General features: G+C 72.1%; 52 protein-coding genes (2 of these 52 running past the window's edge). 30 read left to right on the plus strand and 22 right to left on the minus strand.

The window, feature by feature from the left end:
- Both AB0B98_RS24250 and AB0B98_RS24255 read left to right on the plus strand, forming a co-directional pair.
- On the plus strand, positions 1-975 hold the 3' portion of the coding sequence (locus AB0B98_RS24250; protein WP_238668179.1) for an NADP-dependent malic enzyme. It extends 204 nt beyond the left edge of the window; the window shows 975 of its 1,179 coding nt (coding positions 205-1,179); its start codon lies off the left edge, out of view; its stop codon occupies positions 973-975.
- Between the two features lie 177 nt (positions 976-1,152).
- Positions 1,153-2,115 (plus strand): zinc-binding dehydrogenase, encoded by a 963-nt coding sequence (locus AB0B98_RS24255; RefSeq protein WP_112583659.1) that lies wholly within the window; start codon positions 1,153-1,155, stop codon positions 2,113-2,115.
- Between the two features lie 193 nt (positions 2,116-2,308).
- Here the strand turns inward: AB0B98_RS24255 and AB0B98_RS24260 are convergent, their stop codons facing one another.
- Complete coding sequence (locus AB0B98_RS24260) at positions 2,309-3,274, minus strand: dienelactone hydrolase family protein (protein ID WP_238668178.1); 966 nt, start codon at positions 3,272-3,274, stop codon at positions 2,309-2,311.
- A gap of 75 nt (positions 3,275-3,349) precedes the next feature.
- Positions 3,350-3,883 (minus strand): aminoglycoside adenylyltransferase, encoded by a 534-nt coding sequence (locus tag AB0B98_RS24265; RefSeq protein ID WP_357365506.1) that lies wholly within the window; start codon positions 3,881-3,883, stop codon positions 3,350-3,352.
- Positions 3,884-4,096: 213 nt separating this feature from the next.
- On the opposite strand from AB0B98_RS24265, the gene AB0B98_RS24270 reads away from it, so the two are divergent.
- The gene (locus AB0B98_RS24270) at positions 4,097-4,270 is read left to right on the plus strand and encodes a hypothetical protein (RefSeq protein ID WP_167362491.1); all 174 of its coding nucleotides are present in this window, start codon (positions 4,097-4,099) and stop codon (positions 4,268-4,270) included.
- A gap of 95 nt (positions 4,271-4,365) precedes the next feature.
- On the opposite strand, the gene AB0B98_RS24275 is transcribed toward AB0B98_RS24270, so the two are convergent.
- The 7 genes from AB0B98_RS24275 to AB0B98_RS24305 all read right to left on the minus strand — a co-directional run bounded on the left by AB0B98_RS24275 (position 4,366) and on the right by AB0B98_RS24305 (position 14,572).
- The gene (locus AB0B98_RS24275) at positions 4,366-5,481 is read right to left on the minus strand and encodes an acetate kinase (protein ID WP_357365508.1); all 1,116 of its coding nucleotides are present in this window, start codon (positions 5,479-5,481) and stop codon (positions 4,366-4,368) included.
- Positions 5,478-7,547 carry a phosphate acetyltransferase gene (gene pta / locus AB0B98_RS24280; protein WP_357365510.1) on the minus strand — a complete coding sequence of 690 codons (2,070 nt, stop codon included), beginning with the start codon at positions 7,545-7,547 and terminating at the stop codon, positions 5,478-5,480. The genes AB0B98_RS24275 and pta overlap by 4 nt, the downstream gene beginning before the upstream one ends.
- Positions 7,548-7,694: 147 nt before the next feature.
- On the minus strand, positions 7,695-7,880 hold the full coding sequence (locus AB0B98_RS24285; protein ID WP_030490374.1) for a DUF6104 family protein: 186 nt from the start codon (positions 7,878-7,880) through the stop codon (positions 7,695-7,697).
- Positions 7,881-8,016: 136 nt separating this feature from the next.
- Positions 8,017-11,760 carry a multifunctional oxoglutarate decarboxylase/oxoglutarate dehydrogenase thiamine pyrophosphate-binding subunit/dihydrolipoyllysine-residue succinyltransferase subunit gene (locus tag AB0B98_RS24290; protein WP_357365511.1) on the minus strand — a complete coding sequence of 1,248 codons (3,744 nt, stop codon included), beginning with the start codon at positions 11,758-11,760 and terminating at the stop codon, positions 8,017-8,019.
- A 277-nt stretch (positions 11,761-12,037) separates the two neighbouring features.
- Positions 12,038-12,850 (minus strand): ABC transporter permease, encoded by an 813-nt coding sequence (locus tag AB0B98_RS24295; RefSeq protein ID WP_203121789.1) that lies wholly within the window; start codon positions 12,848-12,850, stop codon positions 12,038-12,040.
- Entirely contained in the window at positions 12,847-13,782 is a 936-nt protein-coding gene (locus AB0B98_RS24300; RefSeq protein ID WP_238668173.1) for an ATP-binding cassette domain-containing protein, read from the minus strand. The genes AB0B98_RS24295 and AB0B98_RS24300 overlap by 4 nt, the downstream gene beginning before the upstream one ends.
- A gap of 142 nt (positions 13,783-13,924) precedes the next feature.
- The gene (locus AB0B98_RS24305) at positions 13,925-14,572 is read right to left on the minus strand and encodes a hypothetical protein (protein WP_357365514.1); all 648 of its coding nucleotides are present in this window, start codon (positions 14,570-14,572) and stop codon (positions 13,925-13,927) included.
- A 149-nt stretch (positions 14,573-14,721) separates the two neighbouring features.
- On the opposite strand from AB0B98_RS24305, the gene AB0B98_RS24310 reads away from it, so the two are divergent.
- The 9 genes from AB0B98_RS24310 to AB0B98_RS24350 all read left to right on the plus strand — a co-directional run bounded on the left by AB0B98_RS24310 (position 14,722) and on the right by AB0B98_RS24350 (position 24,074).
- Positions 14,722-15,495, plus strand: coding sequence for a GNAT family N-acyltransferase (locus AB0B98_RS24310; RefSeq protein ID WP_357365516.1), 774 nt, complete (start codon positions 14,722-14,724; stop codon positions 15,493-15,495).
- On the plus strand, positions 15,492-16,430 hold the full coding sequence (locus AB0B98_RS24315; RefSeq protein WP_357365518.1) for a lysophospholipid acyltransferase family protein: 939 nt from the start codon (positions 15,492-15,494) through the stop codon (positions 16,428-16,430). Before AB0B98_RS24310 ends, AB0B98_RS24315 begins: the two co-directional genes overlap by 4 nt.
- Positions 16,431-16,552: 122 nt before the next feature.
- A complete protein-coding gene (locus AB0B98_RS24320) occupies positions 16,553-17,377 on the plus strand; it encodes a DUF4097 family beta strand repeat-containing protein (protein ID WP_357365520.1) in 825 nt (274 codons plus the stop codon).
- Positions 17,374-17,991 carry a PadR family transcriptional regulator gene (locus tag AB0B98_RS24325; RefSeq protein ID WP_238668168.1) on the plus strand — a complete coding sequence of 206 codons (618 nt, stop codon included), beginning with the start codon at positions 17,374-17,376 and terminating at the stop codon, positions 17,989-17,991. The genes AB0B98_RS24320 and AB0B98_RS24325 overlap by 4 nt, the downstream gene beginning before the upstream one ends.
- A gap of 86 nt (positions 17,992-18,077) precedes the next feature.
- Positions 18,078-18,779, plus strand: a complete 702-nt coding sequence (locus tag AB0B98_RS24330; protein WP_030336721.1) for a response regulator transcription factor — start codon at positions 18,078-18,080, stop codon at positions 18,777-18,779.
- Positions 18,776-20,332 carry a HAMP domain-containing sensor histidine kinase gene (locus tag AB0B98_RS24335; RefSeq protein WP_357365522.1) on the plus strand — a complete coding sequence of 519 codons (1,557 nt, stop codon included), beginning with the start codon at positions 18,776-18,778 and terminating at the stop codon, positions 20,330-20,332. The genes AB0B98_RS24330 and AB0B98_RS24335 overlap by 4 nt, the downstream gene beginning before the upstream one ends.
- Before the next feature lie 62 nt (positions 20,333-20,394).
- Positions 20,395-22,020 carry a trypsin-like peptidase domain-containing protein gene (locus AB0B98_RS24340; RefSeq protein WP_357365524.1) on the plus strand — a complete coding sequence of 542 codons (1,626 nt, stop codon included), beginning with the start codon at positions 20,395-20,397 and terminating at the stop codon, positions 22,018-22,020.
- A 190-nt stretch (positions 22,021-22,210) separates the two neighbouring features.
- Positions 22,211-22,870, plus strand: coding sequence for a BON domain-containing protein (locus AB0B98_RS24345; RefSeq protein WP_357365630.1), 660 nt, complete (start codon positions 22,211-22,213; stop codon positions 22,868-22,870).
- Positions 22,871-23,018: 148 nt separating this feature from the next.
- Positions 23,019-24,074 (plus strand): glycosyltransferase family 4 protein, encoded by a 1,056-nt coding sequence (locus AB0B98_RS24350; RefSeq protein WP_357365632.1) that lies wholly within the window; start codon positions 23,019-23,021, stop codon positions 24,072-24,074.
- A gap of 18 nt (positions 24,075-24,092) precedes the next feature.
- Here AB0B98_RS24350 and AB0B98_RS24355 read toward each other — a convergent pair whose 3' ends face one another.
- Positions 24,093-25,592, minus strand: coding sequence for a serine/threonine protein kinase (locus tag AB0B98_RS24355; RefSeq protein ID WP_238668165.1), 1,500 nt, complete (start codon positions 25,590-25,592; stop codon positions 24,093-24,095).
- A gap of 166 nt (positions 25,593-25,758) precedes the next feature.
- Between AB0B98_RS24355 and AB0B98_RS24360 the strand changes: the two genes are divergently transcribed.
- From AB0B98_RS24360 to AB0B98_RS24390, 7 genes are all read left to right on the plus strand, one after another.
- Positions 25,759-26,592, plus strand: coding sequence for a patatin-like phospholipase family protein (locus tag AB0B98_RS24360; RefSeq protein WP_357365526.1), 834 nt, complete (start codon positions 25,759-25,761; stop codon positions 26,590-26,592).
- A complete protein-coding gene (locus AB0B98_RS24365; protein ID WP_238668163.1) occupies positions 26,592-27,596 on the plus strand; it encodes a 1-acyl-sn-glycerol-3-phosphate acyltransferase in 1,005 nt (334 codons plus the stop codon). Before AB0B98_RS24360 ends, AB0B98_RS24365 begins: the two co-directional genes overlap by 1 nt.
- Before the next feature lie 21 nt (positions 27,597-27,617).
- A complete protein-coding gene (gene cutA / locus AB0B98_RS24370; RefSeq protein WP_091406014.1) occupies positions 27,618-27,938 on the plus strand; it encodes a divalent-cation tolerance protein CutA in 321 nt (106 codons plus the stop codon).
- A gap of 48 nt (positions 27,939-27,986) precedes the next feature.
- Positions 27,987-31,451, plus strand: a complete 3,465-nt coding sequence (locus tag AB0B98_RS24375) for a hypothetical protein (RefSeq protein ID WP_357365529.1) — start codon at positions 27,987-27,989, stop codon at positions 31,449-31,451.
- Between the two features lie 136 nt (positions 31,452-31,587).
- Positions 31,588-32,637: an acyl-CoA desaturase gene (locus tag AB0B98_RS24380; protein WP_357365531.1), complete on the plus strand. Its 1,050-nt coding sequence runs from the start codon at positions 31,588-31,590 to the stop codon at positions 32,635-32,637.
- 122 nt (positions 32,638-32,759) lie between these two features.
- A complete protein-coding gene (locus tag AB0B98_RS24385; protein WP_238668160.1) occupies positions 32,760-33,053 on the plus strand; it encodes a 4a-hydroxytetrahydrobiopterin dehydratase in 294 nt (97 codons plus the stop codon).
- Complete coding sequence (locus tag AB0B98_RS24390; protein WP_238668159.1) at positions 33,050-34,204, plus strand: FHA domain-containing protein; 1,155 nt, start codon at positions 33,050-33,052, stop codon at positions 34,202-34,204. Before AB0B98_RS24385 ends, AB0B98_RS24390 begins: the two co-directional genes overlap by 4 nt.
- A gap of 166 nt (positions 34,205-34,370) precedes the next feature.
- Here the strand turns inward: AB0B98_RS24390 and rocD are convergent, their stop codons facing one another.
- The 3 genes from rocD to AB0B98_RS24405 form a co-directional block, all read right to left on the minus strand.
- Entirely contained in the window at positions 34,371-35,585 is a 1,215-nt protein-coding gene (rocD, locus tag AB0B98_RS24395; RefSeq protein ID WP_357365634.1) for an ornithine--oxo-acid transaminase, read from the minus strand.
- Positions 35,585-36,400, minus strand: a complete 816-nt coding sequence (gene ddaH / locus AB0B98_RS24400) for a dimethylargininase (protein WP_357365636.1) — start codon at positions 36,398-36,400, stop codon at positions 35,585-35,587. The genes rocD and ddaH overlap by 1 nt, the downstream gene beginning before the upstream one ends.
- Positions 36,401-36,743: 343 nt before the next feature.
- Complete coding sequence (locus AB0B98_RS24405; RefSeq protein WP_357365533.1) at positions 36,744-37,631, minus strand: DMT family transporter; 888 nt, start codon at positions 37,629-37,631, stop codon at positions 36,744-36,746.
- Positions 37,632-37,892: 261 nt separating this feature from the next.
- Here AB0B98_RS24405 and AB0B98_RS24410 point away from each other — a divergent pair, with 261 nt between their 5' ends.
- Positions 37,893-38,702 (plus strand): DNA-formamidopyrimidine glycosylase family protein, encoded by an 810-nt coding sequence (locus AB0B98_RS24410; protein ID WP_357365535.1) that lies wholly within the window; start codon positions 37,893-37,895, stop codon positions 38,700-38,702.
- Positions 38,703-38,854: 152 nt separating this feature from the next.
- Here AB0B98_RS24410 and AB0B98_RS24415 read toward each other — a convergent pair whose 3' ends face one another.
- Positions 38,855-39,736: an aminoglycoside phosphotransferase family protein gene (locus tag AB0B98_RS24415; protein WP_357365537.1), complete on the minus strand. Its 882-nt coding sequence runs from the start codon at positions 39,734-39,736 to the stop codon at positions 38,855-38,857.
- Positions 39,737-39,830: 94 nt separating this feature from the next.
- Between AB0B98_RS24415 and AB0B98_RS24420 the strand changes: the two genes are divergently transcribed.
- The 4 genes from AB0B98_RS24420 to AB0B98_RS24435 all read left to right on the plus strand — a co-directional run bounded on the left by AB0B98_RS24420 (position 39,831) and on the right by AB0B98_RS24435 (position 43,555).
- Positions 39,831-40,682 (plus strand): LLM class flavin-dependent oxidoreductase, encoded by an 852-nt coding sequence (locus tag AB0B98_RS24420; protein WP_357365539.1) that lies wholly within the window; start codon positions 39,831-39,833, stop codon positions 40,680-40,682.
- On the plus strand, positions 40,679-41,104 hold the full coding sequence (locus AB0B98_RS24425; protein ID WP_357365541.1) for a nucleoside deaminase: 426 nt from the start codon (positions 40,679-40,681) through the stop codon (positions 41,102-41,104). The genes AB0B98_RS24420 and AB0B98_RS24425 overlap by 4 nt, the downstream gene beginning before the upstream one ends.
- Before the next feature lie 235 nt (positions 41,105-41,339).
- Positions 41,340-42,605, plus strand: coding sequence for an AGE family epimerase/isomerase (locus tag AB0B98_RS24430; RefSeq protein ID WP_357365543.1), 1,266 nt, complete (start codon positions 41,340-41,342; stop codon positions 42,603-42,605).
- A complete protein-coding gene (locus AB0B98_RS24435; protein WP_357365545.1) occupies positions 42,602-43,555 on the plus strand; it encodes a carbohydrate kinase in 954 nt (317 codons plus the stop codon). Before AB0B98_RS24430 ends, AB0B98_RS24435 begins: the two co-directional genes overlap by 4 nt.
- A 165-nt stretch (positions 43,556-43,720) precedes the next feature.
- Here AB0B98_RS24435 and AB0B98_RS24440 read toward each other — a convergent pair whose 3' ends face one another.
- The 3 genes from AB0B98_RS24440 to AB0B98_RS24450 form a co-directional block, all read right to left on the minus strand.
- Positions 43,721-44,689, minus strand: a complete 969-nt coding sequence (locus AB0B98_RS24440) for a LacI family DNA-binding transcriptional regulator (RefSeq protein WP_357365637.1) — start codon at positions 44,687-44,689, stop codon at positions 43,721-43,723.
- 72 nt (positions 44,690-44,761) lie between these two features.
- Entirely contained in the window at positions 44,762-46,141 is a 1,380-nt protein-coding gene (locus AB0B98_RS24445; protein WP_357365547.1) for an FAD-dependent oxidoreductase, read from the minus strand.
- A gap of 23 nt (positions 46,142-46,164) precedes the next feature.
- Positions 46,165-47,301 (minus strand): glutamate--cysteine ligase, encoded by a 1,137-nt coding sequence (locus tag AB0B98_RS24450; RefSeq protein ID WP_357365549.1) that lies wholly within the window; start codon positions 47,299-47,301, stop codon positions 46,165-46,167.
- Between the two features lie 161 nt (positions 47,302-47,462).
- Here AB0B98_RS24450 and AB0B98_RS24455 point away from each other — a divergent pair, with 161 nt between their 5' ends.
- The 3 genes from AB0B98_RS24455 (at position 47,463) to AB0B98_RS24465 (ending at position 50,075) form a co-directional block, all read left to right on the plus strand.
- Positions 47,463-47,756, plus strand: coding sequence for a DUF6412 domain-containing protein (locus AB0B98_RS24455; protein WP_238670574.1), 294 nt, complete (start codon positions 47,463-47,465; stop codon positions 47,754-47,756).
- A 102-nt stretch (positions 47,757-47,858) separates the two neighbouring features.
- A complete protein-coding gene (yidC, locus tag AB0B98_RS24460; protein ID WP_357365551.1) occupies positions 47,859-48,614 on the plus strand; it encodes a membrane protein insertase YidC in 756 nt (251 codons plus the stop codon).
- Positions 48,615-48,677: 63 nt separating this feature from the next.
- The gene (locus tag AB0B98_RS24465; RefSeq protein WP_357365553.1) at positions 48,678-50,075 is read left to right on the plus strand and encodes a cellulose binding domain-containing protein; all 1,398 of its coding nucleotides are present in this window, start codon (positions 48,678-48,680) and stop codon (positions 50,073-50,075) included.
- Between the two features lie 51 nt (positions 50,076-50,126).
- Here the strand turns inward: AB0B98_RS24465 and AB0B98_RS24470 are convergent, their stop codons facing one another.
- Complete coding sequence (locus AB0B98_RS24470) at positions 50,127-50,798, minus strand: DedA family protein (RefSeq protein WP_357365555.1); 672 nt, start codon at positions 50,796-50,798, stop codon at positions 50,127-50,129.
- Between the two features lie 69 nt (positions 50,799-50,867).
- A complete protein-coding gene (locus AB0B98_RS24475; RefSeq protein ID WP_357365557.1) occupies positions 50,868-51,482 on the minus strand; it encodes a DUF1349 domain-containing protein in 615 nt (204 codons plus the stop codon).
- An 80-nt stretch (positions 51,483-51,562) separates the two neighbouring features.
- On the opposite strand from AB0B98_RS24475, the gene AB0B98_RS24480 reads away from it, so the two are divergent.
- Complete coding sequence (locus AB0B98_RS24480) at positions 51,563-53,215, plus strand: alpha-amylase family protein (protein WP_357365639.1); 1,653 nt, start codon at positions 51,563-51,565, stop codon at positions 53,213-53,215.
- 43 nt (positions 53,216-53,258) lie between these two features.
- The gene (fabG, locus tag AB0B98_RS24485) at positions 53,259-54,017 is read left to right on the plus strand and encodes a 3-oxoacyl-ACP reductase FabG (RefSeq protein ID WP_357365559.1); all 759 of its coding nucleotides are present in this window, start codon (positions 53,259-53,261) and stop codon (positions 54,015-54,017) included.
- Between the two features lie 113 nt (positions 54,018-54,130).
- On the opposite strand, the gene AB0B98_RS24490 is transcribed toward fabG, so the two are convergent.
- The 3 genes from AB0B98_RS24490 to AB0B98_RS24500 all read right to left on the minus strand — a co-directional run bounded on the left by AB0B98_RS24490 (position 54,131) and on the right by AB0B98_RS24500 (position 55,425).
- Positions 54,131-54,547, minus strand: coding sequence for a hypothetical protein (locus AB0B98_RS24490; RefSeq protein WP_357365561.1), 417 nt, complete (start codon positions 54,545-54,547; stop codon positions 54,131-54,133).
- Positions 54,540-54,932: a hypothetical protein gene (locus tag AB0B98_RS24495; RefSeq protein WP_357365563.1), complete on the minus strand. Its 393-nt coding sequence runs from the start codon at positions 54,930-54,932 to the stop codon at positions 54,540-54,542. The genes AB0B98_RS24490 and AB0B98_RS24495 overlap by 8 nt, the downstream gene beginning before the upstream one ends.
- A 127-nt stretch (positions 54,933-55,059) precedes the next feature.
- Positions 55,060-55,425 (minus strand): cupin domain-containing protein, encoded by a 366-nt coding sequence (locus tag AB0B98_RS24500; protein ID WP_357365565.1) that lies wholly within the window; start codon positions 55,423-55,425, stop codon positions 55,060-55,062.
- Between the two features lie 260 nt (positions 55,426-55,685).
- On the opposite strand from AB0B98_RS24500, the gene AB0B98_RS24505 reads away from it, so the two are divergent.
- Positions 55,686-56,429, plus strand: the 5' portion of a protein-coding gene (locus AB0B98_RS24505; RefSeq protein ID WP_357365567.1) for a Gfo/Idh/MocA family oxidoreductase. Its footprint extends 165 nt past the window's final position; only the first 744 of its 909 coding nucleotides appear in the window; the start codon lies at positions 55,686-55,688; its stop codon lies beyond the right edge, outside the window.

Consider the following 56,429-nt stretch of genomic DNA (forward strand, 5'->3'; position numbering starts at 1 on the left):
GTGGTCACCGACGGCTCGGCGGTGCTCGGGCTGGGCAACATCGGTCCCCGGGCCGCGCTGCCGGTGATGGAGGGCAAGGCGGTGCTGTTCAAGCAGTTCGCCGGGGTGGACGCGGTGCCGGTCTGCCTGGACACCCAGGACGTGGACGAGATCGTCGCTGTGGTGCGGGCGCTGGCCCCCTCGTTCGGTGGGATCAACCTGGAGGACATCAGCGCGCCGCGCTGCTTCGAGATCGAGCGTCGGCTCGACGAGGCGCTGGACATCCCGGTCTTCCACGACGACCAGCACGGCACTGCGATAGTGGTGCTGGCCGCGCTGCGCAACGCCGCGATGTTGCTCGACCGCAAGCTCGGCGACCTGCGGGTGGCGGTGAGTGGCGCGGGCGCGGCCGGCGTGGCCGTGACGAAGATGCTGATCGCCGGGGGCGTCAACCCCGACCAGGTGGTGGTCTGTGACTCCAAGGGGATCATCGGCCGGCACCGCACCGAGCTGACCGGCACCAAGGCCGAGCTGGCGGCGAGCACGAACGCCGACGGCCGCCACGGCGACATCACCGAGGCGTTGCGCGACGCGGACGTGCTGGTCGGGGTCTCCGGCGGGCAGATCCCCGAGGCCGCGGTGGCCGGGATGGCACCCGGCGGGATCGTGTTCGCGCTGGCGAACCCGACCCCCGAGGTGCACCCGGAGGTGGCCGCCCGGCACGTCGCGGTGGTCGCCACCGGGCGCAGCGACTACCCCAATCAGATCAACAACGTGCTGGCCTTCCCCGGGGTGTTCCGCGGCGCGCTGGATGCCGGTGCCACCCGGATCACCGAGGCGATGAAGGTCGCCGCCGCGGACGCCATCGCCGGTGTGGTGGCGGAGTCCCTGACCGCCGACGCGATCGTCCCGTCCCCGCTCGACCCACGCGTCGCGCCGGCCGTGGCCGAGGCGGTCGCCGAAGCCGCCCGCCGCGACGGCGTCGCCCGCCGGTAGGCGCACGCGTCGACCGGGGCGCTCCGGCGCCGCCGGTGAGCGCACGCGTGAGCTGGGGGCGATCCGGCGCCGTATGCGCCGCTGGCCTGCGCGCACGCGTGGGCCAGGGGCGCTCCGGCGCAGCATGCGCTGCTGGCCTACGCGCACAGCTTCTTAACGAGCGCTCAGCTTGTTACCGTGCCGATCATGCGTGCTGCCTTTGCCTCCCGTTTCGACGACGCCGACCCGCTCGCCGCGCTCACCGTCGGCGAGCGGCCCGAGCCGACCCCTCCGGCCGACGACTGGGTGACCGTGCAGTTGCGGGCCACCTCGCTCAACCACCACGACCTCTGGTCGCTGCGCGGGGTGGGTCTCACCGAGGCCCAGCTGCCGATGATCCTCGGCTGCGACGCGGTCGGGTTGGACCCGGAGGGCCGCCCGGTGGTCGTGTACCCGGTGGTCGTCACACCGGGTGACCCGCGCGGGGTTTCCATCCTCTCCGAGCACTTCGCCGGGACGCTCGCCGAGCGGGTGGCCGTACCCCGATCGAATCTGATTCCGCTGCCCGACGGCATGGCGGCGACCGACGCGGCGTGCCTGCCCACGGCGTGGCTGACCGCGTGGCGGATGCTGACCACAAAGGGCCGCGTCGCGGACGCCGACAGCGTGCTGGTCCAGGGCGCGGGCGGCGGCGTGGCCACCGCGGCCGTCGCGCTCGCCGTCGCGATGGGCAAGCGGGTGTACGCGACCAGCCGCGACGCCGTCAAGCGGGACCGGATCTCGGCCCTCGGCGCCATCGCCGTGGAGCCCGGCGCCCGGCTGCCGGAGCGGGTGGACGTGGTGATCGAGACGGTCGGCGCGGCCACCTTCGACCACTCGCTGAAGTCGGCAGCGCCGATGGCCCGGATCGTGGTCTCCGGCGCGACCGCCGGGCACGAGCCGTCGGTCAACCTGCGCCGGGTCTTCGCCATGCAACTGGAGATCCTGGGCACCTCCATGGGCACGCCCGGCGAGCTGTACGAGCTGCTGGCGTTCTGCTCCGACAACGAGGTGCGCCCGGTGGTGGACAGCGTCATCCCGTTCAGCCGGGTCGAGGACGCCTTCGCTCGACTGCACTCCGGGGACGCCTTCGGCAAGGTCGTCATCGACCACACCGCCTGACGCGCGGCCCGCGCGCCCGGCCCGGCCCGGCCCCGCCCCGCCCCGCCCGGCCCGGCCCGGCCCCGCCCGGCCCCGCAAGATCGCACAACATCATGGAAGTAGTGGTCTCCGCGTCGTCGGAGGCCACTATTTCCTGGTTACTGCGTGATCTTCAGGGGTCGGAGCGCCCGGGGGCGGCGGCGTGGGCGGGACGTCAGAGGTGGTCGTCGAAGGTGGCGATGTCGCCGCGCGTCGCGTCGGTGGGGATGCGCTTCCTGGCGTCCGCGTCGCCGTAGAGCGACCAGCGCAGGAACTCGACAGACGTGTCCGAGACGACCCGCAGCGTCGCGCCGTCACTGAGCAGCGCCCGCCCGTGGTCGCCCTTGGGCAGGCTCAGCATCGCCTTCGGCCAGGGCACCTTGTCGTACGCGGCCTTGCCCGCCGCGTACTCGACCACCTCGTCCAACTCGCCGTGCACGAACAGCTGCGGTGCTGCCGCACCGGCGAACGCGGTGCCCACGCCGAGCGCCGTGCCGGCGAACACCACACCGGCGTCCAGCCGCTCGTCCCGGCTCGCGGTGAACAGGCCGATGGTGGTCACCCCGCCCGCCGAGTGCCCGGCGGCGGCCACCCGCTCGCCGTCCAACCGGCCACGCAACGCGTCTCCGGCAGTGCCGTCCAACGCCAGCACCTGGTCCAACGCGTACGACACGTCGGCGGGTTGGTTGAGCACGTCGAGGACGTTGTTGTCAGCGCCCCGGGAGGTGTGCGGGAACGTCGGCGCGGCCACCACGAAACCCGCCGCCGCCCAGCGGGTCAGCAGCGTGGCGTAGTCGTCCGGCCGCCCACCCAGGCCATGACTGAACATCACCACCGGGAAGCGGCCCTCCGCCGCCGTCGCCGACCGCTTGGCCTTGCCGCCGGACTGCCCGGCCGCCGGGTACCAGAGCGTCGTCGGCAGCGCACGGCCGTCCCGGTCCAGCTTGAGCTGGCGTACGCCGACCGCGAAGGCGCGCTGCGGGGCCTTGCCGGCGGGCACCTGCGGTGTCGGCGTGGCGGCGGGCGGTGGTTCGACGGGTGCCTGCTGGCCCTCGGTCTTCCTGGCGTCCGCCGAGCAGCCGACCAGACCGGCCATGAGGACGGCGCTGGCCATCAGTGCGGGAGCGATGCGACGCGACATGAATCCGATTGTGCCTTGCCACGCAGACGTGCCCGGCCGGGTTCGGCGTGGCGTGCCCATCCGCTCACCCACAGTTCAACCGGTAGCGCCGGCCGGGCCGAGTGCGCGCAGTCTGGCCAGATCGTCGGCGTCCTTCGGGCGGCGGGGGCGTTCCGGCATCCAGACCGGGTACATCTGCTTGAACTCGATCTGGGCCGCCACCGAGATGGTCGGCACGGTGAGCGGGCCGATCCGGCCGGGTGGGGCGTCCAGCATCCCGGCTGGCAGCGGGGTGCCGGCCCAGGGCCCGGCACCCACCGTCGGTCGGCCGGAGGCATCGCGACCCAGGTACGCGAAGCTGACCTCCACGTCGGCGGCGAACAGGTCGAGCTGTGACTCCACCGGGACCCGCGGGTCGGGAAGCCAACCCCGGGCCAGCAGCAGGTTGGCCAGCCGATCGGCGTCGTCACGCCAGCAGTACCAGTCGACGTCGACGTGCGGGCGGGTCACCGTGCCGAACTGGAAGTCCATCGCCCAGCCGCCGCGCAGCCAGACCGGGATGCCGTCCGCCCCGGTCACCGCGATGACCTCGGCGATGCTCGCCAACTGCCGGCGCGCAAGCTCGTCCACCAGACGACCGTACCGGTGTCGGTCGGGCCGGCAGGGGGCGCGCGGCCCGCCCCCATCGTTCAACGGTAGGTGCCCGGGCGGGCGTGACGGCCCCGCCGTCCGGACCGGGTACGCCCGCCACCCGGTCGGGTCACCTCCGCCGGCCGGGCCCACCCCTGGGACGCAGCGGGCCGGGGACGGTGCCGCGTGGCCAGCTTCGCTACTGTCACCGACATGCCTGAGAACTACACGGACCCCAGCGGCAACACCGAGGCGTTCCGCGCCTTCAACCAGACGCCGGAGACCGCGGCGCCGACGGAGGCCCCGTCCCGCCTGCCGCTGATCATCGGTGCGGCAGTGGTCGTCGTGGTGCTGGTGGCACTCGTCGCCTGGCTGGCGACCGGCTGACCGGGTCGCCTGGCTGGCGCTGGCGCCGGCACTGAACGGGCTCTACCGACACGCGCGCACCCTCGGGCCTCCCGGGGGTGCGCGCCTCAGTGGCGTCAGGCCGCCCCGACCACGTCCCGGGTCTGCCGGGCGATTTCCCGCTCCTCGTCGGTGCGGATGACGCAGACGCTCACCTCGGCGCCGTCGGGCGAGATCAACCGGTCGCCCGTGCCGTCGTTGCGGGCGTCGTCCACGGCGATGCCGAGCCGGCCCAGGCCGGCCAGCGCGGCGGCCCGCACCGGCGCGGCGTGCTCGCCGACCCCGGCGGTGAAGGCGATCGCGTCGACCCGACCGAGCAGCGCGTAGTACGCCCCGACGTACTCGGTGATGCGCCGGCAGTACACGTCGAAGGCCAACGCCGCCGCCCGGTCACCTGCCGCCCGGCGTTCGAGCACCTCGCGCATGTCGTTGACACCGGTCAGCCCGAGCAGGCCGCTGTGGTGGTTGAGCAGGTCGTCGATGTCGTCCACCGACAGCCCACCCTCCCGGCGCAGGTGGAAGATCACTGTCGGGTCCACGTCGCCGCTGCGGGTCCCCATCACCAGCCCCTGCAACGGGGACATGCCCATCGAGGTGGCGACGCTGCGACCGTTCGCCACCGCGCAGGCGCTGGCCCCGTTGCCCAGGTGCAGGGTGATCGTGTTGACCTGCTCGTACGGACGGCCCAGCAGCTCGGCGGTGCGCCGGGACACGTACGCGTGTGAGGTGCCGTGGAAGCCGTATCGACGGATGTCGTACCGCTCGGCGGTGTCCCGGTCGATCGCGTACGTCGCGGCGGCCTCCGGCAGGGTGTGGTGGAACGCGGTGTCGAAGACGGCGACCTGCGGGACGTCCGGCAACGCCCCACGGGCCACTTCGATGCCGGCCAGGTTGGCCGGATTGTGCAGCGGGGCGAGCGGCACCAGATCCTTGATCGCGGCCAGCACCGCGTCGTCGACAAGCACCGGCGCGCTGAACGTCCGGCCACCGTGCACCACCCGGTGTCCGACCGCCGCCAGCCCGGTCAGGTCCAGTCCGTCCAGGATCTGCCGGACCGCCTCGGTGTGGTCCGCCGGGCCGCCACCGGGCTCACCGACCCGCTCCACAGTGCCCTGGTCGAGCACCCGGTCCCCGTCGTAGTGGCGCCACTTCACCGACGACGACCCGCAGTTGAGCACCAGCACCCGACTCACGACGCCTCCTCGGTGGCCGCCTGGATGGCGGTGATCGCCACAGTGTTGACGATGTCCGGCACCGTGGCGCCCCGCGACAGGTCGTTGACCGGCCGCCGCAGGCCCTGCATGACCGGGCCGACGGCGACCGCCCCGGCCGAGCGCTGCACCGCCTTGTACGTGTTGTTGCCGGTGTTCAGGTCCGGGAAGATGAAGACAGTGGCGTGCCCTGCGACGGGGCTGTCGGGCAGCTTCGTGGCCGCCACCGCCGGGTCGATCGCCGCGTCGTACTGGATGGGCCCCTCGACCAGCAGGTCGGGCCGGCGCTCCCGGACCAGCGCGGTGGCCGCGGCGACCTTCTCCACGTCCGCGCCCGCGCCGGAGCTGCCTGTCGAGTACGACAGCATCGCGACGCGGGGTTCGATGCCGAACCGGGCGGCGGTGTCGGCCGACGAGATCGCGATGTCGGCGAGCTGGGCCGCGTCCGGGTCGCGGTTGACAGCGCAGTCGCCGTAGACCAGCACCCGGTCGGCGAGCAGCATGAAGAAGACGCTGGAGGCCACCGAGACGTCCGGCAGCGTACGGATGATCTCGAACGCCGGTCGGATGGTCGCGGCGGTGGTGTGCGTAGCGCCGGAGACCATGCCGTCGGCTCGGCCGGTGGCCACCATCAGCGTGCCGAAGTAGTTGGGCTGCGCGACGATGTCGTGCGCCAACTCGGCGGTGACGCCCCGGTGGGCGCGCAGCCGGGCGTACTCGACGGCGAAGTCGTCGCGCCACTCGCTGGTGCCCGGGTCGACCACATGCACGTCGCCGAGGTCGATGCCCAACTCCCGGGTGCGTCGGGCGATGTCGTCCGGCCGGCCGAGCACCGTCAGCTCGGCCACTCCACGGCGTAGCAGGATCTCCGCCGCGCGCAGGATCCGCTCGTCGGTGCCCTCCGGCAACACCAGGTGCCGGGGCTTCGAGCGGGCACGGTCGATCAGCTCGTTCTCGAACATCAGTGGCGTGACCCGCGCCGACCGGCTGACCCGCAGCCGACGGGCCAGGTCGTCGGTGTCCACACAGCGCTCGAACGCGCCGAGCGCGGCCTCCACCTTGCGGGGATTGGTCGCGCTGGGCCGGCCCTCGATGCGACTGGACGCGGCCACCGTGTCGTAGCTGTCGAGACGCACGGAGAGCACCGCCAACCCGGTGTTGAGTCCCTCCACCAGCCGCATGACCCTGGGGTCGGGCTGCTCGCCGAGGGTGAGTACCAGCCCGGACACCGACACCTGCCCGGCCACGTGCGCGGCGCTCGCGGCGACGAGCAGGTCGGCCCGGTCCCCGGGCGTGATCACCAGGGCGCCCTCGGTTAGGTGGCCCAGCAGGGTCGGCACGTGCGCCGCGCCGACCACGAAGTCCAGCACGTCGCGACCGAGCGCGGTGTCATCCCCGGCCAGCAGGGTGGCGTCGAGCGCCGCCGCCACCTCCGCCACCGTCGGCGCTGACACGCTCGGCACCTCCGGGATGGCGTACGCGGGGACCGGCAGCTCGGGCAGCGTCATCGGCTCGGTGACCCGGTTGGCGATCACCGCGAGCACCGTCGCGCCGAGGTCGGCCAGATCGTGGTACGCCCCCCGCATCGCCGACGCGACCGCGGCCGGCTCCTGCCCGAAGCCGTCCACCACCGGCACCACCACGCTGCCGAACTCGGTGGCCAGCCGGGCGTTGAAGGCCAGTTCCCGAGGGTGGGCCGGGTCGCCCGGCTCGTCGAAGTCACTGCCCACCACCACCACGGCCGGGCACTGCCGTTCCACCGCCCGGTAGCGCTCGACGATGGCGGAGATGAGCTGCTCCCGTCGGCCGTCGGCGACCAGCGCCGACGCCTCGGCGTAGCTCGCCCCGGCCAGTTCGGACAACGGCACCTCGACCCGGTAGCGCTCGCTCAGCAGGGCGAGGATCGGGTCCTGGCCGCTGTCGGCCACCAACGGCCGGAACACGCCGATCCGCCCGACCTGGCGGGACAGCAACTCCGCCAACCCGAGGGCGATCGTCGACTTGCCCCCGCCGGACCCCACGCTCGTCAGATACACACTTCGGGCCACAGCCCCACCCTAGAAGATCGCAAGGCCCACCACCTGGGCCCTCCGGCCCTGCCGGCCCCACCCTTCCCCCCAGTGATCATGAAGTTATTGCCCGACGCGCCGACGACACGCGCGGACAACTTCATGATCACCGGGCGCGGAACGGGGTTAGGCGTCTTCGTCGTCGGGGTCGTCCAGGCGGGCCAGGTAGGTGGCCAGGCGCTCGATGGGGGTTTCGAAGTCCGGGTTGAGGTCGACGAAGTCGCGCAGGCGCTCGCCGAGCCACTCAAGGGTCACCTGCTCCTCGCCCCGGCGCTCGACCAGCTCCTCGATGCCACGGTCGGTGAAGTACATGGGTACGTCCTTGTGCTCGGCCCGGCTCGGGCCGGGCGGGTGCTGGGTGGATGGTCAAACGGCCGGCGGGACCTACGAGAGCCGGGGCAGGACCGTGGTGAAACGGCCCTACCCCGGCTTCCGTGCTCAGGTCAGGTCACGGGCGGGGGAGAGCCGCCTCGATCAGCGCGTTCTGCTCGACCTCGTGGGTCTTGGCCGAGCCGACCGCCGGGGCGGCCGCGGCCGGGCGGGAGATCCGCCGCAGCCGAACGTCGGTGAGGTGCTCCAGCAGGTTGAGCGCGACGAACGACCAGCCGCCCTGGTTGGCCGGCTCCTCCTGCACCCAGGCGAAGTCCTCGGCGTTCGGGAACTGCGCGAGGGCGGCCCGGATCTCCTCCACCGGCAGCGGGTACAGCTGCTCCAGCCGGAGGATCGCGGTGTCGGTGACGCCACGCTCCTGCCGGGCCTGGAACAGGTCGTAATAGACCTTGCCGGAGCAGAGCAGCACCCGCTTCACCGCCTCCGGAGCCGGGGCGGCAGTGTCGCGCAGCACCGGCTGGAAGGTGCCGGTGGTGAAGTCCTCCACCGACGAGACGCAGAGCTTGTGCCGCAGCAGCGACTTCGGCGTGAACACCACCAGTGGCTTGCGCTTGGGCGACAGGGCCTGACGGCGCAGCAGATGGAAGTAGTTCGCCGGGGTCGTCGGGATGGACACCCGCATGTTGTCCTCGGCGCACATCTGCAGGAACCGCTCCGGCCGACCGGAGGTGTGGTCCGGGCCCTGACCCTCGTGGCCGTGCGGCAGCAGCAGGGTGATGGCGGAGCGCTGGCCCCACTTCACCTCGCCGGACGAGATGAACTCGTCGATCACCGACTGGGCGCCGTTGACGAAGTCGCCGAACTGGGCCTCCCAGGCGACGAGGGCGTTGATGTTCTCCACCGAGTAGCCGTACTCGAAGCCCATCGCCGCGTACTCGCTGAGCAGCGAGTCGTGCACGAAGAACCGGGAGCGGTCGCCGTCGCTGGTCAGCGACTTCAGCGGCAGGTAGTCGTCGCCGGTGCGGGAGTCGACGACGGAGGCGTGCCGCTGGACGAACGTGCCGCGACGAGAGTCCTGTCCGGCGAGCCGGACGGTGACCCCGTCGTGCAGAAGCGCCCCGAGCGCGATGATCTCGCCGAAGCCCCAGTCGATGTTGCCCTCGACGGACATCTTGGCCCGCCGGTCCAGCAGCTGCTGGATCCGCTTGTGCGGGGTGAAGCCCTCCGGCAGGTTGATGTGCGCCTCGCCGATGGCCTTGACCACTGACGCGTCGGTGGCGGTGTCGACCTGCGGCTCCGGCTCCTCCTCGCGGCGCGGCCGGTTGAGCTGGCGCGGTGCCGAGGCGGCGTCCCGGGTGGCCTTGAAGACCTTCTCCAGCTGCGCCTGGTAGTCGCGCAGCAGCTCCTCCGCGTCCTCCACGGTGATGTCACCGCGACCGATCAGCTCCTCGGTGTAGAGCTTGCGGACCGAGCGCTTCGAGTCAATGATCTTGTACATCTGGGGGTTGGACATCGATGGGTCGTCGCCCTCGTTGTGCCCGCGCCGGCGGTAGCAGACCATGTCGATCACGACGTCCTTGTTGAACGTCTGCCGGTACTCGAATGCCAGCCGGGCCACCCGGACCACTGCCTCCGGGTCGTCGCCGTTGACGTGGAAGATCGGGGCCTGGATCATCCGGGCCACGTCGGTGCTGTAGAGGCTGGACCGGCTGTATTCCGGGGCGGTGGTGAAGCCGACCTGGTTGTTCACCACGACGTGCACGGTGCCGCCGGTGCGGTAGCCGCGCAGCTGCGACAGGTTGAGCGTCTCGGCGACCACGCCCTGCCCGGCGAAGGCGGCGTCACCGTGCACCGCCAGCGGCAGCACGGTGTAGCCCTCCAGCTTGAGGTCGATCCGGTCCTGCTTGGCCCGGACGATGCCCTCCAGCACCGGGTCGACGGCCTCCAGGTGCGACGGGTTGGCCACCACCGACACCTTGACCGCGTGCTCGCCGTCGGGGGTGGTGAACTTGCCGTTCTGACCCAGGTGGTACTTCACGTCGCCGGAGCCCTGCGTCGAGCGCGGGTCCAGGTGACCCTCGAACTCCGAGAAGATCTTCTCGTACGGCTTGCCGACGATGTTGGCCAGCACGTTGAGCCGACCCCGGTGGGCCATGCCGATGACGACCTCGTCCAGCCCGTTCTCGGCGGACGACTCCAGCACCTCACCGAGCAGCGGGATCAGCGACTCGCCGCCCTCCAGCGAGAAGCGCTTCTGGCCGACGTACTTCGTCTGCAGGAAGGTCTCGAACGCCTCGGCGGCGTTGAGCCGGTTGAGCACGTGCTTCTGCTCGTCGGCGGACGGCTTCTCGTACTTGCGCTCGATCCGTTCCTGGACCCAGCGCCGCTCCTCCGGGTCCTGGATGTGCATGTACTCGATGCCGACCCGGCGGCAGTACGAGTCGCGCAGCACGCCGAGGATCTCGCGCAGCTTCATCCGCTGCCGGCCGGCGAAGCCGTTGACCGGGAACTCGCGGTCCAGGTCCCACAGGGTGAGCCCGTGCTGGAGGACGTCCAGGTCGGGGTGCTTGCGGATCTTGAATTCCAGCGGGTCGGTGTCGGCCATCAGGTGACCGCGCACCCGGTACGCGTGGATCAGCTCGTGCACCCGGGCGGTCTTGTTGATCTGACCCTCGGAGTTGACAGCGACGTCGCGCATCCAGCGCACCGGCTCGTACGGGATGCGCAGCGCGGTGAAGATCTGGTCGTAGAAGCCGTGCTCGCCCAGGATCAGCTCGTGCATCACCTTGAGGAACTCGCCGGACTGCGCGCCCTGGATGATCCGGTGGTCGTACGTGCTGGTCAGCGTGATGATCTTGCTGACCGCCAGCTCGGCGAGGGTGGCCTCGGACATCCCCTGGTAGGGGGCCGGGTACTCCATCGCGCCGACGCCGATGATCGCGCTCTGCCCCTGCATGAGCCGCGGCATCGAGTGCACGGTGCCGATGCCGCCCGGGTTGGTCAGCGAGATCGTGGTGCCGGAGTAGTCCTCCATGGTCAGCTCGTTGCGCCGCGCCCGTCGGACCACGTCCTCGTACGCCTGCCAGAACTGCCGGAAGTCCATCTGCTCGCAGCCCTTGATGGAGGGGACCACCAGGTTGCGGCTGCCGTCGGGCTTGGCGAGGTCGATCGCGATGCCGAGGTTGACGTGTGCCGGGCGGAGCACCGCCGGCTTGCCGTTGGCCTCGGCGAAGGAGTTGTTCATCTCGGGGTGCTGGACCAGCGCGCGCACCAACGCGTAGCCGACCAGGTGGGTGAAGCTGACCTTGCCGCCCCGCCCACGGGCGAGGTGGTTGTTGATCACGATGCGGTTGTCCACGAGCAGCTTGGCCGGGACCGCGCGCACGCTGGTCGCGGTGGGCACGCTCAGCGAGGCGTCCATGTTCTGGACGATCTTCGCCGCGACGCCCCGCAACGGCGTGGTCTGCGGGCCGTCGGCACTCGGCGCGGCGGCCTTGGCGGCCGGCTTGGCCGCAGCGGCCTTCTCCGGCGGGGCCGGGGCGGCGGACTTGGCCGACGCCGGCTGGGCGGCGGCCGGCTTGCTCGCGGTCGCCGGCTTGGCCGGGGCCTTCGGCTGGGCGACGGTGGCGGCTGCCTCCGGCTGACCGTCCGGTTCCGGGGCGGCGGCCGGCTTGTCCGATGATTCGGCGCCGCGCGGGGTGCCCGCTCCCGGTGCCGGTCGGTAGTCGGCGAAGAAGTCGTGCCAGGCCGAATCGACGCTCGATGGGTCGGCGAGGTAACGCTGGTACATCTCCTCGACGATCCACTCATTCGGGCCGAAACCCGCCAGTGGGTTCTCCTGCGAAGTCTGCTGGGTCGACACGGCCGGTAATCGCCTCTTTCACGCGGGTTTGTGTGGCACGCGGTGGGTCCGTCGCGCCCGATTAGGAGCACGGACTAGACGGCTCCCAGGCTACGCCGTACCGATCCCGCAGGCATTTCCGCCTCGGTCCCGTGGCCGGTTTCACAGAAGATGCCAGAAGTTCGGCAACGCCTGCGCGCACCGTGCCGAACTGGTAACACCCGGCCCTCGTGCGGCCGGGCGTCGAGCGTGACGCCCGACCCCGGAGCGGCCAGCCGCCCCGGGGTCGCGGACGACGTCAGGCGATGTCGCGCCGCCGGGTGAGCAGGACTCCGGCGATTCCGCTGACCAGCGCGTAGCCGATCAGCACCAGGGCGCCGACCCACCAGGACGGGGTGAACTCCGAGGTGCCCTCCGTGATCATGACCTGGGATGCCACCGCGGGCCAGATCACCTGCCACTTGAGCACCGCCTGGCTGTCGAGCACGTTCGACAGGAGCAGGAACAGCAGACCCACCACCTGGGTGCCGATCAGATAGAGCACCGCCGCCGTGATCACCGCTCCGAGCTGGTTGGTGATCAGCGTGCCGATGCCCACCCCGAGGATCGTCCAGATGGCGTAGGCCAGCAGGTTGAACAGCAGCGCCCGCTGCACCGGCCACTCACCGAGCTGGGTGCCGTAATCATTCGCGGACAGGAAGATCGCGCCGGCGGCCAGGTCGATGAGCGTGGTCGCCAGCCAGAACATGAAGCCGAGCAGGCTGGCGGCGACGAGCTTGCTGACGATGACCGACGTTCGCCGGGGAGTCGTCAGGAACGTCGTGGTCGCGGTCTGGTGGAAGAACTCGTTGGTGACCATCAGGATGCCGATGAGCATCACGAACATCAGCCCGAGGTACTGGCCCGAGGTGTAGAGGTTCGCCGCCTGCGCCGGGGCGGTGGCCTGCTCGGCGCTGACGCCGATCTCCTCGGCGTCGCCACCGAGCGTCGTGACGGCCAACCACGCGTTGATCGCGAACGCCAGGGCGATCGAGAGGAACGCGCCGAGGGCCAGCCACCACCAGGTGCTGGTGGTACGGATCTTGAGTAGCTCGGATCGGACCAGGTTCATCGGATGCCCGCCTTTCCGGCCGTCAGCTCCAGGAAGACCCGTTCCAGATCGGGCCGTTCGGTGGTCAGTTCGTGCAGCTCGACCCCTGCCGCGAGGGCGGACCGGCCGATCGTCGGGGCGTCCACCCCGCCAACGAGCAGCACACCCTGCTCGTCGGTCTCGATGGTCGCCGACTGCGCCTTGAGGGCGGCGGCCAGCACCTCGGCCTGCGGGGTGCGGACCCGGACCCGGGCGCCCTGGGCCATCGAGCCGAGCACCTGGTCGACTGGACCCTGCCGGACCAACTGCCCGGCCGCGATGATCACCACGTCGTCGGCGAGCAACTGCATCTCCGACAGCAGGTGGCTGGAGACCAGCACCGTACGGCCCTCGTGGGCGAGGTTCTTGAGGAACCCACGCATCCACCGGATGCCCTCCGGGTCCAGCCCGTTCGCCGGCTCGTCGAGGATCAGCACACGGGGGTCACCGAGCATCGCGGCGGCGATACCGAGCCGCTGCTTCATGCCCAGCGAGTAACCCTTGAACTTGCGCTTCGCCGCCGGGGTCAGCCCGACCAGGGCCAACGCCTCGTCGGCCCGCTGCTTGGGCAGCCCGGCCGCCGCGCAGATGACCCGGAGGTGGTTGATGCCGGTGCGGCCCTTGTGTGCGCTGGACGCCTCCAGCACCGCGCCCACCTGCCGCAGCGGGGTGGCGAGGTCGGCGTACCGCTGGCCGCTGATGGTGGCCGTGCCGGCGGTCGGCGTGACCAGATTCAGCAGCATGCGCAGCGTGGTGGTCTTGCCTGCGCCGTTCGGGCCGAGGAAGCCGGTCACCCGTCCCGGCGCCACAGTGAAGGACAGGTTGTTCACCGCCCGGACGTTCTTGTACTGCTTCGTCAGACCGGACACCACGATCTGACCGTCGTTGGTGGGGCTTCGCTGCCCGTCAGTCATCGTTCTCCTCCCGTGTGTGGCGTCGAGGTACGCCGTGGCACAGCGTGACGGCCCGTGGCAACAAGGTCAATCAGGCGCGGTCAGTACGTCTGCCTCCGTCGCGGGGTGGAGGCGACTCATCCCTGCGGACTACGGCCCGGATTCAACTGGCGATCCAGGTTGCCCGCGCCGCGCCGAGCAAGGACCCGTCCGGGCCGTACAGGCTGGTGTGCACGAGCGCCTTGCGCCCATCGACGCGCAGCAACGCCCCGGTCACCACGCACTCGTCGCCCGGCTCGGGCAGCGCCTCGACCACGGCGGCGATCCGACCCAGCAGGTACGGGCGGCCCGGCGCGAGCACCGCCCAACCACCAGGGCAGTCCAGCGCAGCCCAGACCGTTGCCGCGCTGACCTGTGCGGGCGCGCGGAACGGCGCGGCGGTCCGGCCATCGGGCAGCCGGCCGGGGAAGATCCGCAGCCCGTCGGCCCGCTGCGGGCCGCAGACGTAACAGCTGGGGAACGGATGCTCGACCAGGCCGGGGTAGTCGGCCGCGGCGGCCACCGCCGTCGCCAGGTCGACAGGGGGTACGACCGCATCGATCACCCCGGCCGGGCGCACCTCGGCCACCAACTCGCCGGCCGGGTCCCGGACCTCGCCGTCGACCACTGTCAGCTCGGTCTCCAGCGGTGGTGGCCGGCGTAGCGTCACCTCGACCGGCCCGCTGCCGCCCGCCTCGGCGGCGAAGATCCCCGCGCTCCAGCCGCCGTTGCCGGAGCCCGCGGGCCCGTTGTAGCGGGTTTCGATGCGCATCGTCGACCTCCGGTGGTGCGTGCCGGCGTCGTCGCCGGACCGTTCCGCAGCCTCGCACGGCCGAGGTGGGAGCCATCTGCCGGCCGGCGTTCATCCTGCCGACACCAGTGGTCCCCGTGAATGGCAACCCGGGCCCTTACACAGATCCCATGGCCGTTCTGCATGCCGCTGGCGCACCCCTGAAGACCAGCGGATACACCCTGCTGATCGCCGACGACCCCACCCAGGTCGCGGCCGCGCAACGCCTGCGCCACGAGGTGTTCGCCACCGAGCTCGGCGCCACCCTCCTTCCCGGCGAGGCCGGATTGGACGTGGACCCCTTCGACGCGTACTGCGACCACCTGATCGTCCGCGAGGACAGCTCCGGCGAGGTGGTCGGCACGTACCGGCTGCTGCCGCCGGGGCGCACCAGCCGGCGTTACGCCGAGGACGAATTCGATCTGAGGCCGCTCGACCCGCTCCGCGACGACCTGGTGGAGGCGGGCCGGTCCTGCGTGCACCCGGACCACCGCTCCGGCGCGGTGATCAACCTGATGTGGGCCGGCATCATCAGGTACCTGCACCTGCGCGGCTCCCGCTGGCTCGGCGGGTGCGCGTCGGTGCCGGTGGCTGACGGCGGGCGGACGGTGGCCGAGGTGTGGACCCAGGCCCGGGCCCGGCACCTGGCGCCGCCGCCGCTGCGGGTACGACCGTTGCGGCAGTGGTTCGCCGAGGCGGCTGCCGCCGGCCCGGTCGCCGCTGCCCCGACCGGGCGGGTGGCGGTGCCGCCGCTGCTACGCGGCTACTTCCGGCTCGGCGCGTGGATCTGCGGCGAGCCGGCCTACGACAGCGACTTCGGGTGCGCGGACTTCTACGTCCTCTTCTCCCTGGACCGGATGAACCCGCGCTACCTGCGGCACTTCCTCGGCGGTGAGCAGCGGTGACCGCCGTGCCGCGCGACCTGTGGCGGCCCTCCTCGGGCTGCGACGACGACTGCCTGCCGGCGGCCGGCGAGGTGCCCACGGTCCCGGTGGCCCGCCGGGTGCTCCGGCTGGTCGCCGCGCTCGGCATGCTGCTGGCCGGGATCCCGGTGGTGGCGCTGCTGCCGGTGCTCCCCACCCGGGAACGGCAGGCGCTGGTCAGCGGCTGGGCGCGGGCCAGCGCTCGCGCGTTCGGCGTCCGCCTCGTGGTCCGGGGTCGGTTGCCCCGGCGGCGCGCGCTGCTGGTCGCGAACCATGTCTCCTGGCTGGACATCCTCGCGGTGCTGGCGGTGGCGCCCACCCGGATGGTGGCGAAGCGGGAGATCCGCTCCTGGCCGGTGGTCGGTCTGCTGGCCTCGGTGGCGGGCACTGTCTTCGTGGACCGCGCCCGGCCGCTGGCGCTGCCGAGGACCGTCGCCCGGGTCGCCGACGCGCTGCGCGCCGGGCGGTCGGTGGCGGTCTTTCCGGAGGGTACGACGTGGTGTGCCCGCAACGGTGCCACCGACTGCCGCCCCGGCGGTGGGTTCCGGCCCGCGACGTTCCAGGCGGCGATCGACACGGGCAGCCCGGTGGTTCCGCTGCGGCTCACCTACCGTTGTGCGGCCACCGGGTCGACCACCACGGCAGCCGCCTTCCTCGGTGCGGACACCCTGCTGCGTTCGGTGGCACGGGTGGTCGCGGCGCGGGAGCTGGTGGTCTCGGTGACGATCGCCGCTGCGCTGCACCCGGCCCGTGACGCCGACCGGCGGTTGCTCGCCCGGGCCGCCGAGTCGGCCGTACACCTGGTGCCGGCGGCGGGTGCCGTGGCGCGGGCCCGGCTGCGGCCGGTGCCGACGGTGACCCCGGGCGTTCCCGTGCCGGCTCCGCTCGTGGATCGGGAGCTGGACCTGGCGGCCTGAGGAGCACGTCGAACGGCGAACGGGCGACCACCTCTCGACCTGTCTTGTGGTGTCGCGATGTATCGCGTTACATTCGCCTCCTGTTCGGCGCGCCTCCCGCGCGTCGTCGAGAGGGGGACGCCATGGCCGGCTGGACGGTCGAGAGCCCGCAACGGCTCACACTGGACGCTCCGGTCGTCCGGCTGGACGTTCGACTGATCAGTGGGCGGCTCAACGTGGTCGCCACCGACGGGCCGACCCGGATCGACGTGACCCAGGTCGGCCGTCGGCCGGTCCTGATCGACCACACCGACGGTCGGCTCAGCATCCGCCAGGAGCGCGGTCGGGGCTGGTCGGACGTCCTGCGCTGGTTCCGGATGATCCACCGCTACCCCCGGGTGGACGTCTCCATCGCCGTGCCCGCCGACGTCCTCGCCGATCTGGGCCTGGTCGCGGGCTCGCTGGTCGCCTCCGGCCTGCGCCGGCAGACCATCGCCAACGTCGTCGCCGGCCAGATCACCCTGATGGGGCTGCGCGGCAGCACCTCCGCGAAGCTCACCTCGGGGCCGGTGGAGGCGCTCGGCGTCCGCGGCGACCTCACTGTGGAGACGGTCTCCGGGGAGGTGATCCTCGCCGACAGCGCCGCCGAGCGGGTCCGGGCGCAGACCGTCTCAGGTCCGATCACCTGTGATTTGGACAACCCGCGGCGCAGCGAGATCCGGTTGAGCACCATCTCGGGCAGCATCACCGTCCGGGTCCGCGCGGACAGCGACCTCGCCGTCCAGCTGAGCACCGCCTCCGGCCGGATCACCAGCGGCTTTCCACAGCTGCGCACCTCGACGTTCCCACTGCCCAGCAGCGAGGGGGTGCTCGGCGCCGGCGACGGTAAGCTCTGGGCTTCCGCGACCTCGGGGAGCATCGCCCTGCTCGCCCGAGCCGTCGACGACGACGAAGAGGAGCTGCCGTGACCGCCGTGTTCAGCCACGGGCGGCTCCGGCTCTACCTGCTCAAGCTCCTCGACGACGGCCCGAAGCACGGCTACGAGCTGATCCGCCTGCTGGAGGACCGCTTCCTCGGGCTGTACGCGCCCAGCGCCGGCACCATCTACCCCCGCCTGCAACGGCTGGAGGTCGAGGGTCTGGTCAGCCACACCGCAGCCGGCGGCCGCAAGACGTACGACATCACCGACGCCGGCCGGGCGGAGCTGCGCCAGCGGGCCGGCGAGTTGACAGCGTTGGAAACGGACATCGCGGCATCCGTGGCGGATCTCTCCAGCCTCGCCGGTGAGATCCGCAGCGAGGTACGCGGCTCGGCGCGCGACCTCAAGCGCGAGTTGAGCGAGGCCACCCGGCAGACCCGGCGGGCCCGGTGGGAGGCGCCCGCACCCGAACCACAGCCCAGGCCGGCATCGACCGCCGGGCCGCAGGCCGAGCTGCTCGACGAACTCGACAAGCGGCTGGCCGCGTTCACCGTCGAGGTGGGCCGGCTGATGCGCGCCCGACAGTTCAGCGACACCCAGCTGCGCACCGCGATCCGGCTGCTCGACGGCGCCCTGGACGGGTTGCGTCGCCTGCTGCGCTGACCGGCGTCGCCGGACGGTCGGCGACTCACAGCCTTTTTGCAGGAAGCGTCCAGCGCTGGCGCAGTGACGTCACCGATGATGGGCGCATGCCCGCTACCCAGACCGAGGCGCGACTGCTCGTCGTCGAGGACGACCCCAACATCCTCGAACTGCTCTCCGCGAGCCTGCGGTTCGCGGGCTTCGACGTGGCAACCGCGACAAGTGGAAGCGCGGCGCTCAACGCCGCCAAGGACCACCGGCCCGACCTGGTGGTACTCGACGTGATGCTCCCCGACCTGGACGGCTTCGAGGTCATCCGGATGCTCCGCGAGGGCGGCACGCGTACCCCCGTGGTGTTCCTGACCGCCCGGGACGCCACCGACGACAAGATCCGTGGGCTGACCCTGGGCGGCGACGACTACGTCACGAAGCCGTTCAGCCTGGAGGAGTTGACCGCCCGGATCCGCGCCGTGCTGCGCCGCACCACCACCGGCGAGCAGGCCCCGTCCCGGCTCACCTTCGCCGACCTGGAGTTGGACGAGGAAACCCACGAGGTGCACCGTGCCGGCCAGCGGGTGCAGCTCTCGCCGACCGAGTTCAAGTTGCTGCGGTACCTGATGCTCAACGCCAACCGGGTGCTGTCCAAGGCGCAGATCCTCGACCACGTCTGGAACTACGACTTCCGGGGCGACGACAACATCGTCGAGTCCTACATCTCGTACCTGCGGCGCAAGGTCGACACCACCCAACCCCGGCTGATCCACACTCTTCGCGGCGTCGGCTACGTCCTGCGCAAGCCGGCGGCGTGAACGCGGTCCAGCAGGCGAAAGGGCGGGTCCGCAGCGTTCCGCTGCGGGTGAAGCTGGTCACCTCGGTGCTCGCGCTGGTCGCCGTCGCGCTTCTGGTGATCAGCTCGCTGACCGCGTACTTCCTCCGCAACTACCTGGAGGGCCAGGTCGACGGCCAGGTCCGGTCGACCGCCCAGGGCCTCGGCCAGGTGCTTCTGAAGCTGCGCACCGGTGAGGTCGGCGCGTTGCTGCCCAGCGACTACGTCGTGATCGTGGCCGACGAACGGCAGGTGTACGACCCCCTGTACGACAAGCGCAACTTCGACCCCGATCAGCTACCCACGTTTCCTGCCAGCCGCAAGGACTTCGAGGCGGCGGAGGGCGAGCCGCGGACTGTCATCTCACACGATCGCCTCACCCGGTGGCGGGTCTACTACGCGGCTCAACCGGACGGCTCGGTGCTGGCAGTGGGTCAGCCGCTGACCGAGGTGGACCGGGCGGTGAAGCAGCTCGTCTGGATAGACCTCCTGGTCGGTGGCGCAGTGCTGATCATGCTGGCCTCGGTCGGCGCGGCGATCGTCCGGACCAGCCTCAAGCCCCTCGTCGAGATCGAACAGACCGCCGCCGCGATCGCCGGCGGTGACCTGACCCGCCGGGTGCCCGACCCGGAGGAGGGCCAGGCCGAGCCGACCTCGGAGCTGGGCCGGCTCTCCCGTGCGCTGAACGCGATGCTCACCCAGATCGAAGCGGCGTTCACCGCCCGTGCCGCGTCGGAGACCTCGGCCCGCTGGGCGGAGAGCGCTGCCCGGGACGCCGCCGCCGCAGCTCAGGCGTCCGAGGCGCGGGCCATCCGCTCCGAGGAGCGGATGCGGCAGTTCGTCGCCGACGCCTCGCACGAGCTACGGACTCCGCTCACCACGATCCGTGGCTTCGCCGAGCTGTACCGGCAGGGTGCGGCCCGTGAGCCGGAACAGACCGCCGGGCTGCTGCGCCGGATCGAGGACGAGGCGGCCCGGATGGGGCTGCTGGTGGAGGATCTGCTGCTGCTCGCCCGGTTGGACATGGAACGGCCGCTCTCGCTGACCCCGGTGGAGCTGCCGGTGCTCGCCACCGACGCGGTGCAGGCCGCGCGGGCGATGGCACCGGACCGCCGGATCGAGCTGGAGATCAGGCCCGAATCCGGCCCGCTCGTCGTCTCCGCCGACGACGCGCGGCTGCGGCAGGTGATCGGCAACCTGGTCACCAACGCGCTCACCCACACCCCGCCGGAGGCCGAGGTCCTCGTACGGCTGCGCGCCGAACCCGGTGGCTTCGCCGTCGTGGAGGTCGCCGACACCGGTCCCGGCCTCTCGGCCGAGCAGGCCGAACGCGTCTTCGAGCGGTTCTACCGGGCGGACGCGGCCCGTACCCGGCGGGCCGACGGCAATACCGGCACTGGCCTCGGCCTGGCCATTGTGGCGGCGCTGGTCGCTGCCCACCACGGCTCGGTCGAGGTGGCCGAGACGCCCGGCGGCGGGGCCACCTTCCGGGTTCGGCTGCCGCTGCTGGCGCAGATCGACGGAGCGGGCGAGTGACTTTCAGCCAACTTCCAGGACGGTTCCAGGTTGATTGCAGTGCCGGAGGAGAAGGTAGTGCCATGACCGAGTTCGAGTCCGACCCGCAGCGCCGGCCGGCCCCCACCGACGCCGAGCCGTCGCACCCCACCGCCGAGCTGCCGCGCGACGAGCGCGTGCAGTCCGACTCCCCGACCACTCCCGTACCGGTCGTCTCGACCGGCGGCGACCCGACTGTCGCCTCCACCACCGGTGACGCGGAGACGACCGCTGCCACCCCGGCCGCCGCGCCGGTCGGATACGCCGCGCCAGCCGGTCAGCCGGCAGCCGCCGCGCCGACCGGGTACGAGCCGTCGACCGGCTACGAGCGCCCGGCCGCCACTGCGTCAGCGCCGCCGTACCCGGTCTCCGGTCACCCGGCGCCCGGCCAGCCCGGCTACCCGCAGCCGGCCGCCGGCCACTACCCCGGTGCCCCCTGGTACCCGGGCCAGCAGTCCGGCTGGGCCGGCGGGGGCCAGCCGAGTATGCCGTACGCCCAGCACCAGCAGCACCCCGGGCAGCACCAGCAGCACCCCGGGCAGCACGCCCAGCACCCGGGCCAGCCGGTCCCACCGTGGGGTCCGCAGGTCGCGCCGCCCGGCAGCGGCCCCCGGCCGGGTCGGATCGCGAAGTTCGCCGGCGCCGGCGTCGCGGTGTTCGCCCTGATGCTCGGTTCCGGCGTGGCCGGCGGGGCACTCGCGCTCGCCCTCGACGGTGACAGCGGCGGTATCACCCGCACCTACTCCGCGGCGCCCGTGATCAATGGCGCCGACCTGCCGAAGATCGCCGCGTCGGTGCAGGACAGCGTCGTCTCGATCACCACCGGCAGTGGTGAGGGCTCCGGCGTGGTGCTCAGCGCCGACGGGTACGTGCTGACCAACAACCACGTGGTCGCGTCAGCCACCGGCGACGCCGTGCGGGTGGTCTTCGCTGACGGCAAGACCGCCGACGCGAAGATCATCGGCACCGACCCGAAGACCGACCTGGCCGTGGTGAAGGCCAACGGGGTGAGCGACCTCAAGCCGGCCAAGTTCGGCGACAGCGACGCCATGCAGGTCGGCGACCAGGTGCTCGCCCTGGGCAGCCCGCTCGGTCTGCAGGGTTCGGTGACCTCGGGCATCCTCAGCGCCCGGGACCGCACCATCCGGGCCGGCGAGGGCCAGCAGCAGGACCCGACCCAGCAGAGCCAGCCGGTCAGCTCGATCTCCGGCCTGCTCCAGACGGACGCGCCGATCAACCCCGGTAACTCCGGTGGCGCGCTGGTCAACACCCGCGGTGAGGTGATCGGCGTCAACACCGCCATCGCGACCTCCGGGCAGAGCACCGGCAACATCGGTGTCGGGTTCGCCATCCCCAGCAACAAGGCCAAGGACGTCGCGGGCAAACTCCAGCGTGGCGAGAAGGTCAGCCACCCGTCGCTCGGAGTCGGCGTCAACCCGGCCGAGGGCGGCGGCGCGCTCGTCGCGTCGGTCACCCCGGGCAGCCCGGCGGAGAAGGCCGGCTTCCAGCGCGGCGACGTCGTCACCCGGTTCGGCGACAAGCCCGTAAACGACTCTGACGACCTGGTCGGCGCGGTGCAGGCCGGCAAGGTCGGCGACCGGGTCGAGGTGCAGTTCAAGCGCAACGGTGTCGAGAAGTCGGCGACCGTGACGCTCGCCGAGACGTCCTGACCAGCTGTCTGAACCTGCTTTCACCCTCCGGCGGCGGGTGGCGGGGCCGAGGGGGTCGGCTCCGTCACCCGCCGCTTCTTTCCGCCCCGACGGCGGTTCACCCGGATCGGGTGAACCGCCGTCACCCGTCCGCCCGGCAGGTTCGGAGGGCGACGACCGGAACCGGGGGTGGGGTGCCGTGACCGAGGTGATGGATGTCCGCGACGACCAGCGGATCCAACGCGACGTTCTGGCCGAACTGGCGTGGGACGCCCAGCTGCAACCGAACGAGATCGGGGTGACCGTCGACCAGGGTGTGGTCACCCTGACCGGATTCGTGGACGGTGCCGCCCGTGGCTGGGCCGCGACCCGATCCGCACAGCGGGTTCGCGGCGTACGGGCGGTGGCCGACGAGATGGAGGTGCGGCTGCCGGGCACTCCGGGACGTACCGACGCCGAGGTCGCCAACGCCGCCACCCGTGCCCTGGAGTGGGACAGCTTCGTGCCCGACGAGCGGCTGGACGTGACAGTGGCCAACGGCTGGTTGATGCTGCGCGGCGAGGTCGAGTTCGGGTGGCAGCGGCGGGCCGCGGAGGGCGAGGTGCGTCGACTCGACGGCGTACGAGGGATCACCAACCTGATCGAGGTACGGCCTCCGGCGCCACCGGCCGGCGAGCAACTGCGTCTGGACGTCCAGCGGGCGTTGCGGCGCACGCTCGGCGGTGAGCGGGTGACCGTCGAGGTGGACGGCGACACGCTGGTCCTCGCCGGCGTGGTCCGTTCCTGGTGGGAACGCGACCAGGTCGAGCGGGTGGCGTGGTCCGCGCCCGGGGTGCGGGTGGTCCACGACCAACTCCTGGTGGGCGGGTGATCGTCCGCCATGTCCGGTTTACCTGGGACGCCACCGGGAAACCGCCGCCGACCGGCGGTGCCGCCGCACCGGGGAGCAACGGGGAGGACTCGTGGCAGTGAACCACTCGCCTGCGGGCCGCCCAGAGGAGCGGTCGCTGCGCATCGCGATGGTGGTTCCGCCGTGGTTGTCCGTACCGCCGCCCGGCTACGGCGGCCTTGAACAGGTCGTCGCCGCCCTGGTGGACGCGCTGTGCCAACAGGGGCACACGGTGACCCTGTTCGGTGCCGGAGGTGACCACGGCACGGCCGCCGACGGCTTCGTCTCCACAGTGGCCGAGGTCCAGTACGAGCGGCTCGGCGAGTCACTGCCCGAGCTGGCACACCTGGCCCGGGTGAATCGGCTGATCAGCCCGGCCGACTTCGACGTGATCCACGACCACACCACCATCGGTCCGCTGGTCGCCGGTCGCCGCGCAGTGCCGACTGTCGCGACAGTGCACGGCAACCCCGTGGGGGAGTACGGCGACGTGCTGGGCGACATCGACGCGGGGGTCGCACTGGTGGCCATCTCGCACGCCCAGCGCCGGCTGAACCCGAACCTGCCCTGGGCCGGCACCGTGCACAACGCGCTCGACATCCGCGGCTTCCCGCGAAAGCACACGCCCGGCGCGGGGCCGGTGCTGTGGCTGGCCCGGTTCAGCCCGGACAAGGGCCCGGACATCGCCATCCGGGAGTGCCGGGCGGCCGGACTGCCCCTGCTGCTGGCCGGGAAGTGCAACGAGCCGGCCGAGCGCCGCTACTACGAGCAGGTCGTCGCGCCGATGGTCGACGAGGACGTGACAGTAGTGCTCAACGCGGACCGCGCGACGACGCTGCGGATGCTCGTCGAGGCCCGCTGCCTGATCATGCCGATCCAGTGGGACGAGCCGTTCGGCATGGTGATGCTGGAGGCGATGGCCACCGGCACGCCGGTGGTGGCGCTCAACCGGGGTGCGGTGCCGGAGCTGGTGCGGCCGGGGCTGACCGGGCTCGTCGTCGAGCGGTCGGAGGAGCTACCCGCGGCGTTGCTCGCGGCGGAGCGACTCGACCCGGAGGACTGCGTGGCGCACGTCGCCCGGAACTTCTCGGTCGAGCGGATGGCGAGCGGCTACGCCGAGGTCTATCGGCGTTTCGCCCTCGGCCGGCACGACGTCCGTGAACCGGCCCGGGTGCCGGTGCGCTGACCCACCGGTGTCGCCGGGTCAGGCCCCGGTCGCGCCCAGCTCGGCGATGGCGGCGTCGAGCTGAGAGGCGTACGCCGGGCTGATGCCGCCCTCACCGAGACGGACGGCGACCTTCGCGCGCAGCCGGGCCACCGGCGGTGCCAGCTCTTCGCGGCCGGAGCTGACCGCGACTCTCAGGTTGCGCAGCTCGTTGCGCAGGTCGAGGGCCACGTCGTCGCGGATCTCGCCGACGCTGAGCCCGGCGCCGATCAACCCGTCGACCCGGTTCGCGACCTCGGTGAGGGTGCCCGGGTTCGAGGTGGGCGCCCCGGTGGTCGGCTTCGTCGAGGGTGCCGGGGTCGGCGGGGTGGACGTGATCGGCGCGGACGGCTCGGGGGCCGGCGGGTCGCTCGACGGGGTCGTCACCGGCCCGGCGGAAGGCTGCGCCCGGCGGGTCGGCTGCTGCTCGGGCAGCAGGGCCACCCCCGCCATCGTCACGCCGACGGCCAGCACCAGCAGCAACACCAGCCGCCGCCGCGACCAGCCCGACCCGGTCGCCGGCTCGCCCCCGCTGGCAGCGGCCCCGCCGTCCGAAGTGTCTCCATCCGGTCGTGCCGCCGCCGGGACGCTGGCCGTCGCGACGGCGGGGGACTGTGGTGGCAGGGGCTGGGTGGGCACCCGGATGGTCGCCGTCGGGGGCTCGGCGGGCAGCGCGTGGTCGCGGAGCGCTGTGGCGACCTGCCGGGCGGTCGGCCGATCGGCCGGGTTGCGGGCGAGGCTGCGCAGGCAGATCTGGGCCACCGGTGCGGGCAGGTCCGGTAGGTCGGCCAGCGTCGGCGGCGGACCACTGGCCAGCGCGGCGCTGAGCTGCTCCCACGTGTCCGCCGGGTACGGGACCCGGCCGGTGAGCGCCTCGTGCAGCAGCACACCGAGCGAGTAGACGTCGGTGGACGGTTGGGCCGGCGCGCCGTCGAGACGTTCCGGGGCGACGTACGCCGGGGTGCCGAAGGTCTCGCCGTCCTCGTCCTCGTCGGGCGCGCCGATCCGGGTGGCGATGCCGAAGTCGAGCACCTTGACGCCCGTCCCGGTCATCATCACGTTGGCCGGGGTGATGTCCCGGTGCACGATGCCGAGCCGGTGCGCGGCGGCCAACGCGTCCGCGACCTGCGCCCCCACCTGGACCGCCTCGGTCCACGGCAGCGGCCCCTCGGTGAGCCGAAGCTTCAACTCCTCGCCGGTGAGCAACTCCATCACCACGAACGAGGTGATCGAGCCGTCCGGGTCGACAGTCTCGCCGTAGTCGTGCACGGAGGTCAGGTGCGGGTGCACCAACTGGGCGGCAGCCCGTGCCTCCTCGCGCACCATCCCCCGGAACCGCGCGTCCGCGGCGAGTGACGGGGCGAGCACCTTGAGCGCGACAACCCGGTCCAGTACCTCGTCCCGGGCACGCCAGATGACCGACATGCCACCGGCGCCGATCTGGTCCAGAAGTCGGTATCTGCGAGCCAGCAATCGGCCCGGATGCAGCGCTGCCTTCACGGATCGCACCTGCCTCAGGGGTGGGAGCGGTATCAGGTTGCGCGAATGCGTCCTGCCTGTCAACGCCGTTGCCACCGACCATCGACGGACGGTGCCTGCCGTGCGCCGACCGCCCGGTCGACAGCGGCCCGCCGGTGGGCGGCGGGCCCGTGCCAGGATGGACGACATGGCGGGGGGACCGGTGGCGTTCGTGCTCGGCGGCGGGGGAGTGCTCGGCGCGGTCGAGGTCGGCATGTTGCGCGCCCTGTTCCGGGCCGGCATCCAACCCGACATGGTCCTCGGCACCTCGATCGGCGCGGTCAACGGCGCGCTGGTCGCCGCCGACCCGTCCGAGGCGGTCACCGACCGGCTGGTCCGGCTCTGGGCCTCACCGGAGGCGAGCGAGGTGTACGGCGACTCGGTCGCCCGGCAACTGCGCCGCTTCGCCGCCCGCACCCACCTGCACTCACCCCGGCCGCTGCGCCGCCTGTTGGAGACCGAGCTGGGGGTGGACACCACCTTCGCCGACCTGCGGGTGCCGTTCCGGTGCTGCGCCGCCCACATCGAGCGGGCCGCCGAGCACTGGTTCGACAGCGGTCCGGTGGTGCCGGCGGTGATGGCGTCGGCTTCGGTGCCGGGCCTGCTTCCGCCGATGGAGATCGACGGCGCGCACTACGTGGACGGCGGGATCGTCAACTCCATCCCCATCGGCGAGGCGGTGGCCGTCGGCGCCCGCCGGATCTACGTCCTGCAGGTGGGTCGGATCGAACGGGAGCTGACTCCGCCCCGCCGGCCATGGGAGATCGCGCAGGTCGCGTTCGAGATCTCCCGCCGGCACCGCTTCTTCCGGGAGTTGGCGGCGCTGCCGGAGGGGGTGGAGGTGCACGTCCTGCCGACCGGCGGGCTCAACCCGCGCGACGACACGCCGTGGGCGTACCGGGACATGGCGGCGGTGGGACGGCGGATCAGCCGCGCGTACACCGCCTCCCGGCGCTACCTCGCCACCCACCTGGAGCGTTGATGCCGCTGCCTCCCCGGTGGTTGCGTCGGCTGTTGCTCGCGCCCGCCGTCGTGCTGCTCGCCTTCCTCGTGGTCACCACGTTGCCGATCTGGGCGCTGCTCGCGGCGGCCGCGTCGCCGCTGGTTCCGGGCCGGTTGCGCCCGCTGCGACTGCTTTGGATCGGCTGCTTCTACCTGGTCTGGGACGCCGCCGCGCTGCTCGCGCTCTTCCTGCTCTGGGTCGTCTCCGGCTTCGGCTGGCGGACCCGGTCGCCGGCCTTCCAGCGCGCGCACTACGTGCTGGCCGGCTGGTTCCTGCGGGTGCTGTTCTGGCAGGCACAGTGGACACTGCGGTTACGCATCGACGTGGTCGGCACCGACCCGGACACTGCGCTGCCCGGCCGACCCGAGCTGGTGCTCTGTCGCCACGCCGGGCCGGGTGACTCGTTCATCCTGATCCACGGGCTGGTCAACTGGTTCCACCGGGAACCCCGGATCGTCCTGAAGGACAGCCTCCAGTGGGATCCGGCGATCGACGTGCTGCTCAACAGGCTGCCCAACCGGTTCATCGCGCCGACTCCGGAGCGCGGCGAGGAGACGCTACGCCAGGTCGGGCACCTCGCCACCGGCCTGGACGACAACGACGCCTTCGTGATCTTCCCGGAGGGCGGCAACTTCACCCCCGGGCGACGGCTGCGCGCCATTGCCCGGCTGCGCTCCCTCGGCCTGGAAAGGATGGCACTGCGCGCCGAGCGGATGCGCCACGTGCTCGCCCCGCAGCCCGGTGGGATGCTCGCCGCGCTGGACGCCGCACCGGACGCAGGGGTCATCTTCGTCGCCCACACCGGTCTGGACCGGATGCTCACCGTCGCCGACGTGTGGCGGGAACTGCCGATGGACAAACGGATCGTGATGCGGTTCTGGTCCGTGCCGCCGGAGGACGTGCCGACCGGACGGCAGGAACGCATCGACTGGCTCTTCGATTGGTGGGCGCAGATTGATGCCTGGATCGCCGCTAATCGGTAAATGTCCGCGTAGGGTGCGGGCGTGGACGAGATCTGCGTGGTGACAACGGTGGTGGATGCGCGTTCGGTCGCCGACGTGCTGGCGGCTGCGGCCGTCGCCGGCAGGCTCGCCGCCTGCGCCCAGGTGGGTGGTCAGGTGGACAGCACCTACTGGTGGCGGTCCGGGATGGAGACGAGCACCGAGTGGTCGGTGCAGTTCAAGACCGCACCGGATCGGCTCACCGCGTTGCTGGACCAGATCCGGGTCAGCCACCCGTACGAGGTGCCGGAGATCCTGGTGTCCAGGGTGGAGAGCGGCAACCCCGACTACGCCACCTGGGTGTACGAGCACACCCGATCCTGAGTACGCGCACTCTGGGTCGCACCACGGCCGGTTGTCGATGATGACCGGGTGGACGACACCCGTTACCCCTGCCCCGCCTGCGGTGCGCCGGCCGACCTGAGCGCCGGTTGCTCCGGCTGCCGGCGCGCGCCCGACCCGACAGCCGCCGAGGTGGTTCGGCTGAGCCGGGAGGTCGCCGAGCTTGAGCCGCAGGTGGAGCGGGCTCGCCGCGCGTACACCGAGCTGGCCGGACGGCTGGCGACAGTGTCCGGGCGGCGGGCCGAACTGGCAGCGGTCGTCCGCGCGGGGTTGGTGGCCTCGGTCGTGGCGCGCCCGGCGCCTGTCGTCGGCCCGACGCCGTTCATCGGCCCGGGCCCCGGGGTTGCGACGGGTTCGCGGCCGGGTGCGGCGGAAACCTCGACCCGGACGGTCCAGGGTCTGCTGTTCGTCCTCGGTGGACTGCTGCTGGGCACCGCGGCTGTGGTGTTCACAGCTGTCGCCTGGGCGGCGGTGGGGGTCGCCGGGAGGGCGTTGATCCTGGTGGCGTTCACCGCACTCGCGTTGGGCGTACCGCTGCTGGCGGTTCGCCGGGGGCTGCGCGGTACTGCGGAGACGTTCGCCGCGGTGGGGTTGCTGCTGGTGGTGCTGGACGGTTACGCGGCCTGGTCGGTGGACCTTGCCGGTGTGACCGGCTGGCCGGGCAGCCGGTACGCCGCGCTGGTCGGGGGGGCCAGCGCGGCGGTCGCCGTGGCGTACGGCCGGTGGAGCGGGTTGACGGGGCCCTGGTTCGCCGCCCTGGTGGCCGCCCAGCCGGCGTTGCCGCTGTTCGCCGCCGAGGCCGGGCTGGGTGCGGCGGGGTGGGCGGTGGTCCTGCTCGGGGTGGCGTCGCTGAACCTGGCGGTGCTGGCCGCGCTGCGTGGCCGGGGCGGGGCCGCGCAGCTCGTCGGCCGGGTGTTGGCCGGCGCCGGTCACGTCGCCGCGCTGGTGGGCGCCTCGGCGTGCGCGATGGTGCCGCTGATCGGTGGGCGGGCGGGGGGCTCGCCACTGCTGGCCGGCGTGCCGCTGTTGCTGGTCGCGCTGACCGGGTTCGGCGCGGCTTGGCTCGTCGGGGGGCGGGCGCTGCGGGCGGTGGCGGCCGGACTGCTGGTGCCGGCGCTCGCCGCCGCAGTGCTGCGTCCGGTGGCGGAGCTGCGGCCGTCGGTGCTGCTGCTCGCGACGGCGACGGTGGCACTGGGGATGGTCGCCGCGGTGCGGCTCCTGCCGACGGTGGCGGCTGACGGTGGCGGCGGTTGGCGGACCGGTCCGCGGGCCGGCGCGCTGTTCGTCGCGGCGGGCACGGCGCAGGTCACCGTGTTGATCACCATCGGGCTGGCGGTCGCCGCCGCCGGCCGGTCGCTGCCGCCCTGGGGCGGGGCTGGGACGGGGCCGGACCTGAGCTGGGGTTGGCAGCTGGCACCCGCGGTGGCGATGGCGATCGGCGCCACTGTGCTGCTGCTCCCTCGCAGCACGCGGGCGATGCTCGCCACGGCCGGCGCGGTGGCGGTGCTGTTCGCCGTCCCTGCCGGCTGGACGGCCTCCTGGCCTCAGGTGGTGGCCATCGACCTCGTGGGTGGGGTCGCGCTGCTGCTCGCCGTGCTGGCCCGCCCGAGCGCCCCACCGGTCGCGCTGCGCTTCCGTGCGCTCGGCGGTGCCGTTCTGCTCGGGCACGGGCTGCTGGTCGCCCTGGCCGCCCCGACCGGTGCCCTGGTGGCGCTCGGCGTGCTCGCCGTGGTCGGGTTGGCACTGGCCGTCCGACGGGGGGCCGGCGCGTATCGGGAGGTGGCCGGCGCGGGTCTGCTGGTCGGGCAGCTCACGCTGCCCGGGATCGCGGCGGTGGCGACGTTCGCCGCCGGCGGGCCGCCCTGGTGGCAGGCCCGGCTCGCGCTGGCGGCCGCCGGGTTGTCGCTGGTCGCGGCGCTCGTGGCCCGCCGCCACCGGGTGGAGCTGGTCGGGTACGCGGTGACCGGCGCCGTCGCGGCGGTGACAGTGCCCGGCCTCGCGCCGCTGATCGGGGCGGGTGCCGAGCCGCTCGCGCCGTACGCGGCGCTGGCCGCGCTGGGTGTCGCGTTCGTCGCCGGCTGGCTGCCGTCGGCGAGCGCCCCCGACCAGGCGGCCCCCGGGGACCGGCCGGCGGCCGACGGGCGCGAGTCGGCTCGGTCGGCGTTGGTGCTGGCGGCCGGCGGAACGCTTGCGGTGGTCGCCGTCCTGGCGGCCCTGCCGACCGTGCTGACCGCGCTCGGTTCGCCCTACGGCGGCTGGAACCGGCCGTGGTCGGGGGTGCCCACTGTCGTCGCCGACCCGACGGTGCTCCCGGTCGGGTTCGCGCTGGTGGTGCTGGCGCTGGCCGGCGCGCTGGCCGGTCGGCGGGTCGGCCTGCCGGTGCCGTCAGCGCTGCCGTTCGTCGCGGCGGCGCTGCCGGTGCTGCTCGTCGCGATCGGCGCGCCGTGGCCGGTGCTGCCGGCCGCCGTTCTGCTCGCCGGCCTGGCGGCGCTGCTGTTCACCGCGCTGGCCGCCGCCCGCCCGGCGCTCACACCGGTCGCCGTGCCGGTGGGCGTGGTGCTGGTGGCCTCCGGTGTGCTCGGTCTGCTGGCCACCCGCGCCGGGACGCTTGCCGCCGAGGGGGCGCTGCTGGTGGCGGCGGTCGCCGTCGCCGCCGGGGCGCGCCGGTTCGAGGTACGGGTCGCCGGCTGTCTCGCCGCAGTGGGCGCGGCGTCCGCGTTGGCGGTGACCGCACCGCTCGCCGGTGGGCTGCCCTTGCGGGCCGCCGCGTACCCACTGCTGGCGGTGGCCGCGTTGGTGCTGGCCGCCGCGGCTGTCACACCGGCGCGGATCCGGCTGGGACGGGTGCTGGACGCCGCCGCGCAGGCCGTCGCGCTGGTGGCGGCGGTGCTCGCCGTCGAGGCGGCGCGGCACCTCGCCGCCATCTGCGTGCTCTGGGGCGTCGCCGTCGCGCTGCGGCTGCTGCGCCGGGGTGAACCGGCCGGTCGGCGGTGGGCGTTCGCCGGGATCGCCGCCGGCAGCGAGTTGCTCGGGGCCTGGGTGCTGCTGGCCGCAGGCGGGGTGACAGTGCCGGAGGCGTACACAGTGCCGGCCGCGGCACTCGCTGTCGGAGCGGGTCTGTTGGCGCTGCGCACCCGGCCAGGGCTGACCAGCTGGCCAGCCCTCGGTCCGGGGCTGGTCGCGGCGTTGCTGCCCAGCCTCGTGTCGGTGCTGGCCGGGGCGGACCCGCAGCCGTGGCGGCGACTGCTCCTCGGCGTGGCGGCGACCGGCGCGGTGCTGGTCGGCGCGACCCGTCGGTGGCAGGCGCCGGTGCTGCTCGGCGGCGCGGCGCTGACGCTGCTGGCGCTGCACGAGCTGGCCCGGGGATGGGATCTGCTGCCCCGATGGATCTACCTGGGCATCGGCGGGCTGGCGCTGGTCGGGCTCGCCGCCACCTACGAACGGCGTCGACGTGACCTGGCTCGACTGCGCGCCGCGGTCGGCCGACTGAGCTGAGTCGAACCAGTAGGGGTAGGGCCTGCCCTACCCCCCATTCGGGGGTTGTCGGGGTTACTCACCGCTACCGCGATCGGGAGACTTGACATTAAGCCCGAACCACCCCGGTACGGGCGCAAGCGGAACGGGAGCAGCGATGACGCTCGGAGCGGTGGCGGAACCGCCGGTACGACGGCGAGGTAGTGACTACGCACAGTTGTCCCGACGGATCAGCCAGGCGGGCCTGCTGGAGCGGCGCCCCGGCTGGTATGTCACCCGCATCGTGCTCACCCTCGGTGCCTTCGTGGCCGGCTGGGTCGCAGTGTTCCTGCTCGGCGACTCCTGGTGGCAGCTTCCGCTCGCCGCCCTGATGGCCGTGGCCACGACCCAGGTCGCGTTCCTCGGTCACGACGCCGGGCACCGCCAGATGTTCCGTCGGCGTGGTCCCAGCGAGTTGGTGGGGCTGCTCGCCGGCAACGCGGCGGTCGGGCTCAGCTACGGCTGGTGGGTCGACAAGCACAACCGGCACCACGCCAACCCGAACCACGAGGACGAGGACCCGGACGTCGGCGCGGGGGCCCTGGTGTGGACGCCCGAGCAGGCGTTGGAGACCCGTGGGTTCGGCCGTTGGATGGCTCAGCGGCAGGCGTACTTCTTCTTCCCGATGCTGCTGCTTGAGGGCCTGAACCTGCACGTGGCAAGCATCCGGGCGATCGTCGGCCGGGAGGACGGCAAATACGCCGTCCCGATGCGGCACCGGGCGGTCGAGGCGGCGTTGCTCGTCGCGCACACCGCCGCCTACGTGGCGCTGCTGTTGGCTGTCATGTCCCCGGTCAAGGCGCTGCTCTTCGCCGTCGTGCACCAGGCGCTGTGGGGTCTCTACATGGGCTGCGCGTTCGCCCCGAACCACAAGGGCATGCCGATGCCGACCGCCGAGGACGAGTTGGACTTCCTGCGTAAGCAGGTGCTGACCTCCCGCAACGTGCGCGGCAGCCGACTGGTGGACACCGCGCTCGGCGGTCTCAACTACCAGATCGAGCACCACCTCTTCCCGAACATGCCCCGCGCCAACCTGCGCCGGGCCCAGCCGATCGTTCGCGCCTACTGCGTCGAGCAGGGCATCCCGTACGCCGAGACCGGGCTGGTCGAGTCGTACCGGCAGGCGCTCGGTCACCTGCACGAGGTGGGGCGGCCGCTGCGCGGCTGAACACACCGGGGGGAAGGCGGGGGCGGTGCCAAACGGCACCGCCCCCGCCTGCGCGTATCGGGCCGATCAACACCCCGCTACCACTGGTCCATGCCGGGCGTCGTCCCCGGTAGGGTCGGCCCATGGCAGACCTGCTCACCGCGGACGCGGTGCGAGAAGAGCTGAGCCGGTTGCCCGACTGGTCGGGCGACCCGACCGGCATCGGTCGTACCGCCCAGCTCGGCAGTTTCCCGGCGGCCATCGCGGTGGTGGACCGGGTGGCGACGGTGGCCGAGGAGCTCGACCACCATCCCGACATCGACATCCGGTGGCGGACCCTGACCTTCCGCTGTGTCACGCACTCGGCCGGTGGGGTCACCCACCGGGACTTCGAGCTGGCCCGGCGAATTGACGACATCGTCCGGAGTGCGGCATGAGATTTGAGATCAGCAAGGTGTTGGACGCCATCGAGGGTCGTGTCTGCACGGACCCGTCGCTGGCCCGAGCCGTTATCGACCTGGCCGAGGTGATCCGCTACCAGGACATCGACGGTGGCCGGCCGGCCAGCCTGCTCCGCCTCGGCATGGTCATCGACGCGCTCTCCCGCGAACTGGAGGAGGACAGCGTCCAGGTCTACGCGGTGGTGCACCGGGCGTTGCTCTCCGACGCCGACCTCACCTCGAACGAGCGGATGGTCGTCCGCCGCTGGGCCGACGACGGCCTCGTCGAGGTGCTCGACAACCCGGGTGACCGGATGTTGGAGGTCGCCGACCTGCTCGGTCTGCCGGTGCTCAGCCGGGTCCGCTTCGACGGGTTGCGCGGTCGGTTCCCGTGGCTGGTCGAGCAGCCCGGTCGGGTGGTCGCGCCGGTGCCGGGCGCCGGCGGGCCGGTGTTCATCGCGCACGTCGGTGGTGGCCACTCGCCGGTGGCCGGCAAGCGGTCGCCGACCGGTGTCAAGCTGCTGGCCCGCCAGTGGCGCTGCCCGGAGTCGGGCTGCGCGCTGTTCGGCGGCGGTGGTGGGGGTGGCGCGTTCGCCGACCTGGCCGGGGGTGCCGACCGCAGCCCCGCAGCGCAGCCGCCGCCCGCGCTGCGCAACGGCGTGCCGACCTGCCCCCGACACGGCGCGCGGCTCGGTGACGGCGGCCCGCGTCCGCGTACCGAGGTGCTCGCGGTGCGCGTCGGCGGCCTGGTCCGGCGGCGGTTCGTGCTCAGCGAGGAGCAGCCGATCGTGGCCGGTCGGGCTCCCGAGCAGGACGGCGGGATCATGCTCGGGCAGTGGCTCAACGACGAGGCTCGGCGGTGGATCAGCCGTGGTCACGTCCGCTTCGAGCTGCGGGTCGGCGAGGTCATCGTGACCGACGTCAGCACCAACGGCTCCGGCATCCGCCCGGCCGGTTCGATGACCGAGTCCGACCGGATCCCGCTGGCCCCCCAGCAGTCCCGGGTGCTGGGCGAGAACGACATGATCGAGCTGTACCCCGGTGTGCAGATCGGTCGCGCCGAGGAACTGCCGACGGGTGCCCCGTTCACCCCCACCTCGGTGATGGCCGAGGCCCCCACAATGGCCATGCGCCTACCCCGCCCCTAACCCCACCCCGCCCCACCGCCCCACCGCCCCACCCCCGGTGATCATGAAGTTATTGCCACGACACGCCGCGGCGTCGGGCAATAACTTCATGATCACCGCCGGGAGGGGCCTGACGCGGAAGGCGGGCGCCGGGAACCCGGACGCCCGCCTTTCACCACGTTCCTGATCAGCCGGCCAGCACCTCGGCCAGCGCGGTGACCGCCAGGTCGATCTCCTCCTCGGTGATCACCAGCGGTGGGGCGAGCCGGATGGTGGAGCCGTGGGTGTCCTTGGCCAGCACGCCGCGCTCCATCAGGCGCTCGCACGCCTCCCGACCGCTCATCAGCGCCGGGTCGATGTCCAGACCGGCCCACAGGCCACGGACGCGTACCCCGACGAGACCCTTGCCGAGCAGCCCTTCCAGGCCGGCCCGCAGCCGCTCACCCAGCTCGGCCGAGCGGCGCTGGAACTCGCCGGTGGCCAGCAGCCGGACCACCTCGATCGCCACCGCGCAGGCGAGCGGGTTGCCGCCGAAGGTGGAGCCGTGCTGGCCGGGCTTGAGCACACCGAGCACGTCGGCGTTCGCGGCCACCGCGGAGACCGGCACGATGCCGCCGCCGAGCGCCTTGCCGAGCAGGTACATGTCGGGCACGACGCCCTCGTGGTCACAGGCGAAGGTCGCGCCGGTACGCCCCAGACCCGACTGGATCTCGTCGGCGATGAACAGCACGTCGCGCTCGGTGCAGACCTGGCGTACGCCCGGCAGGTAACCCTCCGGCGGCACCACCACACCCTGCTCACCCTGGATCGGCTCCAGCAGCACTGCCACTGTGTTCTCGTCGATCGCGGCGGTCAGCGCCTCCAGGTCGCCGTACGGCACGACAGTGAACCCGGGAGTGTACGGCCCGAAGTCGGCGCGGGCGTCCTCGTCGGTGGAGAAGCTCACGATGGTGGTGGTCCGCCCGTGGAAGTTGCCCTCGGCGACCACGATGTTGGCCTGCCCGGCGGCCACGCCCTTGACCTGGTAGCCCCACTTGCGAGCCACCTTGATCCCGGTCTCCACCGCCTCGGCGCCGGTGTTCATCGGCAGCACGAGGTCCTTGCCGCACAGCTCGGCCAGCTCCCGGCAGAAGTCGGCGAACTGGTCGTGGATGAACGCGCGGCTGGTCAGCGTCAGCCGGTCCAGTTGGGCGTGCGCTGCGGCGATCAACTGGGGGTGCCGGTGACCGAAGTTCAGCGCGGAGTAGCCGGCCAGGCAGTCCAGGTAGCGGCGGCCGTCCACATCGGTGAGCCAGGCGCCCTCGGCGGACGAGATCACCACCGGCAGCGGGTGGTAGTTGTGCGCTGTCCAGCGCTCGGCGTCCCGGACCGCTCCCGGCGTACGCAGCTTGTCATCCACTATCACTTGCTTGCCTTTCCCTGACGGAGTCGCAGCGTGCAGCACTTCGGTCCGCCGCCGGCCTTACGTAGCTCGGACAGGTCGACCCCGATGGTTTCGTAGCCCCGGTCGCGCAGCTTGGCGGCCAGGTCGGTGGCCTGCGCGGGCAGCACCACGTGCCGCCCGTCGCTGACCGCGTTCAGCCCCAGCACCTCGGCGTCGGCCATCGTGGCGTGCACAGCGTCGGGGAAGAGCCGGCGCAGAACGGCCTGGCTGCCCGCCGAGAACGCCTCCGGCAGGTACGCCACGGTCCGCTCGTCGAGCACCGTCAGCGCGGTGTCCAGGTGGTAGAAACGCGGGTCGACGAGTTGCATGGTGATCACCGGGTAGCCGAAGACCTCCTGCAACTGGGCGTGCGCGGCGTGTGCCGTGCGGAAGCCGGTGCCGGCCAGCAGGTGGTCACCGGCCAGCAGGACGTCGCCCTCGCCCTCGTTGACGTGCTTCGGGTCGTACATCTCGAAGCCGGCGGCCTCGAACCAGGCCCGGTACGCCGGCGCCTCGTCGGCGCGCTGCGGGTCCCGGAACTGCACCGCCATCGCCTTGCCGTCGATCACGGTGCCGCCGTTGGCGGCGAAGACCATGTCGGGCAGGCCGGACACCGGAGTGATCTCCTCGACGGTGTGGCCCAGGTCAAGGTACGTCTGGCGCAACTGCTCCCACTGCCGGATGGCCAGCGCGGCGTCGACCGGCGCGCTCGGGTCCATCCAGGGGTTGATCGCGTAATCGACGGCGAAGTACGTCGGCCGGCACATCAACAGGCGCTGGCTGGTGGCGTCCATCGTCATTGTCCTGCTCCCAGGGGTCGGGCGCGCCCGGCCACCGTGGCCCACGGGCTGGCGCCGTTGCTCAACGGTATGCGGCGTCAGCGGCAGGATCCACCACTGAGAATTGCGCAGACCGAAGATTCGTTGCGTCTGGGCACTCTCGAACTGTGAATCGTTGCGTTGGAGCCCACCTGGGGCGGGGTTCGTGTTTCCGGCCTGGCCCTGAAAACACTTCAGGGGCGGCGAACCGCCGCCCCTGAAAGGGTGTCGCCCGGCCGGTGAACCACCGGACTGATCGGGCTGCCGGCGAACCGCCGGCTGTTCGCCGGTGCATCACCGGCGAGCGGAACAGTGCCCGCTAGAAACGATCCACAAACTGTGAGTCAAGCCACTCGCGGAGGCGCTGCACCCAGTCGCCGTCGGTGGTCGGCCAGTCGAACTGACCGGTCATCGCGAGCACCCCGATCACGACCGCGGCCAGCCCGATCAGCACGCCGAAGAGCGCGTCGGTCTTGCCGGCGACGTGCCGGCGACGGGTGGCCATCAGGCCGAGCACCGCGAGCACCGCACCGAACGCGCCGAGCCCGATGCCGTACCCGGCCAGGGTCCCGGTCAGCACGAACATCGCGCCGACGACCGAGACGATCAGGCCGAGGGTGGCGAGCAGGCTGGCCCGCGGCTTCGGGGCACGCGTCACCGGCGGCTCGGGCGTGCTGACGCCGGTGGTCGGGTCGACCGGGCGGTCGGTGGTGACCCGGTCGGTGCTGTCGGGCCGGCGGGTGGGGCTGTCGACTTCGGCGGTGTGCGCCGTGGTCGGGGCGACGGTGGCCCGGGACTCGGTCCCCACCTTGTGGTCGGTGCGGGGCTCGGGTGCGACCGGGCTGGTCGTGCCGTTCACCGGCTCGGGTGCGACAGGGCGGGTAGTGCCGTTCACGGGCTCGGGCGCGACCGGGCGGGCGCTGCCCCGGGACTCGGTCTCCACCGGTCGCGCGGTGGCGGCTCGGGCCACCGCCGCCCGCTCGTTGGCCCGCCGCTCGGCCTCGCTGGTCTGACCACCGGTCGCGCCGGCGCTGCCGTACGCCGTCTGGTTGGCGTCCCGGTCGGTGACCACCGGCCGGCCGGCGCTGTCGTCGGACTGGCCGGTCTCGGTGACCGGGGTGTCGCGGCCGTCCACGCGGCCGTCGAGGTTCTCGTCCCGCGTCGGTGCCGGCTCGGACCGGCGGGACAGCGAAGGAATCCTGACCACTACACACCTCCTGTTGAATGCGTGGTGGCCGACGGAAAGGGTGGCACCCACGCGGTGTCGGCCCCCAAATACCCACCTGGGCGTTTCCTGACACCAATCCTGGGTACGGCCGCCGAGACCGGCCTTGGCCGTCCTCGTCCCCGCGGTGATCGACTCGACTTCCTTAAACCCGAGTCGATCACCGCGGGGGAGCGCCGGACCGGGCCTGCGGGGCGGTCAGCGTGCGGCCCGGTCGGGCGGGGCTGACTATCCTTGGCACCTGTGCCAGAGGGACACACGATCCATCGCCTGGCGGCCCGGCACGCCGAGCTGTTCGCCGGGGACAAGCTGCACGCCGCCAGCCCGCAGGGCCGCTTCGCCGAGGGTGCCGCCCGGCTCTCCGGGACCGTGCTGGAGGGCACCGAGGCGTACGGGAAGCACCTGCTGCACCACTACGCCGACGAGCTGACGTTGCACGTACACCTCGGGTTGTACGGCAAGTTCACCGACGGGCCGGGGGAGCCGCCGGAGCCGATCGGTCAGGTGCGGTTGCGGCTGGCGAGCGACCGGCACTGGCTCGACCTGCGCGGGCCCACCGCCTGTGAGCTGCTCACCCCACCCGAGGTGGGCGCGCTGCGGGACCGCCTCGGGCCGGACCCGTTGCGCGCCGACGCCGACCCGGAGCGGGCGTACGCCCGGATCGCCCGCAGCCCCACCGCCCTCGCCGCGCTGCTGCTGGACCAGTCGGTGGTGGCCGGCACCGGTCTGATTTTCGTGACCGAGGCGCTGTTCCGGGCGGGACTGCCGCCGACGATGCCGGGCAGACAGTTGACGAGGACCGGCTGGGCCGCGCTCTGGGCCGACCTGGTCGGCTTGATGCAACTCGCGGTCGAGCACGGCCGGATCGACACGGTCCGCGACGCGCACCTGCCGGAGGCGATGGGCCGGCCGGCGCGGGTGGACCGGCACGGCGGCGAGGTGTACGTCTACCGCCGCCCGGGAGCACCCTGCCACGTCTGCGGCACCGAGGTCAGCCGCGGCGAACTGGCCGGCCGCAACCTGTACTGGTGCCGTACCTGCCAGACCAGCTAACCCGCACCAGCCCCGCACCCCGCCCCCACCCCGCGCCGATCTTGCAGTTTCTGTTGTCGAGATGGGTGGATATGCGCAGTAGGTCGGGACAGAAAGTGCAAGATCGCGGGACTGGGACGGGCACCACCAGCCAGTGATCGCCGAGCCGGAGCTCAGCCGCCGTCGAGCAGCCAGCGGACCACCTCGATCTTCTCGGGGACGACGAGGTCGTCGGCGACGCTCCAGGACAGCGTGTGCCCGATCGTCCAACCTCGGACCCGTTCCCGGTCGAGCCCCAGTTCGGTGCTGAGCCGGTGCAGTCGATGCCGGACGGCGGCCGGTGAGTGGCCCAACTCAGGGCCGCGCACCATCGGTACGACCGAGAACTCCCGTTCCCCGGTCAGCGGCTTCGGGTCGATCGCCAGCCACGGCCCTCGGTCACCGGGGAGCGCGTCGGCGGCGAGCACGTTGCCGGCGTGCAGGTCCTGGTTGACCAGCACCTGCACGCCCTGGCTCGACGCCAGGCCGGAGATCAGGTCGAGCGCCGCGTCGAGCAGCCGCCGCTCGTACGGCCGGCCGGCCCGTTCCCAGGCCCGGGGCATCCGGTCGATCCAACCGGCGGCCTCCTGCGCCAGCGGGGTGAACGGCGCGCTGGCCGGTAGCCAGAGCCGGGGGAGCAGTCCGATCACCACGTCCAGCGCTCGGTCCGGCGGAAGGTCGTGCAGGGGAGTTCCGGGCTGGCAGCGTTCGAGCAGCAGGGCACGCCGCCCGGGGTCGTGGGCGAGCAGACGGACCGCCCCTGCACCGTCCCAGTGGGCCAACGCGTCGGCCTCGTACCGGCTCTCCTCGTCGGGGTACTGGAGCTTCAGCACAGCCGCGGTGCCGTCGGGCAGCCGGGCGGGAAGCGCCAGTGACGCGTACGCCTGCCGGAAGGGTGGGCCGACCCGCAGCGACCAGCGCTCGGCGCATTCCGTCAGCCACGTCGGGAGTGCGGCCAACCAGGCGCGACCGGCGGGTGATCCGCGTACCCAGTCGAGTCCGTCGGGCAGATCCATCCGGCCCTCCTCAGTCGTACCGCGATCCGGCTGCCAGGTGATTCAGTAGGGCCACGGCGTTCACACACCGGTCCACAGTGGCTAGCGTGGGCGGGTGCAGATTGGCGTGAACGTACCGAACTTCGCCCCGGGCACCGACCCCGACGTGCTGCGTCGGTGGGCGCAGACGGTGGAGGGGCTCGGCTTCGACCTGTTGATGGTCTCCGATCACATCGTGGTGACCCCGGACGTGGCCGAGCAGTATCCGGCGCCGTTCTACGAGCCGTTCACCACGTTGTCCTGGCTGGCCGGGGTGACCAGCCGGGTTCGGTTGGGCACCACTGTGCTCATCGTCCCGTACCGGCACCCGCTGCTCACCGCCCGGATGGCGGCGAACCTCAACCGGCTCAGCGGCGGCCGGCTCGTCCTCGGTGTCGGTGTCGGCTGGGCCCGGCAGGAGTTCGAGGCGCTCGGCGTGCCGTTCCGGCAGCGCGGCGCGCTGACCGACGAGTACCTGCACACCATGCGGGCGGCCTGGCAGGACACCGACGACTACGACGGGGCGGCGATCCCGATCTGGGTCGGTGGCAACAGCGAGGCCGGCATGCGGCGCGCGGTACTGCTCGGCGATGCCTGGCACCCGCTGCGGGTCACGCCGGTACGGCTGACCGAGGCGGTCGGACGACTGACTGACATCGCCGACGAGCTGGGTCGCCCGGTGCCCGCGTTGGTGCCGCGGATCGCGCTTCAGGAGACCCGAGAACCGATCTCCGACCCGGACCGGCTCGCTGGTGTCGGCACCATCGATCAGATCGTCGCCGACCTGGACAAGCTTCGTGCGCTCGGCGCGGAGACGGTGGTACTGGACCCGTTCAACGGCGACCTGACCGAGATCCGCCAGCCCGAACGCGCCTGGCGGACCCTTGCGGCAGTGGCCGCACATCACGCAACCCAGGAGGACCGATGACCCCCGACGACGAGAAGTTTCTCCGCCACGCCGTGGAAATCGCCAGGCGGGCGGGGGCTTCCGGCGAACGGCCGTTCGGCTCGTTGCTGGTCGACGCGGCCGGCGTCGTCCTGATCGAGGACCACAACACAGTGGTCTCCGACGCGGACATCAGCGCCCATCCTGAGTTGAAGCTGGCCCGCTGGGCGGCTCGGGAACTCTCCCCCGAGGTGGCCGCCGGCACCACCATGTTCACCAGTTGTCAGCCCTGCCCGATGTGCGCGACCGCTATCGACCGGTCCGGCCTCGGGCGGGTGGTGTACGCGCTGTCCGCCGAGCAGTTCGAGGAGGTCAAGCCGGCCACGCCGCCGCTGCCCCCGGTCCGCTACGAGGGGCCGGCGCTGTTCGACGAGGCACGCCGGCCGATCGACGACTACTACTGACCGGAGCTTCCCCGGGGCGGTGTGACGCAGCCGGAATTGACAGTCGGCCGGCTGCCGGAGCAGGGTTGAAAGGTGACAACGATGTCAACGGGCAAATGGGAGGAAAAGCCTCCCGCTGCGGACCGACCATGACCAGTCGATTCGTGGCGTACCGTTGGCGGTTTTGCGGCGCGGACCCGGTCCGTCGCCGATCCTGGCAGTATGTCCCTTTCCTACCCGACGGTGACCAGCTGAAATGACCGACGTGCCCCGATCCGACGCCGCAACGACCCCTGCTCCGGCGAGGTCACCAGACCTGCCCGATCTGGACGAGTTCCTCGTCGCCCAGACCCGGACGCTGCTCGACACCGCCCGCCGCTCGGTCCGGTCTGAGGGCGGCTTCTGGTGGCTCAGCGACGACCGCACCCCGGACCGCGGCGAACCGATCCACACCTGGATCACCTGCCGGATGACCCACGTGGCCGCCCTCGCCCACCAGGGCGGCGACCCGGATGCCGCCGCCCTGGTGGACCACGGGATCGCCGCGCTCAGCACGCTGCTGCACGACGACCGGTACGGCGGCTGGTTCGGCGCGGTGGACCAGCAGGGAGTGCCCGTCAACGACCGCAAGGCCGGCTACGACCACGCGTTCGTGCTGCTCGCCGCCTCCAGCGCCGCGCGCGCCGGACGGCCCGGCGCGGACCGGCTGCTCGCCGACGCGCTGACCGTCGTCCGGGACCGGTTCTGGGACGACGACGCCGGCGCGGTCCGCGAATCGTGGAACCGGGACTGGACGGTCACCGAGGACTACCGGGGCGCCAACAGCAGCATGCACATGGTCGAGGCGTACCTCGCCGCTGCCGCCGCCACCGGCGACGCGAGCTGGGCCGACCGGGCCCTGCGGATCGCCACCCACCTGGTGCACGGTGAGGCGGCCCGACACGACTGGCGGCTGCCCGAGCACTTCACCACCGACTGGACGCCGCTGCCCGACTACAACCGGGACCAGCCCGCCGACCCGTTCCGGCCCTACGGCTCCACGATCGGGCACTGGCTGGAGTGGGCCCGGCTGCTGTTGGAGTTGGAGGCGGTGCTGCCGCAGCCACCCCGCTGGCTGCTCACCGACGCCCGTGCCCTGTTCGCTGCGGCTGTACGTCGCGGCTGGGCGGTCGACGGCGCGGACGGCTTCGTCTACACCATCGACTGGGACGATCGGCCCGTGGTGCGCTCCCGGATGCACTGGGTTCTCGCCGAGGCCATCGGTGCGGCGATCACCCTGCACCGCCGCACCGGCGACACCGTCTACCTCGACTGGTACCGGGTCTTCTGGGCGTACGCCCGACGCAGCCTCATCGACCAGACCGGCTGGCGGCACGAGTTGGACGCGCAGAACCTGCCCGCCGACACGGTCTGGCACGGCCGACCCGACGTCTACCACGCCTACCAGGCGGTACTGCTGTCCCGCGCGGCCGACGGGCTCGGCGGCCCCGGCCCGCTCGCACCGGGGGAGGTGACCGCGTGATCGTCGTCGCGGGTGAGGCGCTGATCGACCTTGTCGTCACCGCCGAGGGGCAGCGGGCCGTGCCCGGCGGCTCCCCGGCGAACGTCGCTGTCACCCTGGCCCGGCTCGACCAGCCGGTACGGCTGCTGGCCCGACTCGGCGGCGACGCGTACGGTCGACAACTCGTCGAGCATCTGAGCGCCAACCGGGTGGACCTGGAGTGGGCGGTAAGCGCCGAGGAGCCCACGTCGGTGGCCGTGGCCACCCTGAACGCCACCGGGCAGGCCAGCTACGAGTTCCGGCTGGCCGGTGCCGCCGACTGGCAGTGGACGCCGCAGGAGCTGCCCGAGCTGGCCGGGTCACCGGCGATCGCGCTGCACACCGGGTCCCTCGCACTCGCGCTGGCACCCGGTGCCGACGCGCTGGAGGGCCTGCTCGCCCGGGAACGCCAACGCGACGGGCTCACCATCTCCATCGACCTCAACCTGCGCCCCAGCATCGTCACCGATCGGGCGGCGGAGCAGGATCGGGTACGCCGCCAGATTCACCTCGCACACCTGGTCAAGGCCAGCGACGAGGACCTGGCCTGGCTCTACCCGGACCGCTCGGTGGCCGACGTGATGACCGAATGGCGTACGGCCGGCGTGTCCTGCGCCGTGGTGACCCGGGGCGGGGACGGCGCCTGGCTGCTCGCGCCCGACGGCTCACTGCACGAGGAGCCGGCGGTCCGCACCACAGTGGTCGACACCGTCGGCGCCGGCGACTCGTTCACCGGTGGCCTGCTGGCCGCGCTGGCCGACCTCGACGCGCTCGGTCACCGGCCGGCCGACCGGCTCGCCGCGGTGACCGGTCCGCAGTGGGGTGCGGTGCTCCGCCAGGCCGCCACTGTGGCCGCGTTGACCTGCGCCCGCCGAGGCGCCAACCCACCCACCCGCGCAGAAGTCGAAGCCCTCCTAAATCCCGCAACCTAACCCCACCCCACCCCACCCCGCCCAGCCCTGCGCCCTCGCCCCGCCCTGACCCCGCGATCTTGCACTTTATGTCCCGACAAAATGTGCCATCTGCCGCAAATAGACAACCGAAAGTGCAAGATCGCGGGGCGAAGGGGGCGGGGGCGCGGGGGCGCGAGGGGTGGGTTAGGACAGGCCTCGGGGTAGCAGTTTGGTGGGGAGGACCGTCGTGGACGGGGGAGTGTCGTCTCCGGCTACTCGTTGGAACAGGCGCTCGGTGGCGACCCTTGCCAACTCCCTCGTGTCGTAGGCGACGACGGTCAGCGGTCGGGGCATCAGGTGGGCCAGCTCGAAGTCGTCGAAACCGACCAGCGCGGCGTCACTGCCCCGCCGGTGCAGCTCCTGGAGGGCGCCGACGGTGAGCCGGTTGTTGGCGCAGAAGAACGCGGTGGGCGGCTCCGGCAGGTCGAGCAGCGCGGCGACAGCCCGACCGGCCTCCTCGGGAGCGATGAGGCGCTCGCGGATCAGCGACTCGTCCGGCGCGACCCCGGCGGCGTCCAGCGCCGCTCGTGCCCCGGCCAGCCGCTCCCGCATCGTGGGTACGCTCGGCGCGCCGAGCAGCAGCCCCACCCGTCGGTGTCCCTCCGCGAGCAGTGCGCTCACCCCGGCGTGGCTGCCACCTCGGTTGTCCAACAGCACGGCGTCGGCTTGCAGCCCCTGCGGCGGCCGGTCGAGGAACACCACTGGCATGCCCAGCTCGACCTCGCGACGCAGGAACGAGTGGTCGAGGCCCGCCGGCACCACCAGCAGGCCGTCGACCCGACGTTGGGTGAAGTCCTGGAGCAGGGCGCGTTCCCGCTCCGGGTCCTCCTCCGACGAGGCGGTGATCAGCATGGTGCCGTGGGCGGCGGCGATCTCGGCGGCGACGCTGGCGATCGTCGCGTAGAACGGGTTGGCGATCTCCTCGATCAGCAGCCCGACGGTGGCGTTGAGCTGCCGGGAGCGCAGGTTACGAGCGATGTCGTTGCGCCGGAAGCCCAGCTCGGCGATCGCGGCCAGCACCCGGCCGACCAACTCCTGCCCCACCGGCTCGTCGTTGACGACCCGGGAGACCGTCTTCAGGCTGACGTCGGCCCGCCGGGCCACGTCGACCATCGTGGGACGCCGACGCACTGTCGGCCGGGTCGGGGTCTGGGTCACGGGGTGGTCCTCCACGGCGGGCGCCTGTCAGCGGTCGAGGGCGGCGAGCGCGTCGACCGCTTTTCGGGCGGCGATGAGCACCGGATCCCAGACCGGCGCGTACGGCGGAGCGTAGCCCAGGTCCAGCTGTGTCATATCGTCCACCGTCATGCCGTTCCACAGCGCCACGGCCAGCGTGTCGATCCGTTTGGCCGCCTCGGACCAGCCGACGATCTGCGCGCCGAGCAACCGACCGCTGGGGCGCTCGGCGATCAGCTTGACAGTCATCGGCCGGGCGCCCGGGTAGTAGCCGGCCCGGTTGGTCGACTCGGCGATCACCGAGACGAATTCGAAGCCGGCGGCGGTAGCCTCCCGTTCGCGCAGGCCGGTCCGGCCCACCTCCAGGTCGCAGACCTTCGTGACAGCCGTGCCGATCACGCCGGTGAAGGTGGCGTACCCGCCGCCGATGTTGATCCCGGCGACCCGGCCCTGCTTGTTCGCGTGCGTGCCGAGCGGCACGTGCACAGGCAACCCGCTGACCCGGTGCAGGGTCTCCACGCAGTCACCGGCCGCCCAAACGCCGGGGTGCCCGGGCACCCGCATCCGGCGGTCCACGCGGATCGCGCCGGTCGGTCCGCGGGGCAGCCCGGCGGCCTTGGCGAGCGCCGTGTTGGGGCGTACGCCGAGGCCCAGGACCACGACGTCGGTCGGGATCGGCCCCTCTGCGGTGACCACTGCGGACACCCGGCCGTCCCGCTGTTCCAGGCCAGTCACCGGCAGGCTGGTGCGGATGGTGACGCCGAGGCCGCGCATGGCGTCGGTGACCAGCTCGGCCATCTCCGCGTCGACGGTTGCCATGGGCTGCTCGCCCGCCTCCACCAGGGTCACCGAGAGGCCGCGTTGGATCAGCGCCTCGGCGATCTCGACGCCGATGTACCCGCCGCCGACCACCACGGCCCGGCGCGGCTGCGGCTCGGCGTCCAGCCAGTGCCGTAGCGCCGCACCGTCGTCGAGGGTCTGCATGCCGAACACGCCGTCCGCGTCGGTGACCGCCCACTGCGGCTTCACCGGCACCGCGCCGGTGGCGTACACCAGGTCGTCGAAGCGTTCGCGGACCTCGCCGCCGCCCGTCAGGTCCCGGGCCACGACCTCGCGGCGTTCCAGGTCGATGGCCGTGACCTCGTGACGTATCCGGACGTCCATCGCGTACTCCGTGCGGAACGTCTCCGGGTCGCGGGCGATCAACGCCTCGGGGCCGGGCACCAGGCCACTGATCCAGTACGGGATGCCGCACGCCGAGTAGGAGGTGAAGTTGCCCCGTTCGAAGACCACGATCTCCAGGTCGCCACTGTCACGGCGGCGTCGGGCCTGGGACGCCGCCGACATTCCGGCGGCGTCCCCGCCGATGACGATCAGCCGTTGGGCCACGGGTTCATCCTGTCACGCCGTGATCAGCCGCGGGTCTGCCGTGCGACGTCCTGCACCACGTCGGTGAGTCGTCCGGTGCGCTCGAACACCGCGCGTTGCCGCGCCGCGCCGCTGCCCTCCCGGCGCAACCCACCCAGCAGGTCGGTCACCTCGGCCCAGTCGCCGTGCTGCTCCAGCGCCGGCCGCATCCGCTCGACGAACCGGTCCAACAGCTCCCAGGTCGGGCGCAGCTCACCGTTTGTGACGTCGACGGCTTCGCCTTCCAACCCGTCGTGGGCGGCCCGCCAGTGCGCGCCGACCAGCAGGTGGTGGTCGGTCTGCAACGCGGGCCGGCCGGCCTCGACGTCCGCCATGGCGGTGGCCACGAGTGCCCGGACCAGCGCGGCGACCAGCACCGCGTCGTCCACCGACGGGCAGACGTCGCCGATCCGCAGCTCCACCGTCGGGTACTTCGCCGACAGGCGTGCGTACCAGTAGAGCATCCCCTCGTCGAGCATCACGCCGCTGGAGATCAACTGGCGGATCAGCCGCTGGTAGTGCTCGTGCGACTCCAGGAACGGCGTCGGCGCCACCGACGGCCAGCGCTCCCATTCCACCGAGCGCCAACTGGCGTAGCCGGTGTCCTCGCCCCGGGAGAACGGCGAGTTGGTGGTCACCGCGTGCAGCATCGGCAGCCACGGCCGTACGTGGTTGAGCACCTGCACGCCGGTGTCCGGGTCGGGCACCCCGACGTGTACGTGCATGCCGTTGTTGCCGGGGCCGGGGACGAGCAGCCGGAACCGCTCGATCATCCGGTCGAAGCGGGGCTTGTCCACCACCGGCGGTACCGGGCCGTCCACCGGGCCGGTGCCGATGGCGAGCAGGCGTACGCCGGCCCGCTCGGCGGCGTCGGAGAGCGCCCGACGCAGGACGCCGAGGGAGTGCCGGATCGAGGAGAGCTCCAGGCCGGGCGGGCTGCCGATCTCGATCTGACTGGTCTGGAACTCCCGCTCCACCTGCCCGCGAAGTTCGGCCGGCACCTGCTCCATGACCAGGTCCACGGCCGGAACCGCGGCCCCGGTGTGCGGGTCGACGAGCAGGAACTCCTCCTCGACACCCACGGTGAGCAACCCGGTCGCCGCAGCCATGTCGCTGGGCGCCTCTGCCACCTGACCGGTCATCGACATCACCCGTCCGTTCCTACCGTTCGCGGTCCGTCCGCGTTGGTCCATCGTTGGTTACCCAACGTGGCGATGCCGGGAAACGTGGCGGCGACGCTCGTACTCGGGGCGGGCCGCGGGATTTGGCCGGGTGACGTGACAGCGGGTCCTATGCTGGGCCCGTGCCGGTGCTGCTGGGCTATGTCGGGGTCGCGTGGATGTCCGCGTTCGCCCAGCTCACGCTGCTCGCAGGTCGACCGGCCGACCTGCTGGCGGGCGCCGCGCTGACCGCCCTGGTGCTGCTCGCGGTGGTGCTGGCGGCCCGGGTGCACGACCGGGCGGGCGCGCCCGGTGCCGGGCCGCGGTGGGCCGGCCTGCGGGCCCGTTCCCGAAGTCGCCGAATGCCTCGCCAGATCGACCCGGATGCGGCCGGTCGTCCCCGTCCCCGTGCTCCGGGGCACCCCTCGGCCGCGTAGCGCCCCGCCGCCGCGCGGCCGATCCCGCCGTCACCGGCCCCCCTTGCTGAGCGGATAACGCCCGGGGGAGGGCCTCACCGGAATCGGACCGAGGGGTTTCCCATGCTTGCCTTCGCACCACTGCACGACGCTGTCGCCGCTGCCGGCAGCGCGCTGTCCTGGCTCACCGAGCTGCTCGAACCACTTGCCGGAGGCGGGGCGACCGCCGCCGCCATCGTTCTCTTCACCATCTCCGTCCGCCTGCTGATCTCGCCGCTGACCGTCGCGCAGGTCCGCGGCGAGCGGCGCCGCGCTGCGCTCGCCCCACAGGTGCGTGAGCTCCAGCAGCGGTACGCGGACGACCCGGCGACGCTTCAGCGCGAGGTGTTCGCGTTGTACCGGGAGGCCGGCGCGAACCCGATCGCCGGCTGCCTGCCGCTGCTCATCCAGGCGCCGTTCCTGCTGGTGCTGTACCGGTTGTTCAGCACCAGTGAGGGCGGCACCGGGTTGCTGGACGAGCGGTTGGCCGGCGTGCCACTGGGTCACCATCTCAGCGACGGGCTGGCCGGTGCGGCCGGACCGCTGTTCGGCGTGCTGCTTGTGGTGTTGCTGGCGGTGGCCTGGTGGTCGTCGCGGCGGGCTCGGCGGGCGTCGGCGGCGGTCGGCACGGTGGCGGGTACGCCGACCGAGGGGCCGGGGGCGGCCACGCTCGGCCGGCTGCTGCCCCTGCTGCCGTTCACGACAGTGCTGGTGGCGCTGGTGCTGCCGCTCGCCGCGGTGATCTACCTGGTGACCACGAGCGTGTGGTCGGCAGTTGAGCAGGCGGTGCTCCGCCGTCCGCAGGCGGTTCCGTCGCACCCTCTGGACAGAAACAGTTAACTGTCTTAATAATTGGCGGCAACGTTGACGTCCATAAATGCCCGTCCGGGCCCGGAGGGTCGCATGAAACGCTCCAGATCCCTCGTCCTGTCCCTCGTCGCCGCCCTCGCTGCGACACTCGGCGCGGCCTGGGTGGCGCTGCCCGCGTACGCAGCAGGCGCCACCGCCAGCTTCGTCAAGACCGCCGAGTGGGGCTCGGGTTGGGAGGGAAAGTACACAGTCACCAACGGCGGCAGCTCGACCATCAACGGCTGGAGCCTCGCCTTCGACCTGCCGTCCGGCACCACCCTCGGCAGCTACTGGGACGCGTTGCTCAGCTCATCCGGCCAGCGGCACACCTTCACCAACCGGTCCTGGAACGGCACCATCGCCCCGGGCGCGTCGGTTTCCTTCGGCTTCCTGGCCAGCGGCTCCGGCTCGCCGAGCGGCTGCCAGCTCAACGGCGCGTCCTGCGGCGGCACCCCACCCACCACGCCGCCACCCACCACGCCGCCACCCACCACGCCGCCACCGACGACGCCCCCGCCAACCACCCCGCCGCCGACCGACCCGCCCACCGGTGGGCTGCTGAAACACCTGCTCACCGGGTACTGGCACAACTTCGACAACCCGGCCGTCGAGCTGCGGCTGCGCGACGTCCCCGCCGAGTACGACCTGGTGGCTGTCGCCTTCGCCGAGGCCACCGCGACTCCCGGCGCGCTCACCTTCGGCGTCGACAGCGGGCTGGCCGCTTCGCTCGGCGGCTACACCGACGCGGACTTCACCGCCGACGTCCGCACCCTGCACAGCCGGGGCAAGCGGGTGATCCTCTCCGTCGGTGGTGAAACCGGCCGGGTCAGCGTGAACAACGCCGCCTCGGCCGCCGCGTTCGCCGACACGGCCGCCGCGTTGATCGCCCGGTACGGCTTCGACGGGATCGACATCGACCTGGAGAACGGGCTCAACCCGACGTACATGGCGCAGGCGCTGCGCGCGCTACGGGCCAAGATCGGGTCGGGGCTGATCATCGCGATGGCGCCGCAGACCATCGACATGCAGAACCCGGCCGGCGGCTACTTCAAGCTGGCGCTCGACATCAAGGACATCCTCACCGTCGTCAACACCCAGTACTACAACTCCGGCGCGATGCTCGGTTGCGACCAGAACGCCGCGTACGGCCAGGGCACCGTGAACTTCATCGTCGCGTTGGCCTGCATCCAGTTGGAGGCCGGGCTCCGCCCCGACCAGGTCGGCCTGGGCCTGCCCGCCGGAGCGGGGGCGGCCGGCGGCGGCATCGTCGCGCCCAGCGTGGTCAACGCCGCCCTGGACTGCCTGGCCCGGGGCACCAACTGCGGCAGCTTCCGCCCGCCGCGCACCTACCCCGGCATCCGGGGCGCGATGACCTGGTCGGTGAACTGGGACGTCAGCAACGGCAACGGCTTCGCCAACACTGTGGGCCCGCACCTGGACACCCTGCCCTGACCGCGCCCGCCGGCGTCCGGTCAGGACGCCGGCGGTAGGCGGTGACGTGGATCAGCGACCGCCGGTCACCGACCGCCGGTCGTCGCGACCCCGACGCTTGCGAACCTTGCGGATCACCCAACTGGCCACCATCACGACGAAGACCGCGACGATCGCGTAGTTGAACCAGTCGCTGTAGCGCTCGACATCCTGCCAACGGCTCCCGAGCGCGTAACCGGCCCCCACGATGAGACCGTTCCACACCCCGCTGCCGATTGTGGTGAGCAGGATGAACTCGCCCAACGGCATCCGGTTGGCCCCGGCCGGCACGGAAACCAGGCTGCGGACCACCGGCACCACCCGGCCGATCAGCACCGCCCACCGACCGTGCCGCTCGAACCACTTGTCGGCCTTCTCCAGGTCGTCGCTGTCCACCAACGGGATGTGGTCCAACCAGCGCTTGAGCCGTTCCTCGCCGAGCGCCGCGCCCAGCCAGTACAGCACCAACGCGCCGACGAGTGAGCCGACCGTCGCGGCCAGCACCACGAGGAAGACGTTGAACTCGCCCTCGTGCGCCAGGAAACCGGCGAGCGCCAGCACGATCTCACTGGGGATCGGCGGAACGATGCTCTCCAGCGCCACCAGCAGCGCCACTCCGACCGGGCCCATCACCTCGATCACCGAGGCCACCCAGCCGGTCAACCCGGTGAACTCGGACGGGTCGCCAGCCTGGGCGTACGCCATGGTCGTCCTTCCGGTCGGCGGTCGGGGATCGGAGGGTCATACCCACCGGGGCGCGAACTACACCTGCGCTCAGTGCTCCGGGTGCAGGGCGGTGTCCGCCGGCCCCTGCCGCCAACCGGTGAACACCACTGTCAGACCGGCGCGGGACGGCGCGCAGCAGAACGGGCCGGCGACAGCCTCGGCCGTCGGGTCCAGCGGGGCGAGCCGGACCAGCCGCCACGGCTCGTCGACGACCCGCGCGCGGACCGTCAGCGCGTCACCGGCCCGGCTGACCCGGACGGTCACCTCCCGGCCCGCCCAGTCCGGCACCGGCCCCACCGACCAGTCGGAGAACTCCCGGGTCACCACCGCGCCGAGCTGCGCCTCACCGTCGCTCACCTCGACACCGGCCTTGGTCCAGGTCCGTTCGTCCACGCGGACGAAGACACCGGCCTGGTCGAACTGCGCCGAGAAGTCGAGCCGGAAGCTCACCTCCATGGCGGTGCCCACCGGCAGCGGCGCCAGCAGGGCCGGGCCGTTGTCGTGGACGAAGCCGTAGCTGGTCCGCCGCCAGAAGTCGCTGTTCGCCGCCGGCTCGACGACCAACTCGCCGGCCGGGCCCTCCTCGACGCGTACCGGCGGATGCAGCCAACTGCCGCGGGACCAGTCCAACAGTTCGCTCGGCGGTACGAGGTCGATCTCCATGACCGGCACGGTAGCCCACCACGAGGTGTGGCCCGCCGGGTTGGTTTGCCGCGGTGATCGAACGGAGATGTTCCTTCGGCATGGGTGACCGTTGGTATTCCGAAGCCGTCGTCTACTGCCTCGACATCGACACGTACGCCGACTCTGACGGCGACGGGGTCGGTGACATCCGTGGGCTGATCGGGAGGCTGGACTACCTGGCCCGGCTCGGGGTGACCTGCCTGTGGCTGCACCCGATCCACCCGTCGCCCAACCGTGACGACGGCTACGACGCCACCGACTTCTACAACGTGGACCCGCGCTTCGGCACCCTGGGTGACTTCGCCGAGCTGCTGCACCAGGCGCAGAACCGGGGCATCCGCGTGATCATCGACCTGGTGGTCAACCACACCTCCGACGAGCACCCGTGGTTCCAGTCCGCCCGATCCTCGCCGGACTCGCCGTACCGGGACTGGTTCGTCTGGTCCGACACCGAGCCGGACGACAGGCACCAGGGCATGGTCTTCCCCGGCGAGCAGAAGGAGACCTGGAGCTACGACCGCACCGCAAAGGCGTGGTTCTACCACCGGTTCTACAAGTTCCAGCCGGACCTCAACTTCGCCAATCCGCAGGTCCGGGACGAGATCAAGAAAATCATGTCGTTCTGGCTCCAGCTCGGTGTCTCCGGTTTCCGGATGGACGCGGTGCCGTTCATCATCGAGCTGACCGAACCGGGCAACCCGAACTCCCCGAAGGACTTCGAGTTCCTCACCGAGATGCGCCAGCACGTCCAGTGGCGCCGCGGCGACGCAGTCCTTCTGGCCGAGGCGAACGTCGAGCCGGACCAGCTACCGACGTTCTTCGGCGACGCCAGCGGTTCCGGCAACCGGATCCACATGCTCTTCGACTTCATGCTCAACGGTCGACTCATGCTCGCCCTGGCCCGTGAGGACCCGGAGTCGCTGATCGAGGCGCTCCGCGACACCCCGAAGCTGCCCGTCGGCGGGCAGTGGGCCACCTTCCTGCGCAACCACGACGAGATCGACCTGTCCCGGCTGACCACCGAACAGCGCAACCAGGTGTACGCGAAGTTCGGCCCGGACGAGAACATGCGCATCTACGACCGGGGCATCCGTCGCCGGCTCGCTCCGATGCTCGGCAACGACCGGCGGCACATCGAGCTGGCGTACGCCCTCCAGTTCTCGATGCGCGGCACGCCGGTGCTGCGCTACGGCGAGGAGATCGGGATGGGCGAGGACCTGTCGCTGCCCGGTCGGGAGGCGATCCGTACCCCCATGCAGTGGTCGTACCAGCCGAATGCCGGCTTCTCCACGGCGGACCCGGAGAAGCTGGTCCGCCCGGTGATCGACAAGGGTGAGTTCGGCTACCAGAACGTCAACGTCACCGCCCAGCGCGGCGACGCCAAGTCGCTGCTCGCCTGGTTCGAGCGCATGATCCGTACGCTGCGGGAGGCTCCGGAGATCGGCTCCGGCTCGACGACCCACATCGACGTGGCGATGCCGGCCGGAGTGCTGGCGCACCGGGCCGACGGGCCGACCGGGACGATGGTCTTCGTGCACAACCTCAGCACCGACGACGTCGAGGTGGATCTCAGCAGCCTTGAGCCGGAGGCCGACCTGCCGATCGACGTGCTCGCCGATCGTGGCTACGGAGAGTTGGGCAAGCTCGGCGCGGTCAAGGTGTCCGGCCACGGATACCGGTGGATTCGCCTATGCCGAGGGTCGGCCTGTTGAGGTTAAGCTCCTCCGATCGACCCCAAGTTACCGGGAGGTAATCATGTCGGAGGAGTCCCGCGTCGCCATCGTCACCGGAGCCGCACGCGGCATCGGCGCGGCCACCGCCCGACGGCTGGCCGCCGACGGAATGGCCGTCGCCGTGGTCGACATCGAGGAGGCGGCCACCAAGGAGACGGTGGACGCCATCGCCGGTGCCGGTGGCCGGGCGCTCGGGGTGGGCGCGGACGTGTCCGACCGGGACCAGGTCGAGGCGGCGGTGACCCGGATCGCCGCCGAGTTGGGCGCGCCCACCGTGCTGGTCAACAACGCCGGTGTGCTCCGCGACAACCTGCTGTTCAAGATGACCAACGCCGACTGGGACACGGTGATGGGGGTGCACCTGCGCGGCGCGTTCCTGTTCAGCCAGGCCGCCCAGAAGCACATGGTGGACCGGAAGTGGGGGCGGATCGTCAACCTCTCCAGCACCTCCGCGCTGGGCAACCGGGGCCAGGCGAACTACGCCGCCGCCAAGGCCGGTCTGCAGGGCTTCACCAAGACGCTCGCCATCGAGCTGGGTCCGTTCGGGGTGACAGTGAACGCTGTCGCGCCCGGCTTCATCGTCACCGACATGACGGCGGCCACCGCCGCCCGGATGAAGGTCGACTTCGACGACTTCCAGAAGCACGCCGCCGCCGAGATCCCGGTCCGCCGCCCGGGCCGGCCGGAGGACGTCGCGCACACCATCTCGTTCCTGGCGAGCGAGGGCGCAGGCTTCGTCTCCGGTCAGGTCATCTACGTCGCGGGTGGCCCCCGGGACTGACCCCGTACTCCCGACGAGGGCGCTCCGGCAGGTGAGCCGGCGCCCTCGTCGCCGGGCCCACGCCCGGTCGGGCGGATGCGCGGCGGGTCAGGCGGGTCAGCGGGTGCGGCAGGTCAGGCGGGTGCGCGACGGGTGCGCCAAAGCCAGATCAGGCCGAGCACCGGCAGCACCAGTGGGATGTAGCCGTACCCGCTGCCGAACTGCGACCAGACCGTCTCGTCCGGGAAGAGGTCCTTGTCGACCAGGCTCAGAATGCCGACCGCGACCACCCCGACCAGCTCCACCGAGCAGCACGCCAGCGCGACCCGACGGCCGGTGTGCCCGGCGCGGGCCAACCCCACCGCCGCCACGATGTAGATGAGCGCGGCCACCCCGGAGAGCAGGTACGCCACCGGCGCCTCGTCGAACTTGGTGGCGATCTGCAAACCCGCCCGACTCGTCGCCGCGATGGCGAAGAGCAGGTAGACAGCGATCAACAGCCGACCCGGGCCGGAGTTCGTTCGCTGCCGAGCCGATCCTGCCTCAACCACCGAGCACCTCCCAGGTCTGCTGCAGGCGGACCACCACCACCGGGGTCACCAGGCAGACCGCGCACACGATCGCCGAGCCCCAGCGGGTCGGTTCCATCCGAGCCAGCACCCAGGCCAGTGGCGGCAGGCACACCAGCGTGACCAGGTAGCCGAAGAAGGCGCCAGGCTCGCCGGGCCGATCCCCGCCGCCGACCGCGACGAGCGCCAGCACGCTCAACACCAACAACGCCACTTCGAGTACGGCCAGACCGACGAACTGCATCCGGTCCGGCGGTCGGTGGCGTACCGCCGCCACCAGCGCCCACGCCGCGACGAGCAGTGACAGCACGATTGGCACTGTCGCGACGATCCCGTCCACCGGCGAATCGGCGCCCACGCTGGTCACCGGCACCACCCGGTCGTTGCCTCGGTCACCGGCCCAGCCTACTAACCGTCGTAGTAAAGGGCCGCGCTGCCTCTCCACGTGTGACGCGCAGGTCGAGGTACCCGCAGTTCCCGGTGCCCACCGGGCGTCAGTCGCCTGCTTGCAGCCAGTAGACGGAGACGGCCAGGAGCGGGTCCGGGCCGTCGTTCGTGATCTGGTGCGGCACACCGCTGTCGAACGCCGCGACGTCTCCGGCCCGCAACACCCTCGTCTGGTTGGCGAACGTCAAGGTGCCGGTCCCGGACACGATGATCCACACCTCGCGGGACCGGTGGACGTCGAGGTCGTTGGAGGTGTTCGGGGCCACCGACCAGCGAGCGACCTCGAACGGGGCGGGCGCCGTCGACGGAAACGGCAGCAGCGCGCGGTGCACGGGGCCGCCCTGGGTGAAGTCGTACCAGTGTTCAAACGTCACGACACCGCTGGTGATGATCGCTGGATTGGTGCTCTGCATGCCGTCGAGACTGCCTCGCCGCGGCTGCCGGGTCTGGCGGAGATCGGACCTGACGTTGCCGACAGCGGCCCGCTGGCGGTGCCGGCAGACCACGGGCGGACCGATGCGCCGACGGCCGGGCGGTCAGCTCGACCACCGACCCGGAAATGAAGGTGAGCTGCTTCGATTGGTCGAACCCGCCGCCGTCATGGCCGCCCGGGCGACTAGCGTGGATCACGTCCGTGGCGTTGTCGCGGTGCGGGGAAACAGCGGAGGTACACGTGCTGCGGTTCGGCTTGTTCGGCACCGGTCACTGGGCGATCGAGACGCACGGGAAGGCGCTGCACGCACATCCCGACGCGGAACTGGTAGGGGTGTGGGGTCGCAACCCGGAGCGGGCCTCCGCGCTGGCCGAGCGGTACGGGGTGCCCGCCTACGCCGACGTCGACGCGCTGATCGAGCAGTGCGAGGCGATCGCCGTCGCCCTGCCGCCGGACATCCAGGCCGACATCGCGGTCCGGGCCGCCCGCGCCGGCCGGCACCTGCTGCTGGACAAGCCGCTGGCGCTCAGCGTGGCCGACGCCGACCGCGTCGTGGCCGCCGCCGACGAGTCCGGGGTCGCCTCGGTCGTCTTCTTCACCCAGCGGTTCCAGCCGAACGTGACAGCGTTCCTCGCCGCCACCGCCGCCGCCGGGGGCTGGCAGCACGGCCGGACCACGGCGTTCGCCTCGATCTTCCAGGACGGCAGCCCGTACGGCGGCTCGTTGTGGCGTCGGGAGCACGGCGCGCTCTGGGACATCGCCCCGCACGCGCTCTCGATCCTCCTGCCGGTGCTGGGCCGGGTGACCCAGGTGGCGGCGATGGACGGACCGAGCGGGATGGTGCATCTGCTGCTCACCCACGAGGGCGGTGCCACGAGCAGCGCCTCGCTGTCCCTGGACGCCCCGACCGAGTCGATGGCCCGGGAGTTCGTGTTCTACGGCGAGAACGGCATCGAAAACGTCCCGTTCGGCGAGAACGACGCC

It is taken from the genome of Micromonospora sp. NPDC048947, assembly GCF_040649495.1.
In the GTDB taxonomy this organism is placed as follows: Bacteria; Actinomycetota; Actinomycetes; order Mycobacteriales; family Micromonosporaceae; genus Micromonospora; species Micromonospora alfalfae.

Coding starts and splice junctions, on each gene's coding strand:
- AB0B98_RS24480 (WP_357365639.1), top strand. CDS start 51,563: ATGGGTGACCGTTGGTATTCCGAAGCCGTCGTCTACTGCCTCGACATC.
- AB0B98_RS24260 (WP_238668178.1), bottom strand. CDS start 3,274: ATGTCGCGTCGCATCGCTCCCGCACTGATGGCCAGCGCCGTCCTCATG.
- AB0B98_RS24305 (WP_357365514.1), bottom strand. CDS start 14,572: ATGCGCATCGAAACCCGCTACAACGGGCCCGCGGGCTCCGGCAACGGC.
- AB0B98_RS24380 (WP_357365531.1), top strand. CDS start 31,588: ATGACGCTCGGAGCGGTGGCGGAACCGCCGGTACGACGGCGAGGTAGT.
- AB0B98_RS24365 (WP_238668163.1), top strand. CDS start 26,592: ATGCCGCTGCCTCCCCGGTGGTTGCGTCGGCTGTTGCTCGCGCCCGCC.
- fabG (WP_357365559.1), top strand. CDS start 53,259: ATGTCGGAGGAGTCCCGCGTCGCCATCGTCACCGGAGCCGCACGCGGC.
- AB0B98_RS24285 (WP_030490374.1), bottom strand. CDS start 7,880: ATGTACTTCACCGACCGTGGCATCGAGGAGCTGGTCGAGCGCCGGGGC.
- AB0B98_RS24465 (WP_357365553.1), top strand. CDS start 48,678: ATGAAACGCTCCAGATCCCTCGTCCTGTCCCTCGTCGCCGCCCTCGCT.
- AB0B98_RS24500 (WP_357365565.1), bottom strand. CDS start 55,425: ATGCAGAGCACCAATCCAGCGATCATCACCAGCGGTGTCGTGACGTTT.
- AB0B98_RS24310 (WP_357365516.1), top strand. CDS start 14,722: ATGGCCGTTCTGCATGCCGCTGGCGCACCCCTGAAGACCAGCGGATAC.
- AB0B98_RS24340 (WP_357365524.1), top strand. CDS start 20,395: ATGACCGAGTTCGAGTCCGACCCGCAGCGCCGGCCGGCCCCCACCGAC.
- AB0B98_RS24440 (WP_357365637.1), bottom strand. CDS start 44,689: ATGGTCGACGTGGCCCGGCGGGCCGACGTCAGCCTGAAGACGGTCTCC.
- AB0B98_RS24425 (WP_357365541.1), top strand. CDS start 40,679: ATGACCCCCGACGACGAGAAGTTTCTCCGCCACGCCGTGGAAATCGCC.
- AB0B98_RS24300 (WP_238668173.1), bottom strand. CDS start 13,782: ATGACTGACGGGCAGCGAAGCCCCACCAACGACGGTCAGATCGTGGTG.
- ddaH (WP_357365636.1), bottom strand. CDS start 36,400: ATGGACGCCACCAGCCAGCGCCTGTTGATGTGCCGGCCGACGTACTTC.
- AB0B98_RS24430 (WP_357365543.1), top strand. CDS start 41,340: ATGACCGACGTGCCCCGATCCGACGCCGCAACGACCCCTGCTCCGGCG.
- AB0B98_RS24475 (WP_357365557.1), bottom strand. CDS start 51,482: ATGGAGATCGACCTCGTACCGCCGAGCGAACTGTTGGACTGGTCCCGC.
- AB0B98_RS24470 (WP_357365555.1), bottom strand. CDS start 50,798: ATGGCGTACGCCCAGGCTGGCGACCCGTCCGAGTTCACCGGGTTGACC.
- AB0B98_RS24345 (WP_357365630.1), top strand. CDS start 22,211: ATGGATGTCCGCGACGACCAGCGGATCCAACGCGACGTTCTGGCCGAA.
- AB0B98_RS24385 (WP_238668160.1), top strand. CDS start 32,760: ATGGCAGACCTGCTCACCGCGGACGCGGTGCGAGAAGAGCTGAGCCGG.
- AB0B98_RS24415 (WP_357365537.1), bottom strand. CDS start 39,736: ATGGATCTGCCCGACGGACTCGACTGGGTACGCGGATCACCCGCCGGT.
- AB0B98_RS24450 (WP_357365549.1), bottom strand. CDS start 47,301: ATGACCGGTCAGGTGGCAGAGGCGCCCAGCGACATGGCTGCGGCGACC.
- AB0B98_RS24270 (WP_167362491.1), top strand. CDS start 4,097: ATGCCTGAGAACTACACGGACCCCAGCGGCAACACCGAGGCGTTCCGC.
- AB0B98_RS24390 (WP_238668159.1), top strand. CDS start 33,050: ATGAGATTTGAGATCAGCAAGGTGTTGGACGCCATCGAGGGTCGTGTC.
- yidC (WP_357365551.1), top strand. CDS start 47,859: ATGCTTGCCTTCGCACCACTGCACGACGCTGTCGCCGCTGCCGGCAGC.
- AB0B98_RS24320 (WP_357365520.1), top strand. CDS start 16,553: ATGGCCGGCTGGACGGTCGAGAGCCCGCAACGGCTCACACTGGACGCT.
- AB0B98_RS24360 (WP_357365526.1), top strand. CDS start 25,759: ATGGCGGGGGGACCGGTGGCGTTCGTGCTCGGCGGCGGGGGAGTGCTC.
- AB0B98_RS24350 (WP_357365632.1), top strand. CDS start 23,019: ATGGTGGTTCCGCCGTGGTTGTCCGTACCGCCGCCCGGCTACGGCGGC.
- AB0B98_RS24295 (WP_203121789.1), bottom strand. CDS start 12,850: ATGAACCTGGTCCGATCCGAGCTACTCAAGATCCGTACCACCAGCACC.
- AB0B98_RS24330 (WP_030336721.1), top strand. CDS start 18,078: ATGCCCGCTACCCAGACCGAGGCGCGACTGCTCGTCGTCGAGGACGAC.